52 protein-coding genes and 3 pseudogenes (1 of these 55 cut by a window edge) are annotated in these 56,806 nt (G+C 68.5%); 28 read left to right on the top strand and 27 right to left on the bottom strand.

Annotation, left to right across the window (positions count from 1 at the left end; translation table 11 throughout):
* Nucleotides 1-279, top strand: partial view of an alpha/beta hydrolase-fold protein gene (locus AB0C62_RS34400; RefSeq protein ID WP_362979996.1) — the 3' portion only. 1,455 nt of this gene lie to the left of the window's left edge; the window shows 279 of its 1,734 coding nt (coding positions 1,456-1,734); its start codon lies off the left edge, out of view; its stop codon occupies nt 277-279.
* A gap of 139 nt (nt 280-418) precedes the next feature.
* Here AB0C62_RS34400 and AB0C62_RS34395 read toward each other — a convergent pair whose 3' ends face one another.
* A complete protein-coding gene (locus AB0C62_RS34395) occupies nt 419-1,753 on the bottom strand; it encodes an NAD(P)-binding domain-containing protein (protein ID WP_362979994.1) in 1,335 nt (444 codons plus the stop codon).
* A 207-nt stretch (nt 1,754-1,960) separates the two neighbouring features.
* Between AB0C62_RS34395 and AB0C62_RS34390 the strand changes: the two genes are divergently transcribed.
* The 7 genes and pseudogenes from AB0C62_RS34390 (at nt 1,961) to AB0C62_RS34360 (ending at nt 8,299) form a co-directional block, all read left to right on the top strand.
* Nucleotides 1,961-2,614, top strand: a complete 654-nt coding sequence (locus tag AB0C62_RS34390; RefSeq protein WP_362979993.1) for a TetR/AcrR family transcriptional regulator — start codon at nt 1,961-1,963, stop codon at nt 2,612-2,614.
* Complete coding sequence (locus AB0C62_RS34385) at nt 2,611-4,323, top strand: GMC family oxidoreductase (RefSeq protein ID WP_362979991.1); 1,713 nt, start codon at nt 2,611-2,613, stop codon at nt 4,321-4,323. Before AB0C62_RS34390 ends, AB0C62_RS34385 begins: the two co-directional genes overlap by 4 nt.
* Nucleotides 4,320-4,931 (top strand): acetoacetate decarboxylase family protein, encoded by a 612-nt coding sequence (locus tag AB0C62_RS34380; protein ID WP_362979989.1) that lies wholly within the window; start codon nt 4,320-4,322, stop codon nt 4,929-4,931. The genes AB0C62_RS34385 and AB0C62_RS34380 overlap by 4 nt, the downstream gene beginning before the upstream one ends.
* Nucleotides 4,932-5,198: 267 nt before the next feature.
* Entirely contained in the window at nt 5,199-6,134 is a 936-nt protein-coding gene (locus AB0C62_RS34375; protein WP_362979987.1) for an alpha/beta hydrolase, read from the top strand.
* A 149-nt stretch (nt 6,135-6,283) separates the two neighbouring features.
* A complete protein-coding gene (locus AB0C62_RS34370; RefSeq protein ID WP_362979985.1) occupies nt 6,284-6,799 on the top strand; it encodes a TspO/MBR family protein in 516 nt (171 codons plus the stop codon).
* Nucleotides 6,800-7,132: 333 nt separating this feature from the next.
* A pseudogene (locus tag AB0C62_RS34365) lies at nt 7,133-7,570 on the top strand (hypothetical protein); the annotation flags it as partial.
* Nucleotides 7,571-7,876: 306 nt separating this feature from the next.
* Nucleotides 7,877-8,299, top strand: coding sequence for a hypothetical protein (locus tag AB0C62_RS34360; protein ID WP_362979983.1), 423 nt, complete (start codon nt 7,877-7,879; stop codon nt 8,297-8,299).
* A gap of 111 nt (nt 8,300-8,410) precedes the next feature.
* Here the strand turns inward: AB0C62_RS34360 and AB0C62_RS34355 are convergent, their stop codons facing one another.
* Nucleotides 8,411-9,385: a helix-turn-helix domain-containing protein gene (locus AB0C62_RS34355; protein ID WP_362979981.1), complete on the bottom strand. Its 975-nt coding sequence runs from the start codon at nt 9,383-9,385 to the stop codon at nt 8,411-8,413.
* A gap of 100 nt (nt 9,386-9,485) precedes the next feature.
* Here AB0C62_RS34355 and AB0C62_RS34350 point away from each other — a divergent pair, with 100 nt between their 5' ends.
* Nucleotides 9,486-10,547 (top strand): saccharopine dehydrogenase NADP-binding domain-containing protein, encoded by a 1,062-nt coding sequence (locus AB0C62_RS34350; protein WP_362979979.1) that lies wholly within the window; start codon nt 9,486-9,488, stop codon nt 10,545-10,547.
* Nucleotides 10,548-10,671: 124 nt separating this feature from the next.
* Here the strand turns inward: AB0C62_RS34350 and AB0C62_RS34345 are convergent, their stop codons facing one another.
* Nucleotides 10,672-11,664 carry a LacI family DNA-binding transcriptional regulator gene (locus AB0C62_RS34345; RefSeq protein WP_362979977.1) on the bottom strand — a complete coding sequence of 331 codons (993 nt, stop codon included), beginning with the start codon at nt 11,662-11,664 and terminating at the stop codon, nt 10,672-10,674.
* Nucleotides 11,665-11,993: 329 nt separating this feature from the next.
* Here AB0C62_RS34345 and AB0C62_RS34340 point away from each other — a divergent pair, with 329 nt between their 5' ends.
* From AB0C62_RS34340 to AB0C62_RS34320, 5 genes are all read left to right on the top strand, one after another.
* On the top strand, nt 11,994-13,715 hold the full coding sequence (locus AB0C62_RS34340; protein WP_362979975.1) for a discoidin domain-containing protein: 1,722 nt from the start codon (nt 11,994-11,996) through the stop codon (nt 13,713-13,715).
* A gap of 146 nt (nt 13,716-13,861) precedes the next feature.
* Nucleotides 13,862-15,232 (top strand): DUF1996 domain-containing protein, encoded by a 1,371-nt coding sequence (locus AB0C62_RS34335; RefSeq protein WP_362979973.1) that lies wholly within the window; start codon nt 13,862-13,864, stop codon nt 15,230-15,232.
* 26 nt (nt 15,233-15,258) lie between these two features.
* A complete protein-coding gene (locus AB0C62_RS34330) occupies nt 15,259-15,825 on the top strand; it encodes a DUF305 domain-containing protein (RefSeq protein ID WP_362979971.1) in 567 nt (188 codons plus the stop codon).
* A gap of 249 nt (nt 15,826-16,074) precedes the next feature.
* Nucleotides 16,075-17,196 (top strand): FAD-dependent oxidoreductase, encoded by a 1,122-nt coding sequence (locus AB0C62_RS34325; RefSeq protein WP_362979969.1) that lies wholly within the window; start codon nt 16,075-16,077, stop codon nt 17,194-17,196.
* 100 nt (nt 17,197-17,296) lie between these two features.
* On the top strand, nt 17,297-17,563 hold the full coding sequence (locus AB0C62_RS34320; RefSeq protein WP_362979967.1) for a hypothetical protein: 267 nt from the start codon (nt 17,297-17,299) through the stop codon (nt 17,561-17,563).
* Here the strand turns inward: AB0C62_RS34320 and AB0C62_RS34315 are convergent.
* Both AB0C62_RS34315 and AB0C62_RS34310 read right to left on the bottom strand, forming a co-directional pair.
* Nucleotides 17,527-17,751: a cold shock domain-containing protein gene (locus tag AB0C62_RS34315; protein ID WP_362979965.1), complete on the bottom strand. Its 225-nt coding sequence runs from the start codon at nt 17,749-17,751 to the stop codon at nt 17,527-17,529. The genes AB0C62_RS34320 and AB0C62_RS34315 overlap by 37 nt on opposite strands.
* Before the next feature lie 236 nt (nt 17,752-17,987).
* Nucleotides 17,988-18,206, bottom strand: a complete 219-nt coding sequence (locus AB0C62_RS34310; protein ID WP_362979963.1) for a hypothetical protein — start codon at nt 18,204-18,206, stop codon at nt 17,988-17,990.
* 1,059 nt (nt 18,207-19,265) lie between these two features.
* On the opposite strand from AB0C62_RS34310, the gene AB0C62_RS34305 reads away from it, so the two are divergent.
* From AB0C62_RS34305 to AB0C62_RS34295, 3 genes are all read left to right on the top strand, one after another.
* Nucleotides 19,266-19,565, top strand: a complete 300-nt coding sequence (locus AB0C62_RS34305) for a WhiB family transcriptional regulator (RefSeq protein ID WP_362980004.1) — start codon at nt 19,266-19,268, stop codon at nt 19,563-19,565.
* 246 nt (nt 19,566-19,811) lie between these two features.
* Nucleotides 19,812-20,114, top strand: a complete 303-nt coding sequence (locus tag AB0C62_RS34300; RefSeq protein WP_362979961.1) for a metalloregulator ArsR/SmtB family transcription factor — start codon at nt 19,812-19,814, stop codon at nt 20,112-20,114.
* Nucleotides 20,111-20,503: a VOC family protein gene (locus AB0C62_RS34295; protein ID WP_362979959.1), complete on the top strand. Its 393-nt coding sequence runs from the start codon at nt 20,111-20,113 to the stop codon at nt 20,501-20,503. The genes AB0C62_RS34300 and AB0C62_RS34295 overlap by 4 nt, the downstream gene beginning before the upstream one ends.
* Before the next feature lie 276 nt (nt 20,504-20,779).
* On the opposite strand, the gene AB0C62_RS34290 is transcribed toward AB0C62_RS34295, so the two are convergent.
* From AB0C62_RS34290 to AB0C62_RS34275, 4 genes are all read right to left on the bottom strand, one after another.
* A complete protein-coding gene (locus tag AB0C62_RS34290; RefSeq protein ID WP_362979957.1) occupies nt 20,780-21,259 on the bottom strand; it encodes a hypothetical protein in 480 nt (159 codons plus the stop codon).
* A gap of 7 nt (nt 21,260-21,266) precedes the next feature.
* Nucleotides 21,267-21,455 carry a hypothetical protein gene (locus AB0C62_RS34285; protein ID WP_362979955.1) on the bottom strand — a complete coding sequence of 63 codons (189 nt, stop codon included), beginning with the start codon at nt 21,453-21,455 and terminating at the stop codon, nt 21,267-21,269.
* Between the two features lie 93 nt (nt 21,456-21,548).
* Complete coding sequence (locus AB0C62_RS34280; RefSeq protein WP_362979953.1) at nt 21,549-21,869, bottom strand: hypothetical protein; 321 nt, start codon at nt 21,867-21,869, stop codon at nt 21,549-21,551.
* Between the two features lie 401 nt (nt 21,870-22,270).
* A complete protein-coding gene (locus AB0C62_RS34275; protein WP_362979951.1) occupies nt 22,271-23,176 on the bottom strand; it encodes a LysR family transcriptional regulator in 906 nt (301 codons plus the stop codon).
* A gap of 86 nt (nt 23,177-23,262) precedes the next feature.
* Here AB0C62_RS34275 and AB0C62_RS34270 point away from each other — a divergent pair, with 86 nt between their 5' ends.
* Nucleotides 23,263-23,730, top strand: a complete 468-nt coding sequence (locus tag AB0C62_RS34270; RefSeq protein ID WP_362979949.1) for an ester cyclase — start codon at nt 23,263-23,265, stop codon at nt 23,728-23,730.
* A gap of 352 nt (nt 23,731-24,082) precedes the next feature.
* Here AB0C62_RS34270 and AB0C62_RS34265 read toward each other — a convergent pair whose 3' ends face one another.
* Nucleotides 24,083-25,798 (bottom strand): sodium:proton antiporter, encoded by a 1,716-nt coding sequence (locus AB0C62_RS34265; RefSeq protein WP_362979947.1) that lies wholly within the window; start codon nt 25,796-25,798, stop codon nt 24,083-24,085.
* A gap of 362 nt (nt 25,799-26,160) precedes the next feature.
* Here AB0C62_RS34265 and AB0C62_RS34260 point away from each other — a divergent pair, with 362 nt between their 5' ends.
* Complete coding sequence (locus AB0C62_RS34260; RefSeq protein ID WP_362979945.1) at nt 26,161-26,610, top strand: peptidoglycan-binding domain-containing protein; 450 nt, start codon at nt 26,161-26,163, stop codon at nt 26,608-26,610.
* A gap of 429 nt (nt 26,611-27,039) precedes the next feature.
* On the opposite strand, the gene AB0C62_RS34255 is transcribed toward AB0C62_RS34260, so the two are convergent.
* Nucleotides 27,040-28,080 (bottom strand): PAS domain-containing protein, encoded by a 1,041-nt coding sequence (locus AB0C62_RS34255; protein WP_362979943.1) that lies wholly within the window; start codon nt 28,078-28,080, stop codon nt 27,040-27,042.
* Between the two features lie 295 nt (nt 28,081-28,375).
* Between AB0C62_RS34255 and AB0C62_RS34250 the strand changes: the two genes are divergently transcribed.
* The 6 genes from AB0C62_RS34250 (at nt 28,376) to AB0C62_RS34225 (ending at nt 36,723) form a co-directional block, all read left to right on the top strand.
* Nucleotides 28,376-29,749: an ATP-grasp domain-containing protein gene (locus tag AB0C62_RS34250; protein ID WP_362979942.1), complete on the top strand. Its 1,374-nt coding sequence runs from the start codon at nt 28,376-28,378 to the stop codon at nt 29,747-29,749.
* On the top strand, nt 29,746-31,758 hold the full coding sequence (locus AB0C62_RS34245) for a PEP/pyruvate-binding domain-containing protein (RefSeq protein ID WP_362979940.1): 2,013 nt from the start codon (nt 29,746-29,748) through the stop codon (nt 31,756-31,758). The genes AB0C62_RS34250 and AB0C62_RS34245 overlap by 4 nt, the downstream gene beginning before the upstream one ends.
* Nucleotides 31,755-33,128: an MFS transporter gene (locus tag AB0C62_RS34240; RefSeq protein ID WP_362979938.1), complete on the top strand. Its 1,374-nt coding sequence runs from the start codon at nt 31,755-31,757 to the stop codon at nt 33,126-33,128. Before AB0C62_RS34245 ends, AB0C62_RS34240 begins: the two co-directional genes overlap by 4 nt.
* 464 nt (nt 33,129-33,592) lie before the next feature.
* The gene (locus tag AB0C62_RS34235; protein ID WP_362979936.1) at nt 33,593-35,236 is read left to right on the top strand and encodes a M4 family metallopeptidase; all 1,644 of its coding nucleotides are present in this window, start codon (nt 33,593-33,595) and stop codon (nt 35,234-35,236) included.
* A 125-nt stretch (nt 35,237-35,361) separates the two neighbouring features.
* Nucleotides 35,362-35,823, top strand: coding sequence for an SRPBCC family protein (locus AB0C62_RS34230; RefSeq protein WP_362979934.1), 462 nt, complete (start codon nt 35,362-35,364; stop codon nt 35,821-35,823).
* Between the two features lie 336 nt (nt 35,824-36,159).
* Nucleotides 36,160-36,723 (top strand): dihydrofolate reductase family protein, encoded by a 564-nt coding sequence (locus tag AB0C62_RS34225; RefSeq protein ID WP_362979932.1) that lies wholly within the window; start codon nt 36,160-36,162, stop codon nt 36,721-36,723.
* Nucleotides 36,724-36,807: 84 nt separating this feature from the next.
* Here AB0C62_RS34225 and AB0C62_RS34220 read toward each other — a convergent pair.
* From AB0C62_RS34220 to AB0C62_RS34200, 5 genes and pseudogenes are all read right to left on the bottom strand, one after another.
* Nucleotides 36,808-37,208 (bottom strand): annotated as a pseudogene (locus tag AB0C62_RS34220) (NADP oxidoreductase); the annotation flags it as partial.
* A 38-nt stretch (nt 37,209-37,246) separates the two neighbouring features.
* Nucleotides 37,247-37,993: an alpha/beta hydrolase family protein gene (locus tag AB0C62_RS34215; protein ID WP_362979930.1), complete on the bottom strand. Its 747-nt coding sequence runs from the start codon at nt 37,991-37,993 to the stop codon at nt 37,247-37,249.
* A 212-nt stretch (nt 37,994-38,205) separates the two neighbouring features.
* Complete coding sequence (locus AB0C62_RS34210) at nt 38,206-38,523, bottom strand: NIPSNAP family protein (RefSeq protein WP_362979928.1); 318 nt, start codon at nt 38,521-38,523, stop codon at nt 38,206-38,208.
* Between the two features lie 248 nt (nt 38,524-38,771).
* The gene (locus AB0C62_RS34205) at nt 38,772-40,034 is read right to left on the bottom strand and encodes a DUF6357 family protein (protein WP_362979926.1); all 1,263 of its coding nucleotides are present in this window, start codon (nt 40,032-40,034) and stop codon (nt 38,772-38,774) included.
* 72 nt (nt 40,035-40,106) lie between these two features.
* Entirely contained in the window at nt 40,107-40,760 is a 654-nt protein-coding gene (locus tag AB0C62_RS34200) for a DUF6357 family protein (protein ID WP_362979924.1), read from the bottom strand.
* 394 nt (nt 40,761-41,154) lie between these two features.
* Here AB0C62_RS34200 and AB0C62_RS34195 point away from each other — a divergent pair, with 394 nt between their 5' ends.
* Complete coding sequence (locus tag AB0C62_RS34195; RefSeq protein ID WP_362979922.1) at nt 41,155-42,021, top strand: GNAT family N-acetyltransferase; 867 nt, start codon at nt 41,155-41,157, stop codon at nt 42,019-42,021.
* A gap of 22 nt (nt 42,022-42,043) precedes the next feature.
* Here AB0C62_RS34195 and AB0C62_RS34190 read toward each other — a convergent pair whose 3' ends face one another.
* From AB0C62_RS34190 to AB0C62_RS34170, 5 genes are all read right to left on the bottom strand, one after another.
* Complete coding sequence (locus AB0C62_RS34190) at nt 42,044-42,898, bottom strand: hypothetical protein (protein WP_362979920.1); 855 nt, start codon at nt 42,896-42,898, stop codon at nt 42,044-42,046.
* A gap of 31 nt (nt 42,899-42,929) precedes the next feature.
* Nucleotides 42,930-44,687 carry a hypothetical protein gene (locus AB0C62_RS34185; RefSeq protein WP_362979918.1) on the bottom strand — a complete coding sequence of 586 codons (1,758 nt, stop codon included), beginning with the start codon at nt 44,685-44,687 and terminating at the stop codon, nt 42,930-42,932.
* Nucleotides 44,688-44,929: 242 nt separating this feature from the next.
* On the bottom strand, nt 44,930-45,292 hold the full coding sequence (locus AB0C62_RS34180) for a DUF6207 family protein (RefSeq protein WP_362979917.1): 363 nt from the start codon (nt 45,290-45,292) through the stop codon (nt 44,930-44,932).
* Entirely contained in the window at nt 45,205-46,323 is a 1,119-nt protein-coding gene (locus AB0C62_RS34175; protein WP_362979915.1) for an acyl-CoA desaturase, read from the bottom strand. The genes AB0C62_RS34180 and AB0C62_RS34175 overlap by 88 nt, the downstream gene beginning before the upstream one ends.
* Before the next feature lie 7 nt (nt 46,324-46,330).
* The gene (locus AB0C62_RS34170) at nt 46,331-47,386 is read right to left on the bottom strand and encodes a ferredoxin reductase (protein WP_362979913.1); all 1,056 of its coding nucleotides are present in this window, start codon (nt 47,384-47,386) and stop codon (nt 46,331-46,333) included.
* Between the two features lie 86 nt (nt 47,387-47,472).
* Here AB0C62_RS34170 and AB0C62_RS34165 point away from each other — a divergent pair, with 86 nt between their 5' ends.
* A complete protein-coding gene (locus AB0C62_RS34165) occupies nt 47,473-48,612 on the top strand; it encodes a helix-turn-helix domain-containing protein (protein ID WP_362979911.1) in 1,140 nt (379 codons plus the stop codon).
* Nucleotides 48,613-49,261: 649 nt separating this feature from the next.
* Nucleotides 49,262-49,420 carry a hypothetical protein gene (locus AB0C62_RS34160; protein ID WP_362979909.1) on the top strand — a complete coding sequence of 53 codons (159 nt, stop codon included), beginning with the start codon at nt 49,262-49,264 and terminating at the stop codon, nt 49,418-49,420.
* Nucleotides 49,421-49,491: 71 nt separating this feature from the next.
* Here the strand turns inward: AB0C62_RS34160 and AB0C62_RS34155 are convergent.
* The 6 genes and pseudogenes from AB0C62_RS34155 to AB0C62_RS34130 all read right to left on the bottom strand — a co-directional run.
* A pseudogene (locus tag AB0C62_RS34155) lies at nt 49,492-49,638 on the bottom strand (DUF6357 family protein); the annotation flags it as partial.
* A gap of 84 nt (nt 49,639-49,722) precedes the next feature.
* A complete protein-coding gene (locus tag AB0C62_RS34150; protein WP_362979907.1) occupies nt 49,723-52,227 on the bottom strand; it encodes a glycoside hydrolase family 2 protein in 2,505 nt (834 codons plus the stop codon).
* A gap of 17 nt (nt 52,228-52,244) precedes the next feature.
* Complete coding sequence (locus tag AB0C62_RS34145; RefSeq protein WP_362979905.1) at nt 52,245-53,120, bottom strand: carbohydrate ABC transporter permease; 876 nt, start codon at nt 53,118-53,120, stop codon at nt 52,245-52,247.
* On the bottom strand, nt 53,117-54,103 hold the full coding sequence (locus AB0C62_RS34140; RefSeq protein WP_362979903.1) for a sugar ABC transporter permease: 987 nt from the start codon (nt 54,101-54,103) through the stop codon (nt 53,117-53,119). The genes AB0C62_RS34145 and AB0C62_RS34140 overlap by 4 nt, the downstream gene beginning before the upstream one ends.
* A gap of 135 nt (nt 54,104-54,238) precedes the next feature.
* A complete protein-coding gene (locus AB0C62_RS34135) occupies nt 54,239-55,558 on the bottom strand; it encodes an extracellular solute-binding protein (RefSeq protein ID WP_362979901.1) in 1,320 nt (439 codons plus the stop codon).
* A gap of 235 nt (nt 55,559-55,793) precedes the next feature.
* A partial coding sequence (locus AB0C62_RS34130) for an RICIN domain-containing protein (protein ID WP_362979899.1) occupies nt 55,794-56,806 on the bottom strand: 1,013 nt, incomplete at its 5' end.

The raw sequence follows: 56,806 nt of genomic DNA, 5'->3' as shown, positions 1-56,806 counted from the left end.
TCCCTGAGCGTCCGCCAACTGCGCCGTCACACCTACTACTTCGACGGCGGTTCGTCCGACGATTTCGGGTTCGGTCAGGCAGCCCTCCAGATGGGCACCGAGCTGACGGCGAAGGGCGTCGCGTACGACTACCAGGGCGGCCCCGGCCGCCACGAGGACGCCTACTGGGTACCGAAGCTCGACCGGTCCTTCGCTCTGCACAGCAGGCAGTTCCGGGCGCACCCCGTACCCCGGCCGCACGAGCCGCGGAGGCCTACCCCCGCGTACGCCTGGCCGTAGCCCGCTCGCGCCCCACGAAGCTCCGTGCGACGCAGAGGTGCATCGGTCCAGAACCCCGGGCCGTTCCGTACCGATGCACCTCTCCGGCACCGAGTCCCCGGGCCAACGCGAGGCGGGCGCCGACCGGTTCACCAGGAACTCAGCCGAGCCCGCGCCTCCCGGCTCGCGCTGCCCCCTGTTTTCGCTCCCTGGCCAGTTCCCTCACATACGCGCGCGCGTCCACCTGGATGGTGTGCCGGGGAGACGCGACGTAGCGGCGGCCGAGGCGAGCGCGGTAGGCGGCGATCTCGCCGAGCATCTCCTCCCGCGTGGGCAGCGCGCATCTGTCCAGCAGCAGGTCGGCGACCCAGTGCGCCTGCGCCTCCGCCAGCGGCATGATCGCGCCGAGCGGTTGGATGAGGCCGATGAAGTAGAGACCGTCCTGGTGAGGCGCGACGACGCGGTGGTACAGGCTCAGGTCGTTGTCACCGGGGTCGATCAGTTCGTCCTTGAGGAACGGGAAGGAGATGTCGTATCCCGTGGCGTAGACGATCGCGTCGATGTCCTCCACGCTGCCGTCCTCGAAAACCACGCTGTGTGATTCCAGGCGTCGCGGGGCGGGCCGCACGACGATGTCTCCGTGTCCGAGCCGCGTGAGGAGGTCGTCGGAGATGGTCGGGTGGGCGGCGAGGACACGGTGACGCGGTGCGGGAAGGCCGTAGTCCGTCAGACGGCCTCGGCTCAGACGCAGCAGGAGCTGTAGCCCGAGGCCCTGCACCGCCTCGGGCGCCCTGGCCAGCCATGAGTTGGTGAGCCGGTCGGTAGGCGTTCCGAACAGGTACTTCGGGATGATGTGCGCACCGCGGCGCATGGCGAGGACGGTCCGCTGCGCGACACGGGATGTCTCCACCGCGATGTCGCACGCGGAGTTGCCGATGCCGAGGACCAGGACGCGCTGATCGGCGAAGGGTTCCGGTGTCCGGTAGTCGTGCGCATGGGTCTGAACGCCGGTGAAATCATCTGCTCCCGGCAGCGACGGTCGAGGCCAACGGGCCTTCCAGTGATGCCCGTTGGCGACGAGGACAGCGTCGTAGGTACCCACCGTCTCCCGCCCGGTGTCACGGTGGCGCCGTCGAACCGTCCACTGGCCGGCCGCGTTCGGTGCGGCATCGACGACCTCTGTGCGGAAGGAGATGGACTCGCGCAGCCCGAAGTGATCCACGAACGCGTCGAAATAGCGGGCGATGTGGGCGTGACCGGGGTAGTCGGGAGTGTCCTGCGGCATCGGGTAGGAGGCGTACTCCATCACCTGGCGCGAGGTGTTGATGTGAAGCGAACGATAGGCGGACGAGAGGCCGTTGTCGTTCAGGTACCGCCAGTTCCCGCCCACCTGGGATCCGAGCTCGAAGCAGTCGTACGGGATGCCGCGTGCGGCGAGCACTTGGCACGCGGCGATTCCCGAGGAGCCCGCCCCGATCACACACACCCTGCGCATGTCCCTGCACCTCCCTGTGTGCGTCCGGCCGTATGACCGGGTGGTCACAGGCTGGGGCTCGCGATGTGAAGTGTCAATGGGCGATACACGGTCCGCGGCCGACCGGAGATCCCCAACAACCCTTTCTGCCCTACGCGTTGACACTTCGTCACGGGCGCCCCACGATGACCGGGCGGTCACATGACCGCCCGGTCATCAGGAGTGTCCATGCCCACAGCCACCTGGACCCGGCTGTCACCGGCCCGACGGGAGAGCGTGCTGGTCGCCGCCATGGACGAGTTCGGCACCCACGGCTACTCCACGGGCAGCCTCAACGTCATAGCCCGAGAGGCCGGCGTGGCCAAGGGCTCACTGTTCCAGTACTTCTCCGGCAAGCTCGACCTGTTCACCTACGTCGCCCATCAGACGTCACTGCGCATCTACGCGCACATGCAGCCCTGGCTCGACGGATACGACCGCACCCGGATCTTCGGCGTCCACCTCGTCGACGCGCTGGAGGCCTGGCTGGACTACTTCGCGACGCACCCGCTGGAACGAGGCGTCACCGTCGCCACCAACATGGAGATGAACCAGGCCGTGCGCGACGCGGTCCTCGTCCCGGTCAACGAGATATACGAGTCCGGCCTGCGGCCTCTGCTGGAACGCGCCGTCGACGCCGGAGACCTGCGCAAGGACGCCGACCTGGACGCCCTCCTCTCCATCCTGCTCGTCATGCTGCCGCACCTGGCGACGGTCACCCACGCCCCAGGACCCGACGGGCCGCTCCCGCTCACCGGCCGGCACCCCCGGACCCGCCGCGAGAACCTCGAACGACTTGTCACCCCCCTGCTGGCCGGCTTCGTCGCGAGGGCCGACCAGTGACCGCCTTCGACTACGACGTCCTGGTCATCGGCTCGGGTTTCGGCGGAAGCGTCACCGCCCTTCGCCTCACCGAGAAGAACTACCGCGTGGGGGTGCTCGAAGCCGGACGGCGCTTCGCCGACACCGACTTCCCCCGGACCTCCTGGCGCATCCGGGACTACCTCTTCGCGCCACGCCTCGGCTGTACCGGGATCCTGCGCATGTCCCTGCTCGGCGACGTGATCGTGCTGAGCGGAGCAGGCGTGGGCGGCGGCTCTCTCGGCTACGCCAACACCCTCTACGAGCCTCCCGCCGCCTTCTACGAGGGATCGGCGTGGGCCGCGATCACCGACTGGCGCCGTGAACTCGCCCCCTATCTCGCCCAGGCCCGCAGGATGCTCGGTGTCACGACCAATCCCGTGTTCACCGAGGCCGACCGCCTGCTCAAGGACACCGCCAAGGAGATGGGCTGCGAGGGCACCTTTCGGCCCACCCCGGTCGGCGTCCACTTCGGCCCACCCGGCACGGGTCCCGGCGACGCCGTCGCCGACCCGTACTTCGGCGGCGTCGGACCGCCACGCAACGCCTGCCTCAACTGCGGTGCCTGCATGACCGGCTGCCGTCACAACGCCAAGAACACCCTCCCCAAGAACTACCTCGGACTCGCCGAGCGGGCCGGCGCCACCGTGCTGGCATGCCGCACCGTCACGCGCCTCGCCCGACACGGCCAGGGCTGGGCCGTCACCCATGCCCGCACGGGCGTCGTCGCGGGCCGCCACCGGCGCACGCTGACCGCGCGGCACGTCGTCCTCGCGGCCGGCGCCCTGGGCACACAACAACTGCTCCACAGAATGCGGGTCGCCGGACACCTTCCGGACGTCTCACCCCGCCTGGGGCTGCTGACCCGCACCAACTCGGAGGCGATCCTCGGCGTGCGCTCCAGGAGCCACGACGCGGACTACACGCACGGCGTCGCCATCACCTCCTCCGTGCACCTCGACGCCACGACCCACGTCGAACCGGTCCGGTACGGGCCCGGCAGCAACCTGCTCGCTCTGCTCGGCGCGCTGCTGATCGACCCGGTACCCGGAAGGTCCCGCCTCCTGGTCGGACTTGCCGCCATGGCGCGCGCCGCCCGCCACCTGCCGGCCCTGCACCGTCCACGGCGCTGGTCCCAGCAGTCGGTGGTGCTGCTTGTCATGCAGACCGTCGACAACTCCGTGACGACATACCTCCGCCGCACCGTGACGGGTCGGCGCCGCCTGAGCAGTCGCCCCGGCGAGGGCCCTCCCAGCCCGACCTGGATACCCGCCGGGCACCGGGCCGCCCGCATCGCGGCAGACCTCGTCGGAGGCCAACCCTGCGGAACATGGGGAGACCTCCTGGACGTACCGACCACCGGCCACCTCCTCGGCGGCTGCACCGTCGGCGAAGACGAACAGACCGGCGTCGTCGACCCGTACCACCGACTGCACGGCTACCCGGGCCTCCACGTCATCGACGGCTCCACCGTCTCCGCGAACCTGGGAGTCAACCCTTCTCTGACGATCACGGCACTTGCCGAACGCGCGACCGCCCTGTGGCCCAACAAGGGCGATCCCGACCCCCGGCCCGAGCCCGGCCGGCCCTATCGCCCGCTCGAACCCGTCCCGCCGCTACGACCCGTGGTCCCCGCCGGCGCACCCGGGACCCTGCACCTTCCGCCCCCCACCGGAAAGGACGCGCGATGACGCCGTACCCCGAAGAACCCTGGCACCTGGCCGGACAGATGTACCTGTCGCTGTGGCTCGAGCCGCGCAGCGAACTGCCCGCGGTCGCGTCCGGCACCCAGCCCGTCATCGCCTTCGGCCGAGGTGTCGTCGGCGCGGCCTGGGTCGTCTACGAGCAGGACAGCGTCCTGCACTACAACGAACTCCTCCGCGCGGTGCTGGTGCGCCACGGGAGACGGCCCTGCGCGTGCATCACCGACATCTGGGTCGACAACGAGGCCTCGTTGTCCGGGGGCCGTGCCCTGTGGGGCATCCCCAAGGAGATGGCCCGCTTCGACGTCGAACGAGCGGACGTCGTCGAAGCGACCGCGAGCACCGGGGACCGCGCGTTGGCGGCGAGCCGTTTCAGCCAGAGCCGGCGGCTGCCCGGCCAATGGCCGTTGACGTACAAAGTGGCCCAGAGGTTGGACGGCAGGCTCACGACGAGCAGGGCCAGCAGCAAGGGGGCGCTCAGCTTCGCGCGGGCCACCTGGACGGCACCGACCCACAGCCCACTGCATGCGCTCGGACGCCGCCCCCCGCTGCTGAGCTTGGCCCTGCGGGACTTCAGCCTGCGCTTCGGCGGTTGACGGGCCCGCACATCCGGGCGACCGGCCCCATGGACTCCCGGCCGCCCCGGCGACCCATCCGGCGGCGACGCTGAACCCGTCAGCCCAGGACGGTCCGTCGCCGGCAGGCGTCCGGCAGCCCGCACCACCCTCGCCCGACGACGGAACGCCCAGCGGCGGAGACCGCCGTCACCTGGCGATGTCCCTGCCGCACATCTTCCTCCGACAACGGGCGGAACCCTGCCCTCGTCGGCCATCACTGGCCCCCATGAAGGAAAAGGTGATCTTGTGTTGCGTCAACTTCTACGAGTGGTGACGTCCCTGCTGCTGACCGCGGCAGTCGTCTTCACCGTGACACCGACGGTCGGAGCACTCCCGACGACGAACGCCCCCGCGGCAACAGACCCGTCGACCACGGGACCCAACCCGGTGGCCTACTCCGATGTGACCGTCTCGGCCGCCGGCCGCTCGTTCGGCGCACGCGTCTGGTACCCGGGCAGCACCGCCGGGTCCAACACGCCCGTCGCGCCAGGTTCCCACCCCGGCCTCGCCTTCGGCCACGGCTTCTTCCAGGGCATCACCCAGTACGACAGCCTGCTCAAGCACTACGCCTCCTGGGGCTTCATCGTCGTCACACCCAAATCGCAGGCCGGCCTCTTCCCCAGTCACTCCGCCTTCGCCGACGACCTCAACGCCGCCCTCACCTGGCTGACCACCCAGAACACCACCGGCGGATCCCGTTTCGCGGGGGCCGTCGACACCGGTCGCCTCGGCCTCTCCGGTCATTCCATGGGCGGCGGAGCGGCGCTGCTCGCCGCCTCCCGCAACCCGGCCGTCAAGAGCGTCTCCACGCTCGCCGCGGCGGAGACCAGTCCCTCGGCCGTCACCGCGTCCGCAGCGCTGACAGTGCCCGCTCAGTACGTCGGCGGCAGCGCCGACACGATCGCCGGAGTCGCCGACAACCAGCAGAAGATGTTCGACGCCAAGCCGGCCCCCACCCAGCTGCGCGTCATCACGGGCGGATTCCACTGCGGCTTCGAGGACAGCTCCGGGTTCGGCTGCGACAGCGGCACCCTCACCCGCGCAGCACAACAGAAGCTGACCCAGGGCGTCACCACCTCCTTCCTCCTCTACACACTCGGCGCCGACACCTCCCTGTACGACCAGGTGTGGGGATCGGCGGCCCAGAACCTCACGGGTGTCGTGTACTCGGCCAAGCGCTGACCCGAGACCACCAGCACCGTTCGGCCTTGCCCAGGAGACGAGGTCGAACATGCTCGTGCCCGCGAGCGTCATCTGCGATCGCTTCCCCCTGGAGGGGGATGTGCACGTCACCCGGGTACCCCGCCTACGGTGAGGGGAAGGCGAGAAGCATGAAGTCAGTCAAAGCGCGGGTGAGCACTCGGAGGCGCGCCGGGTGGCAGACGTATGCACTGACCGCAGCTGCCGTCACTGCGACCGCGGTGGCAGGAGCCAGGGCGGTGGACGCCGACAGCGCCTGGTACCGGAACCTGGAGAAACCGGCGTGGCAGCCACCGTCATGGGCGTTCGGCGCAGTATGGACACCCCTGTACGCATCCATCGCATGGGCCGGAGGACACGCCCTGCAGCGTACGCACGGCAGGAGTCGTCGACGGCTGGCGACGAGCCTGGGAGCGAATCTCGCCGTCAACGTCGCCTGGAACTGGATGTTCTTCGGCCGACACAGCACCAAGGCCGGCCTGCTCGGGACCCTCATGCTGGACGTCAGCAACGCCGAACTCGTTCATCGCACCGCGAGGACGGATCCGGACGCCGCTCGCGCCCTCCTGCCCTACGCCACCTGGTGCGCTTTCGCGACCGCCTTGAACGGCTCCATCGCCTGGCGCAATCGGTCGGACGTCGGGTGACGACGAAGCTCGCAACCGGCGTGGTGGTCGTCCACGGCAACAGATGAACCGTGCCACCGCGCCCCGGACACGCCGTCAGCATGTCCGGGGCGCGGGGGAGACCTGACCGGCCGGTGCGACGTTGGACGGGACCACCACCTCGGTGAGCGCGGCCGGCTTCACCGCGCACCAACAGCTGCCATGCATAACGGAGTTGGGATGTCCGGCTGAACGGGTGGCCGAGTTTTCGCGTACGTATCCCCGAACGCCGGCACAGGAATCAGCGCACCGGGCCGCCCCCTCCACCGGGAGGCAGGCCGACTGTGTACCCCCCGACCCGAGTGAGGCATACCCATGTCCAGGGCACTTCCGAAGTACAACAAGGGCCGTATCGCGATGATCGGCGGCGCCGCGGCGGTAGTGGTGTCAGGCGCGGTCGTCGCCGGTTCGGCCCTGGCCGGAGAGACCCCCACCAAGGGTGCGTCCGCATCCACCTACGCATCCCCTGGGTCGATCAGTTGCCCGGCTGTGGAGGGGAGTTTGCCGGCGATTCCCGCTTCCGCGCAGGCTGAGGTGTCGCGCAATCTTCAGCTGCTCGTCACGCAGGTGGGGGAGGCCAACAAGCGTCTTGCCGACACCGTCGGGCAGGGTGGTGCGAACTTCGTGCAGAACGCCATTCTCGGCCCGCTGGAGGACAAGCGGATCGCCACGCTGAACCGGATCGAGACGGCCATCGGCCGCGCGGCAGCGAAGCCCGAGGGCCTGGAGAAACTCGCACCCTGCGCCCTCAACGAATAAGGGCATGCGTGTTCCTCCTGCGCCTGTTGCAGCTAGCCACGGCAGCGCACTCTCCGGCACCTTCCGGCTGCCGGGGGCCGAAGTGCCGCTCAACCGTCTGGTTCTGATGGCGGCAGCCCTGTGCTGGTGCTGACCGCGCTCAGGCTGCTCCTCGGCAGCACCCGGCACGGACAGGTCGTGCGCGCGGGGGCGGAGGACCCGGTGAACGACGAAGTCCCGGCCCGGTCTCCCGACCGGGGCTTCGTCGTGTGGGCGTCTGGTGCATGATGTCTCCTCAGCTTCGACGTTCCAGGGGGGAACATGCGCATCCGCATCACCACCATCGCCGTCATGGCCGCGCTCGCCGTCACGCTCGTGGGGTGCAGCAGCGGTGACGACGGCGGCGGCGTAAGCACGAAGCCCACCAAGGCCGGCACACCGAAGGCGACCAAGGCTGCGAACGAGGACAACAGCGACGCGGAGAAGGCGGCAGCCATCCCGCCGGAGCCCACCGGAGTCGAGCGACTCGCGCTTCTCACCGCGCTCAAGGTCGTCAACCCCGTCCTCGTCGTCGACGAGGACAAGGCCGTCGACAACGCACGCAACCAGTGCTCCACCATCAACGGCGGCGGCAACGCCGACCAGAGCGCCAAGGCCCGTTTCTCCACCTCGGACCACGAGGTCAGCGACGCCGAGGCCAAGGCCATCAACGAGGCACTCACGGCGATGTTCTGCACGTCCTGACGCCAGAACACACAGGCTCGGCCGCACCGTGCGGCGAGTGGGTACCTGTCCGGACGTCAGGTTGAGTACGTGTACTCACGTTGGAATCAGGTCTCGCCAGGAGCATGAGAGTCACTTGCCGGGCGGTTGGTGACGTTGAGGCTTCTGAGTTCGGGTGTGGAAGGTGCGGCGGTAGGTGTCCGGGGGGACGCCGAGGGTGCGGTTGAAGTGTCGGCGCAGGGTCGTCGAGGTGCCCATGCCGGTGGCGGTGGCAATGGCGTCGATGCTGTCGTCGGTCTTCTCCAGCAACTCCTGGGCGTGGCGGATCCGCTGGGCCAGCAGCCATTGCAGGGGGGTGGTGCCGGTTGCCGTGCGGAAGTGACGGCCGAGCTGGCGTGAGCTGAGCCGGGCCTGGCGGGCCAGGTCCTCCACGGACAGCGGTTGGTCGAGCCGTTCGATGATCCAGGGGAACAGGGCGGTGAGAGGGTGGCCCTCCCGGTCGGGCACCGGGGCGGTGACGAACTGGGCCTGGCCGCCTGCCCGATGCGGAGGGACGACCAGGCGGCGGGCGACGGTGTTGGCCGTCGACGATCCGTAGTCGCTGCGGACGAGGTGCAGGCACAGGTCCATGGCGGCGGCCTTGCCGGCCGAGGTGAGCACAGTGCCGTTGTCCACGTAGAGCACGTCCGGGTCGACGTCGACCCCGGGGTAGCGGGCGGCCAGGGCTTCGGTGTGTGCCCAATGCGTGGTCGCTCGTTTTCCGTTCAGCAGGCCCGCTGCGGCCAGGACGAACGCACCGGTGCACAGGGAGGCGACGCGCGCGCCCCGCTGGTGGGCCAGGCGTACCGCGTCGACCAGTTCGGCTGGCGGGGCCACGTCGACGTCCGCCAAACCCGGAACGATCACGGTGTCCGCGTCCTGGAGCCGGTCGAGACCATGATCGGGCTGGAGGCGGAACCGGCCGAACGACACGATGTCCGGCCCGCACAGGGACAGGTCGTACCAGGGGACGGTGACCGCGTCCGGAGCGGATCCGAATACCTCGTGAGCTATGGAGAGTTCGAAGTGCAGCATCCCGTCGGTGACGGCCAGCGCGACAGATCTCATGTCCGAAACTGTACGGGCCATGTCGTTGCGGACTCTCACCGTTGCGTGATCAACCACGGAAGACTGCTCACAGTCGAGCGGATCGAACACGGGAGACGTCATGGCAGCGGGGCAGACAGTGGCGGTGTACGGCGCGTACGGGCACACCGGCAGGTTCGTGGTGGCACACCTGCGTGAGCGCGGGTTCGTCCCGGTCCTGGCCGGGCGGGACGCCGGCAAACTGAAGAGGCTGGCGGAGGAGTACCCCGGACTGGACGTGCGTCCGGCATCGGTCGGCGATCCTGCTTCGCTCGACGTCGCGGTGGCCGGCGCGGCAGCTGTGATCAACTGTGCGGGCCCGTTCGCCACCACGGCGGGCCCCGTGATCGAGGCGGCCCTGCGCGCGGGGATTCCCTACGTCGATGTGGCGGCGGAGATCGAGGCCAACGCGGACACCTTCGCCCATTTCGCGGACCGTGCCCGCGACGCCGGCACGGTGATCGTCCCGGCGATGGCCTTCTACGGCGGCCTCGGTGACCTGCTGGCCACCGCTGCGATGGGCGACTGGCAGAGCGCCGACGAGGCACACATCGCCTACGGGCTGAACAGCTGGGAGCCCACGGAGGGAACCCGCGTCGCGGGCAAGGTCTCCGCGGACCGGCGCGGCGGCCGCCGCGTTCGCTTCACCGACGGAGCGCTGGAGTATCACAACGACGACCTGCCGACCCTGAAGTGGTCCTTCCCCGAGCCGATGGGAGCGCGGGCCGTCATCGGCGAGTTCACGATGGCCGATGTCGTCACCATCCCCAGCCATCTGGCCATCCCCGAGGTGCGCACGTACATGACGACCGAGGCGGCAGGAGGAGTCACAGGGGCGGACACCCCGACACCTCGCGCGGTCGACGAGCAGGGGCGGTCCGCGCAGACCTTCCTCGTCGACGTCCGCGTGCGCTCCGGCGGCAGCGAACGGCGTGCCGTGGCCGCCGGCCAGGACATCTACGCCGTCACCGCACCGCTCGCGGTCGAAGCAGTCGACCGCATCCTCACGGGACGTACCAGGACAACCGGCGTCGGCTCCGCCGGTAGCGTCTTCGACGCAGCCGACTTCCTGCGCGCGCTGTCGCCGCACATCGTCCTGCAGGTCTCGGAGAACAGCCGGGATTCAGCACCTGACCAGGACTGATCGCCTCTGGTCCCAGGGCGACGGATCAGTCCGTGCTCGGCACGTGGATGGTCAGCAAACAAGGCCGTGCTGCTGTCGGTTGGCGTGATCACGCACAGGCGTGCGACGTTGGGGAGTCGTCCCCTCAGGTCGATTCACGCACCACCAGTTCGTTCGGCATGATCACCGGGCTTGGGGGGCCGCCGCCGATGAGACTGAGGAGCAGGTGGACGGCGGCGGTTGCCTGGTCGGCCATCGGGCTGCGTACCGAGGTGAGGGCGGGGGTCGTGTAGGAGGCGGCTTCTATGTCGTCGAAGCCGACAACGGCCACGTCTTCGGGGACACGACGCCCCGCTTGGTGGAGGGTGCGCAGGGCCCCGATCGCCATCAGGTCGTTGGCCGCGAAGACCGCGTCGAGGTCGGGGTCGTCGTCCAGCAGCTGACGCATGGCTTCGGCGCCGGAGACCCTGGTGAAATCGCCCAGGGCCACGATGGAGCGGCGGTCGGTGGAGCGGAGCGTCCGGCGGTAGCCGTCGAGACGCTCCCGCGCCTCGTGCAGTTCGAGCGGTCCGGTGATGGTGGCGATGCGGCGTCGGCCGCGCTCCAGAAGGTGGGTGACCGCCAGTGCCGCGCCCCCGGCGTTGTCCAGGGCCACGTACGGGACGTCCTGTGCGGAGGTGCGGTTGAAGGAGACGACGGGCAGGCCCTGCCGGGCCAGTGCTGCCGGCAATGGATCCGTACCGTGCAGGGCGACGAGGAGCACGCCGTCCACGTGTCCACCGGCGACGTACTGCTCGACTCTTGTTCGACTCTGGTCCGATTCCGCGAGCATGAGCACGAGCCGCTTGCCGGCGGTCTCCAGCTCTCGGCTGACCGCGCGAACGACCGCCGAGAAGAGGGGATCGTCGGAGACGACTCCCTGCGGCGGGTCGGAGACGACCAGGGCGAGGGTGTCGGTGCGACGCGTGACCAGGTTGCGTGCCGCCCCGTTGGGCACGTAACCGAGTTCGCGTACGGCGCGCATGACGACGTCTCGGATCTGCGGAGCGACGGTCGTCTCGCCGTTGATGACGCGGGAGACACTCGACTTGGACACCCCCGCCCGGGCGGCGACCACTTCGAGAGTGGGGCGCTTCATGCCTGGCCGTCCCTCGACCGGCCGCCCAAGTACGCGCCTGGGGACGGATTCTTCATCGAGGCGACCTCCGGCTCTGCGTCGTGGCGATGCCAGCAGCGTATCCGCAGGCCGGGCGGCATAAGCCTGCTCAAGGGCCCGATTCTCTTTGCGGAACAAAGGGCGTGTTTGCCTTGAGAGGACATCGCCCAGGAATCGTTCCCTCGGCGGACCGGGCGATCATGATGCCTCATTTTCCAGTGTGGACAAGGCTCTTGACAGTGTGTGGCACCCCCTCCATTCTCCCCTCAGGGAGCGCTCCCTCGCCTCAAACCCCACTTGAGGAGTCGCAGATGCAAACGTTCTTGCGTAGATTGGCCCTCTTTTGGGCAATTGCCGCTTCACTCATCGCTTTCGTCGTACTGCCTGCCCCGCCCGCCCAGGCGGCGGAGGTCCTGCTCTCGCAAGGCAAGCCCGCCACCGCTTCGAGCACTGAGGGAGCCTTCGACGCTCGCAACGCCGTCGACGGCGATCCCGGGACCAGGTGGTCCAGCGCGTTCGCCGATCCCCAGTGGATCCAGATCGACCTCGGGACCAGCACACAGATCAGCCGCGTCGCTCTCAACTGGGAGGCCGCATACGGCAAGGCGTTCAGGATCGAGGTGTCGAGCAACGCACAGGAGTGGACGGTCGTCCACGAGACGGTCGCGGGCACAGGCGGTACCCAGAGCCTGGCCGTGACCGGCACGGGGCGCTACGTACGGCTGTACGGCACGCAGCGCGCCACCCAGTACGGCTACTCGCTCTGGGAGTTCCAGGTGTACGGCACCGGTGGTTCCGGTGGCCCCGGCGACGCCGGCACCCTCCTCTCCTACGGCAGGACCGGCGCGGCCTCCTCCTCCCAGAGCGACGGGAACTGCTGGGAGTGCACGCCGGCCCGCGCCTTCGACCGCGATCCGGCCTCTCGTTGGGCGACGAGCACCACCACGGGATGGACCGATCCGGGCTGGATCTCCGTCGACCTGGGCGCGACCGCGCAGATCGACAAGGTCGTCCTGCAATGGGATCCGGCCTACGCCAAGTCCTTCCAGATCCAGGTCTCATCGAACGGGCAGGACTGGACGCCCATCTATTCGACGACGTCCGGCCCGGGATTCAAGCAGACGCTGGCCGTCTCCGGTACCGGCCGCTACGTGCGCATGTACGGCACCGAACGCGCCACCCCGTACGGCTACTCGTTGTGGGAGTTCCAGGTGTACGGCACCGGTGGCGATCCGAAGCCGGCGCCGCCCCTGCCGAGCGACCCCGCGAATCCTCCGCGGTTGGTATGGAGCGACGAGTTCGACGGCGCCGCGGGCAACAAGCCGGACGCCTCGAAGTGGCGAGCCGATCCGGGTACCGGGCAGAACGGCGAACTGGAGTACTACACCGACCAACGCAACGCGGCGATGGACGGGTCCGGACACCTGGTGATGGAAGCACGCAAGGAGGTCACCGCGGGATCGTCGTGCCCCGCCGACCCTCTGAGCGGCAGCACCACGTGCCAGTACACCTCCGCGCGAATGAACACCGGTGGCTCGTTCCAGTTCACCTACGGACGTGTCGAAGCGCGTATCAAGGTGCCCAAGGGCAACGGACTGTGGCCCGCGTTCTGGATGATGGGCGCCGACTTCCTGACCGGCCGGCCGTGGCCGTACAACGGCGAGGTCGACATCATGGAAGTCCTCGGCAAGGACGTGAAGACCGCCTACTCGACGGTCCACGCACCCGCCTACAACGGCGGAGGCGGAATCGGCTCGCCCTACAAGCTGCCCGCGGACGCCGACTTCTCCGCCGACTTCCACACCTGGGCCGCCGACTGGAACAGCAAGGGCATCACCTTCAGCCTCGACGGCCGGACCGTATTCGTCCTGGACAAGGAACAGGTGGAGCAGACCCGAGGACCGTGGATCTTCGACCACCCGCACTACATGATCCTGAACCTGGCGGTCGGTGGCGACTGGCCTGGCCCGACCGACTCCAGCACCCCCTTCCCGTCCAGGATGCTCGTCGACTACGTGCGGGTCTTCCAGTAGGCACCAGTCGACGTCCGCGAACCTCCAAGCCGCTCTGTCGGCCGCCGCGGACGGCGACCGAGACCGACCGGATCACCCAGTAGCCGGCCCCCTCGTCCGACTACCTCTCCGGTTCTTCACCCCCCGACGCTCGTGAAGGAAGTGAGATGCGCAGACATCCCGCACATCTGTACACGCTGTTGGTGGAAGCATTAGTGGTCGCACTGGCCGCAGCCTTGAGCCTGACGGTCTCGGTCCAGCAGGCGCGGGCCGCCACGGTCACCGTCCAGGCCGAGTCCTACGCCGCCCAGTCAGGGGTCACGTTGGAAGGGACCGCGGACACGGGAGGAGGGCAGAACGCGGCCTTCCTCGCCGACGGCGACTGGATGCGCTTCGACAACGTCGACCTCGGCACCGCCGGCCCTCTGACCGTATCGGCACGGATCGCCTCCGCAGTCGGCACGGGCACGATCGAACTGCGCACCGCGAGCGCGACCGGACCACTCCTCGCCGTCCTCCAGGTCGCCCCGACCGGCGGCTGGCAGACCTGGGCGACCCGTACGACCGAGGTCACCACCCACCCCGCCGGAGCACAGACCGTGTTCGCCGTGCTCCACAGCACGGCACCCGGAGACTTCGTCAACATCAACTGGTTCTCCTTCGTCGGCGAAGGAAGCAGCCAGCCCGCAGGATGGGTCCCCATCGACCAGGCCAAGTGGAACGCCCAGGTGGCGCAGTTCCGTGCGATGACGCCCGCGCCCGTGCCTGCCAACGTGGTCCGGGTCCCGGAGTTCAACGCCACCTGCGACTACAGCCACTCCAAGCAGGACGACCCGATCGTCCTGCCGAACCTGGCCGGCGCATCCCACATGCACAGCTTCTTCGGCAACGAAAGCACCGACGCCTTCTCCACCACCCAGTCCCTGCGCAACAACACCGCCACCACCTGCGCACCGGCCGAGGACCTCTCCGCGTACTGGATCCCCACCCTGTACGACGGCAACAAGGCCATCGAGCCCGAAAACATGATCGTCTACTACGGCTCCCGCCTGCCCGACCCCTCGGCAACCCTGCCCTTCCCCGAGGGATTCCGCATGATCGCGGGCGACGCCAAAGCCCAGACACCCACGCCGGCGGGATCTCCCGGCCAGTACTGGTGCGCCGGTGCGGGCGGAGAGATCGGACGCAGCACCGACGGCAACTGGCCGGTCTGCGCCCCCACCGCCCACCTCACCCACCAACTCGTCTTCCCCGACTGCTGGGACGGCAAGAACCTCGACAGCCCCGACCACAAGTCCCACGTCGCGAACACCTACGACGGCAAGTGCAGTGGCGCCTACCCCGTCGCCATCCCCAACCTCTCCTTCGTGGTCAGCTACCCGACCAGCGGCAGCGCGGCAGGGCTCCGACTGGCCTCGGGCATGGCCTCATCCATCCACGGTGACTTCTTCAACGCGTGGGACAACGCCGCCCTGGGACACCGCGTGAAGGACTGCATCACCCAGAAGGCCAAGTGCAACTCCGCCGGCACCTTCTGACCCTGCGTCTGGCGAGCGCCACGGTCATGGCGCTGCTGGTTGTCGGCTGCACCCCGCAGCCGACAACCAGCACGTCGTCCCGGACCGGTGCACCGCCGACGACAGCCTTCAGCCCCACCGACGTCGCATGGATCCAGCTGATGATCCCCATGGCCGAACGTGCGCAGCGTTTGACCGATCTGGCTCCCTCCCGCACGGCCAGCCCCGCGGTGGCAGCGCTCGCGGCGAAGGCCGGGGCCCGACTTCACCAAGACCAAAAGCATCTGCGCGAACTGCTGAAGCTCTCAGGCGTTCCCGATACCCGCCCCCACGAAGGGCACAACATGCCCGGCATGGTCAGCCTCACCACCATCGAAGAGGCAGGCACCGTGACCGGCAAGGCCTTCGACCAACTCCTCACCGACGCCCTCCGCGCCCACCTCGCACAATCCACAGTGCTCTGCGCCGGCGAGCAAGCCCAAGGCCACTCGGGGAAGGCGAAGGAACTGGCCGCCACCATCGCAAAGAACACGACCGCGCAGATCTCCCGGCTGGACGATGTACGCCCAGCGCAACCGGCAGTGCCAGACGGCACCGCGGTGGCGAAGTCCTAGGAGAGAGAGGACGTGAAAGGGGTCGACACTCCTGCGGGCGCGTCGACCCCGTACGGGACACGCCGACCCGGAAAGCCGGGCCAAAGGGGCCCGCAGGGGCGGTGTTTGCGTCGGACGGACGGACGGACGGACGGGCGGCGGCGGGCTTTGGTGCACTCGGGGCCCGTCGAAGTCGGGTGTTGGTGTCCGCGTTCTGCTGTTCGGTCTGCCGGAGCGGGAGTTCGCTCGTAGTTTGGGATGGTGGCGATCGTGACGTACGGAACTGTGAAGCCGCCGACCCGGGTGGCTGTCATCGGAGTGGGCATCATCGGGGCCAGTGTGGGTTGGAACCTGTCCCGGCGCGGCGCGCAGGTGGTGTTCATCGACGCGGGCCGGCCGGGCGAGGGCGTCACGAACTGGTCGTTCTCGTGGGTGAACGCCAGCAACAAGACGGTGCGCAGGTCGTACTTCGACCTGAACGTCGCGGGCATGGCAGCCCATCGTGAGCTTGCCGGGACCATCGGGCCGGACTCGTGGTGGCATCCCGGTGGCCACCTGCGCTGGGCAGACGATCCCGCAGCGGAGGAAAAGGTCCTGGAAACAGCCCGACTGTTGGCCGGCTGGGACTACCGGGTCGAGGTGTGCACGGGGGCTGAGGTGCGCCGCCGTCTCGAACCGGCTCTCACGATGCCTGACGAGCTTCCAGTCCTGTTCTACCCCGACGAGGCCTGGGTTCACGGACGTCATCTCGTCGACCGCCTGGTCGGCCAGGCCGTCGCGTCGGGCGCCGAGATCCGGTCCGGTAACGCGGTCCGCGGCGTCGGCACCGGCGCGGATGGCAGCGTCCGGACGGTTGAGTTGTCGGATGGGAGCCGTTTGGACGTCGACGCTGTCGTGAACGCGGCGGGCCCCAGCGCTTCCCACGTCGCCGGGCTCGTCGCACGGCACGTGCCGATGCGTCGGGAACCCGGTGTGGTCACCCGGATCGACTGTGCTCAGGTCCCCGTCCACCGAGCCATGCACGCGCCTCACATCGAGATCCGTCCTGACGGGGACACGTCGGTGGTTCTCCACAGCCGCGAGGTCGACGCACTCATCGACACGGGCGAAGATCCAGCCCAACTCGCGCGACTGCTCCACGAGTCGGCGTGCCACGTTGTCCCGGAACTCGGCAACTCCACCATCGCTGGGACACGAGTCGTTGACCGGCCCATCCCCGCTGACGGTTTCCCGTCGGTGGGCGCGGTGCCGGCGGTGCCGGGCTACTACGAGGCCGTCTCCCACAGTGGCATCACGCTCGGCCCGGTGATCGGCCGACTGCTGGCTTCGGAGATCCTCAGCGGGACGAGCGACGAACTCCTTGCGGACTTCCGCCCCGAGCGGTTCCCATGACGACGGGGGATGTTCAGCCTTCTCGGCGAGCGCGGAGGGTTTGTCCTCGAAGGTGTCGAGGACGACATCGGTCGCCATGAGCAGTTCGTTCTAACCTGCGGTGGACCTGGACCTGGACCTGGACCTGGACCTGGACCTGGACCTGGACCTGGACCTGGACCTGGACCTGGACCTGGACCTGAACCTGGCCCGCGGGGTTGCCGAGATGCTCCCAGGTGTTCCCTGGGGTCGCCTGCGAGAGGTGGCTCGCATCTGGCGCGTCCGCGTGCGGCGGGCACAGCGGACCGCTGTGCCGCCGTCGTGCGCAGCCGTTGATGTCAGGGGTGGACGTCAGGCAGGCCGAGGCGCGATGGTGACCGCGCGGTAGTCGTAACCGTCCTGCTTGAAGCCCGGTGCTTCCCATGTGAGGGCCACCTGTTGCCCGGGCGACAGCGTACGGAAGCCGGTCACCTGGATGTCGGAGTAGTGGCCGAAGCAGCCGCCGGGGGTCTCGGGGGAGTCGAGCACACCCCAACCTTCCTCGTCGTTCCACTCGCGGACCGTCGCAGTCACCATGGCGGCACCCTACGGGCTTCGTCTGAGCCGGCGCACTTCGTGCCCCTGCTCGGGAGGCGAGCGGTGCGGGAACAGGTGGCGAAGGGGAGGTCATACGCTGGAGCCGAGTGCTGAGCGCTGACCCGCTTTGGCGAACCACGCCTGCTTTAGGGCATGTTGGTCGAGGGCAGCGGAGATGAAGCTGGGGTGGATGCCGGGTTGATGAGCGTTGCTGTGTGGCCAGCACGGTCATGTTGCTACCAGGCCGCTCGCGGATCCCGGCGGCCGCTCGGAGTCTGCTCAGGCAGGTCACGGCCCTGGTCCGTGCGGAGCAGATAGCCCGGGTCCGGCGGAAACTCCTCGGTGGGTGGGGCCGGTTCATGGAATCGCTGCGTGCGGGGCAGGGCTACTTCTACGAGCCTGCCGTCGTGGATCATCCACAGGCCGAAGCATTCGTCGTCCTGGTCGTGGATCAAGACCTGCACGCTATCCGGGTAGGGCCACGGGAGGGACTCCAGGTGTCGCAGTAGCCCGGACCGCGGTCGCATCCGTTCGAACTCCGTGGCCCAGCCGACGCCAAAGCCGGGCCACTGGCCCTCTATGGGCACGAACCGGCCTCGCCAGGTCCGCCTCTCGTCATCCTGCGTGAGTGGCTTCATGACCTCGTGCGCTTCTATGGCCAGCACGATGACCTGTGCGAATCTGCTCATGCCGGAGTATGGCCGCATGCCCTGAGGTCGCTGCAACCGATTTCGTGGGTCGGATGGGACGGCACTCAAGCACTGCCGAGTTGAGAGGCCGGGGGCTGGAGCACTGAGGGCAAGGCGATCTGGGCTCCTGAAGGCCGGCTTCCCGACCGCCCTTTGCAGGGCTGCACCGCCGCTGCCGAGGGCGAACAGGTATGGCTCGTCTGGTACCCCGGCAGCAGCAGAGGCGGCACCTACCTGACACGGATCACTCCGTCCACCGGTGCCGTAGCCAGCTACCTGAGCCCCGTCCGGAATCCGGACGGATTCGCGGTCCGCGGCAGTCGGGCAGTACTCACCCGCCGCGACCACAACAAGCGGTCCGTGGAGTTCATACGTGCCGAGCTCGATGGCACCACCTGGAGGGTGACCAGCCGCTGTCGGCTTCGGGTGCCCGGTCGAGTCGTCATGCGGTGCGGCCAAGGGCGTGACGGCTCCCTCTGGCTCCACGCAGGCAACACCTGGCTGCGCATGGAAGCATGAGCACCGACGGCATCCCAGTGAGCCCAACTCCCATGACGGTGGGCCCGGTTCGAGGCCGCGGAACACCGGAGGCCACGAGGAGTCTTGGCCCAGGAGGGCTCACCGGTCACCGGGTGTGAAGGAGCCCTGAACGAGCCTGAGTCGAAGGGGCTCACGTCGCGTATATGGGATGGGATGTTGGAGAAGACCGCAGTGCGCGGCACCGATTGGGCCGAGGAGAGTCGGACCCGTGCTCGGGCCGGGGGATCCGAGACGGTGACGTGTAGAGCGCAGTCATCCTGGTCAGTTGTGGGGGAGAGGGACGCTATGGCGAGGGCGAAGACCGACTGGAGGCAGAACTCTGCCTGCGGCAGTTCGGATGCGGACGCGCTGTTTGCGGACAGCCCACGGCAGAAGCGGGCCAAGGTTATCTGCATGGGGTGTCCGGTGCGTACCGAGTGTCTGGCTGAGGCGCTGGATGAGCGCATTGAGTTCGGGGTGTGGGGTGGCATGACCGAGCGGGAGCGCAGAGTGCTCTTGACGCGACAGCCGAACGTCGCGTCCTGGGCTTTCGTACTCGAGGCGGCTCGGGACCGTGTGGACCGCGTGGCCCCCCGGGCCGGCTGATGACGCGGGAGCGTGAGGCCACCCGACACGCGGTCTGACCAAGATCAAGATCCGCTACGAGATCTACCCACGCCCTGTGGACGACGTCGGCCATGCGACCGTCGTTGTCGCGTTCGCGCTCGACTGTCCCATCGGGTCGGCGACTGCCCCGAGGTCATGCGCCACGCCCTCGCCATCGGCGGCGTGGTCCGGGAAGACGGCGCCCTCGACTTGATAGGCAAGTGGACACTTGCCTATCGTAGGGTCGTGGCCGACGACATATTCAGAGCCCTGGCCGACCCCACCCGCCGCACCATCCTCGACGAGCTCGTGCTGAAGTCCGGACAGACCCTGTTCGAGATCTGCTCGCGCCTGGCCATGAAGCACCAGCTCAGCCTCTCGCGTCAGGCCGTCTCCCAGCACCTCTCCGTGTTGGAGGCCGCGGGGCTCGTCGAGACCCGGCGGGAGGGGCGCTACAAATTCCATGACCTGAACACCTCCCCGCTGCGGCGGATCACCGAACGTTGGCCCGTACCCGACACATCCCGACCGGAGGGGAACTCCCCATGAAGATTCATCTGACCAGCGTTTTCGTCGACGACCAGGCCAAGGCCGAACTCTTCTACACCGAGATCCTCGGCTTCGTTAAGAAGCACGACGTCCCTCTCGGCGAGCAGGCTCGCTGGCTGACCGTCGTCTCACCCGACGACCCCGACGGCACCGAACTCCTTCTTGAACCCTCCGGTCACCCGGCGGTCAAGCCCTACCGCGACGCGCTCGTCCAGGATGGCATCCCGCTCGCCCAGTTCGCCGTCGACGACGTACAGGGCGAGTACGAGCGGATGCTCGGTCTCGGCGTCCGCTTCACTCAGGAGCCCCTCGAGATGGGCCCCGTCACGACCGCCGTCTTCGATGACACCTGCGGCAACCTGATCCAGATGGCGTCACAGCCGCGGTAGGTGCACACGAGCCGCCGCGGCGAGGTTACGCACACCAGCCCCGCTGTGGGCGGCCGGCAAGCGTTGAGCGGTCCAAGCACTGCAACAGTGGCCTCGACCGGCGGACGGTTGTGACACCCGCCGGGAGGTCGTCCTCATCGATGCTCTGGACGCCGCGGAGAGAGATCTGTGGTGCGCGCTGTCGGCTGGAGGGTGGTGGTCATCGAGTGTCAAGTGAAAGGCACCAGTTCCGGCTTCCCTCCGCAGTCGACGATCGAGTCCGGAGGGAAGCGATGGTCACTTTGGCTCAGAAGGTGAGGCCAGTGACTTGACGTGATCGCGCCAGGCTACAGAAACGCTCGACGGTATTTTCGTGGTCAGTCCGCCTTCTTTGGTGAAGGCGAGGCCTCGGTTGTAGGCGCCGCCACCGCAGCCGTCGGACTGCCGGATGAGCTTGACGTCGGAGGAGGCGTCGATCTCGGGACTGCTGCTTCCTCTGGGGGTGACGCGGAAGCGGACTGCGCCGAGGTCGGGATCCACGTCGTCGGCAAGGGGCAGGTTCACGTGGGTGATGTCTGCCTGTTCGAGGTGGCCCTTGACGCATGTGCCCCCTGCGCACAGTTCGTAGGCGGCGCCTCCGAGGTCGTCGTAGCCACGTTGCAGGAACATCAATCCGATCTGCGAGGTGACGCCGACGCCGGCGCACGGCTTGGGGCCACTGCACGCTGACGCAGCCGCCGTCACAGCGGACACGATGACGAGGACGGCGAATCTCACGTTCGTTTCACCACTCCTTGATCCCTCCCGGGAGTATGCGGCTCCGCCGTTCCTGCGCAGCCTGGTCCGTGCCCCGGCGCTGGAGAGCGGCGACGAGCTGTTCGCCCGGGTCGCCAACTCCTCCCTTCACGCCAATGGATATGCCGGTCGGTTCGTGAGCCACGAGGCGGTCACCCTTGGCGGCGACGTCGTGCACGGATGCTCCGACGGTCGGAAAGGATGCCGAGGTGTTGATGGCCTGAGGCTGGAGAACGTGTCTCTGACGGGTCGTCCCACGTACCCGGGCTGGTCAGGTGATGCGGCGCATCACATACGCGGTGCCCGCCTTTTCTGCCTTGGGGGAGTCGGCCTCGATCGTGAGACTCGGCCCGGCCGTGGTGAAGTCGAAGCTGCTCGCAATCGGTTGCGTGCAGTCGACGCGCCTGGCTCTCTTGGCGGTTCCTGAGAGGGCCGTGAAGGTGACCGTGCCCTCCCCTGCGCATGCCACTTCCACCCGCAGGGCGGTGCCGGGCTTTACGGTCTCGTCCACGTTCATCCCGGGTAGTGCGAGGGATCCGGACGAGACCAGACCATCGTCGTCCGAGTCCAGGTCGTCCGTCCGGTTCAGCACTTCGAGGGCCTCCCTGTCCAGCTGCTCCGGACCGGAGGACCTCGGCTGCCCAGTGGGTGCTGCGGTGGAACTCGCTGTCCTCTGGGGCTGCGGAGCCCTGGACGTCGCGGGCGCGTCAGAACAGGCCGTTGTCATAGCGGAAAGCACCGCGACGACAGCAAGAGCTTGGCCAGTGTGACGGATGAAGCGGTACACGAGATCCCCCCGGAGTGCAGCCACAAGCCAACAGACTTGAACAGGACGATCATGTCCCGATAACACCTGCGTCACCCCGGGTACCTGGCTCCTGGCACCAGATCGGTACACGTGAAGGCCCGGACATGTGAGCCGTCGATCGCGGCATCGTCCATGTCCAACAGGCCGGCGGACCGCACGAGGTAGTAACACCGACTCCGGGTGCGTCAGGCGTTGTGGAGACGGGCGGCCTGGTTCTGCAAGGCGGTCACCATCACCTGTGCCTGGGCGGAAGGGTGCGGTCGGGTGAGGGCGATGGTCGCGCGCCCGGCCCAGTGGCTGTCGGTGACGGCCAGGGCTCGTACGCCTGTCGGCAGGGCCGGCAGGGCCAGGTCGGGGATGACGGTGATGCCCACGCCGGCTGCGACCAGTCCGAGGCGTGTGGACCAGTTGCGCGTGGTGCAGGCGATGCGGGGGTTGGTCAGAGTCGGCCAGGCTCCGAACTGCGGCTCGCCCGGCGCGCCGTCTCCGGCGATCCAGTGTTCCTGGGCCAGGTCCGGCACGGTGACACCGGCGTGGTCCGCGAGCCGGTGTGTGTCCGGGACGGCGACCAGGAGATCACCTTGGAGCACAGTGGTCTGTCTGAGTTCGCGCAGGTCGTAGTCCGGTAGGCCCTGGCCGACTCCGATGACCACCACGTCCAACCGGCCGGCCCGCATCCGCCGGAGGAGGGTGGGTGTCGAGGCGTCTTCCAGGACCACGGCGAGCCCCGGATGGCTGGAGATCACCTGGGCCATCGCGCGCGGGACCAACGCCATGGCGGCGGTGGGGTAGGCGCCGATCGTGAGGCGGCCCGCGAGCCGGTCGCGCAGACCGGCGAGTTCCAGCTCGGTCGACGCCAGGTCGGCGAGGATCTCAGTCGCGCGCCGGACGAGGACCACCCCCGCGGGGGTGAGCGCCACGCCGCGTGCTCCGCGGTCGAAGAGCGGCGCCCCGGCTGCCGCCTCGGCGGCGGCAACCTGGCGGGAGACGGCGGACTGGGTGTAGCCGAGCGCCTCGGCGGCCCGAGTGAACGATCCTGTGGTGGCGACCTGGTGAACGACGCGCAGGCCGGTGAGGGTGAACTCAGCCATGGTCAGAAATTACCATGCGGATTCATCATGGAAGTCATGCTGAACCATCGTTGGACCGCATGGCTCGCCGGATGCAGGGTGGTGTCATGACAGATGAATTCACTCGGGATGAACTGGTGGCGCGGCTGGTCCGCGCCGGTGAGCTGGAGGTGTCGGGCGATGACCTGACCGAGGCGGCGACGTACTTCGACACGAAGGGTTTCCGCTTCCACGGGCCGGACGGTTTCGAGTCCGACTTCGACGGGCTCAGCGCCTACTTCGCCGCAGTGCGCGAGGCGTTCGACAACCGGTCGATCCGGCGCGGCATCGTCGTGGCCGAAGGCGACCACATGGCCTGCCAGACCTGGATCGAAGGCACCTTCGTCCGTGAGTTCACCCAGTCACCGGTCGGCCCGCTGCCCCCCAACGGCGAGCACGTCGTATTCGACCTGATCAACATCTTCCGCTTCGACGACCGGGGCCGCCTCGTCGAGGAATGGGTACGCACCGACAACCGCGCCCTCCTGCGCCAACTGAGCGCGGAGGGAAGCCGGCCGGACGGCCCTCGCGGGTGAGGACGGCGACGCCGCCCGGCTCGTTCAGTAACGCCGCGCCCAATGCTGGCCCAACTCAACTTGCTGACGCGGACGCTTGGACATGGACGATGCTCCCGAAAGGTCCGATGGATCTCAAAGGAGCCCTGGCGCCCGTACCCCTGACCGGCGGTCGAGCGGGCGACACACCCAGCTCTATGGACGTCACGGACGGCCTGCATGTGCCGCGTCGCCGCGCACGGCCCGACCCAGGCCGGACCCCGGCATGGCCGGCAAGGTGGAGGAGCAGTGGGTTTCGACAGAACCGTCCATGGCGCCACCGGCGAGTAGCCGATCGCGGCGAGTCGGGTGACGCTCCGACAGCTCGGGCCGATCAGCCCTCGGGCTCCTGGAAGCGGGCCAGTTCACTGTCAATCATGGACTGTGCCCGGGACAGGACACGGGAGTTGTACGTGCCGCTCGACCGGAGAGAGAGCAGGGCGTTCTGCTGGGCGACGGCTGCGGCAAGCATCAGTTCCTGGTACTGCTCACGGGGGTTGACGTCCGCCGAGACGACTCCTTGGGGAGTGGGTCTCCGGCGGCGGGCTTCCGTCCAGGTGCGCACTTGGTCCCTGATCACCGGATCGAAGGGAGTGCCGTCAGGCATGGTCAGACTCGGGTCGGCGAGGACGTCCGTCACCTGGTCGGTCATAGCCGCGTACAACTCGGCGAAGGCGGCGCGGTCGGCGGCCTCGTCGTCGCCGTCGACCTTCAGTCGGCGGATGACCCAGGGGAGCGTCAGGCCCTGGAGGAGCAGGGTCGTGGTGGCGACGGTGAACGCGATCAGAAGCAGTTGTGGCCGATAAGGCGTGTCGGACGGCAGCGTCTGAGCCGCGGCCACTGTGACGGCGCCACGCATTCCCGACCAGGCGATCACCGTCCCGCCGCGCCAACCGAACTTCTCGTTGATCCTGAAGTCGGCGTCGCTCCGGCCGCGCACCAACCGTCCCTGAAGGCGCTCCGGGTCACTCTTCTGAAACCTGTGGGGCAGTTCCTGGCCGCTGTTGAGCTTGTCCGCGAGATCGTCCACCGCGGTGCGGAAGGTTTCGGCCTTGTCCGCGTCGTGCCTGAGCGAGGCGACCAGCGGGACGAGGGACAACATGCGGGCCGCGATCGCCAGCAGCGAAGCCAGCAGTCCGATCCCCACGGCGTGCGCGACGCTCTGGCCCGCGTCACGTGCCTGGTCCACCAGTGTCCGGAGCTGCAGTCCCATCAGCAGGAAGATCCCGCTCTCCAGCAGGAACGCGATGGTCTGCCAGTTGACGTCCTCGGCGAGTCGGTCTCGCGCGCGCAGGAAGCGCGGGCTGAGGTGGCCGCTGACCAGTCCGGTCACCACGACGGCCAGTACTCCCGAGGCCCCCAGTGCCTCAGCCGGCAGGAACGACAGGAACGGCACCACGAACGAGAGGGCCGTGTTGGGCACCGTGTCCCTGAGCCGGCCTCGCACCAGCACCGTCAGGACACCCACCAGGACGGCCAGCAGCGTGGCGACGGCCACCGAGAAGACGAAGTCCGCCCCCACCTTCCACAGGTGCACGGAGGAGGACATCGCGGTGATCGCCGAAGCCAACAGGACCAGCGAGGACGCGTCGTTGACCAGGCCTTCGCCCTCAAGGATGGTCATCAGCCGGGACGGCAGCCCGAGCCGTTTGCCGATCGAGGTGGCGGCGACCGCGTCCGTCGGACTGATGATCGCGCCGAGCGCGAAGGCGGCGGCCAGTCCGAGACCGGGCAGCAGCCAGGCGAACAGATAGCCCTCGCAGAGGGTGGTGACGACCACGAGCAGGACGGCGAGCCGCAGGATGGTCTTGATGTCTCGCCGGAAGTCGATGACCGGCATGTGTACGGCCGAGGCGTACAGCAACGGTGGCAACACGACCGTCAGTACGAGTTCGGGTTCAACCTCGACGTGCGGAACCTCTGGCAGGAAACTGAGCCCGATCCCGACCACGACCAGGACGAGTGGTGCGGCGACTCCCACCCGTCGCGACGCGGCCGCCACCGCGACGACACTGATGACACCCAGCACGGCGACCAACGTCAGTTCCACGAGCCCGTTCCCATCCACCGCGATCTTCTTGCGTGCCGCGTCCTCGCGCGAACCGGTCCCATGAGGAGCACTGACGGCATGCTCTCAGATGGGCACCACGACATCGGGCGTGGCCGATGAGCAGTTCTGGTGCACCGGCATGCCCACAAGGCTGAGCGGCGTGTGATGGACGCCCTCGCCGCGGGGCCGTCCCGCGAGGTCGTCCCGGAGGGGTACGTCGGAGCAGGTCAGCGGGCCTGGTGTCCCGTGCAGTCGACAGTTGTGCTGTAGCTCTGGCTGCGGTGGTCGACTGCCCCGCATCGTGGTCCCGCCGCCTGTCCGCCGGATGGGTCGGCCACCGACTTCGATCGAAAGAGGAACGCATGCGACCGAACGCTCTGGGCAAGACTCTCGCCGGCCTCGTCGCCATCGCCGGCCTTGCCACAGGCAGTGTGGCGACCGCGGGCGTCAGCTACGCGGCACCCGTCGGCACGTCGCGGAATGCGGCTGTCGCCCAGCCCGCCGTCGCGTCCACTACGCAGAATTTCGGTCTCACCACGGCCGAGGCCAAGAACGTCCAGCGGTTCCTCGCGCAGTACTGGGGCTACAGCGACAGCATCGACGGCCAGATGGGCACCAACAGCTGGAAGGCGATGCAGCGCTTCCTCTCGGGGATCTGGGGCTACACGGGCGCCATTGACGGAGACCCCGGCACCAACACCGTCAAGGCGCTCCAGCGCATGCTGGCCGCGCATTGGGGCTACACCGGCCCCATCGACGGTGTGGCCGGTTCCGGTACCAAGGCGGCATTCAAGCGCTTCGCCGACGCCTGATCCAGACGACCTCAGGCCGCCCGACGAGCGGCCCCGGCTCGCCCCTGTCAGCCCGGGGCGAGCCGGGGTGCGCCCGTGCGGCCTCGCGCTGGGTGACTGGCGACGACGACCAAGGCACAGGCTCGACACAGTCGTTCAGCCTCACATGTCCCGCCGCCTGCCGACTATGACAAGACCTCGAAAGGCCTGTGTGCCGGATCGGCGTCGTCTTCGGCAGTCGGCCCGGTCGAGGCTGTGAACGCGCGGTACCAGGGAGAACTGCCAGGCCGATCCCGCAGGTCGAGGTCCAGGGCACGTGTGGCGAACAGATCTCCGGAGACCGTTCGCGGGCCGGCCGGATCGCCTCAGCCCTCGTCCACACAGCCGCTGCGGCAACTCGGATCGACTTCAGCGCCGCACGGACGCGAACCGTCTGGCCGGCCGGATTGATCACACCGGGCTCGAAGGATGAGCTGCCGTAGTCGAGCGGGGCGGCCACGCCTGCGGCGCGAGGATGCCGAGGACGTAGGCCCGGGCGACCAGGGCGGGTCGGGTCGGTGCTTCCAGGAGGACGCGCAGCCGACTCAGGTGGTAGTCCACGGTCTGCCGCGACAGGCACAGTTCCTCGGCGATGTCCGCGTTGCTGCGGCCGGCCGCGAGCAGGGCGACTATGCGCACCTGTGCGGCGGTCAGGGAAGGCTGGGCCTGCTGGCGTCGGCCCAAGTGGGTGGCGACGGCCCAGACGCCGGTCACGCCCGGCGCCGTCGCGCCGACCGTGGTCAGCCTGATCTGGGCCCGGCGCTGCCAGCCCTCCCCGTCGACGATCATCGCGGAGGCGCGGGCGCTCCTGCGGCGGCCGGTGATCAGGTCGTCCCAGGCGCGGAACAGGTCGACGCGGTCGGGGGTGTCGGCGAGAAGGGAGTCGGCGCGCAGACCGGTCAGATCGGAGAGGCGCACGCGCAGGATCTCGGCCGTGGCGGTGCCGGCCTCGCTGACCCGCCCGTCCGGGGACAGCCGGACGCAGGCCAGTCCGCTGTGGTCGCGCAGCACCAGCAAGTCCGCCTGGGCCCGCTGTCGTTGGTCCATCGCCCGCACGTAGTCGGTGACGTCGACGTAGATGCCCGCTACGCAGTGTTCGGCGCCCCAGCGGACAGGGAATCGATAGCCCGCCGCGTGCGCGGACGATCCGTCGGGGCGACGGTAGGTGAGGGCGTGCCGTACGGGTTTGCCGTCGGTCAGGGCCTGTTGGTCCATGGCGAGGAAGCGGCTGACGTCGGCGGGTTCGTCGAGGTCGGACAGATGGCGGCCGATCACCGCGTCGCGTGTCGTCCCGTACAGGTGGGCGTAGGCGTGGTTGGCCCACAGGTAGCGGCCGGTGTCGTCGCGCATGAACGCGGCGGCCGGGGCGAGTTCGGCGAGGGCGCCGAACGGGTTCCGGTCGGGCGGACCTGCCATGTGAACCGCCCATGCCTTGAGTTCCGTCTCGTTCACGACCCAACTCCTTCAATGCTGCACGATGTGACGTTGGGTGACATCTCGTGTGTAAGCCGTAGCACCCTGGGAAGTCGGGGAGGCCGGGCACCCTCACGCTCTGCACTGCCTGTTCGCTAGCGCATCACGGCATCTTCACATGACGCCAATCGCTGTGATGGGTAGGGCATTTGCCTGAGTCGTTCGCGTAGTACGGCTGCTGAAAGGTGAGTTGGGCCTGGTTCGCTTGAAGGAGGCGGAGCGGCGGGCGTGCTCCCGTCGTCAAGTGCCGCGACTTCGAAGGAGATGGATCTGCATGAGCCAGGTGCTGTACGTGCATGCCAGGGGCGGGCCCCCGGTGGGTCATGCCTTAGCGCGGGTGGCCGCGAGGTCCACGGTGCACCTGCTGGCACTGAGCGGGCTGCCCGCGGGGGTGGCGGACGACGCGGCGCTGCTGTGCGCCTCGGCGGTTACGTTGCCCGGGGCGGAGCACCGGGACCTTGTCGAGCTGATCACCGCCCGCGCCCGCGAGGTGGGGGCGGACGCGGTGCTCACCTTCTCGGAGTACGCGGTGGTCGCGGTGGCCGAGGCGTGCCGGCGGCTCGGTCTGAGGGGTGCGGGGGCCGCCGCCACTCTCGCCCGTGACAAGCGACTGATGCGCGCCACGTGGGAGCGCCACGGTGTGGCGCAGCCCCGTTTCCGCGCCGTCGCCGGCCTCGCCGAACTGGAGCACGCGACTACAGAGTTGTCATGTCCGCTACTGCTTAAGGCTGCCTGGAGCGCGGGGTCGACCGCACACCAGATCATCGACGAGCCCGAGCAGGCAGAGCACGCCTGGCGCCGCTCGCGTGAGGTGATGACGGAGTCGGCACAACTCGGCTTCGCCGAACTGCACGTGCAGGGTGCGTCGGAGGACTTCATCGTCGAGGAGATCGTCACCGGACGGGCCGAGGAGTGGTTCGACGGCCCCGGCTGGGGTGACTACGTGAGCGTCGAAGGCGTCGTCGTCGACGGCGAGTTCCGGCCGGTCTGTCTGAGCGGGCGCATGCCGACGGTGGCGCCGTTCACGGAGCGCGCCGGCATCACTCCGGCCGCCGTCGAGAGCGGGGCACAGGACAGGATCGTGGAGCTTGCCCGGCAGGCTGTGGACGCGCTGGGACTGGAGAACTGCGGCATCCACACGGAGATCAAACTCGGAGCGGACGGCCGGATGTGGGTCATCGAGACGGCCGCGCGGTTCGGCGGCGCGATGACCGTGCCACAGGTCGAAGAGGTCTTCGGCCTCGATCTGGTGGGTATGTTCACCGATCAACTGCTCGGCCGTTCGCCCGCCTGGCCCGCCCGGGCGCTGACGCCGGCGGACGCCGAGCGCGCGGCGGGATCCCTGGTGGTGCTCGCGGTCAACGGTGACGGCACCCCGTGGGCGCGGCGAGGTCTGTGGGACTCCTCGACGGTGGTCCGCGAGGCACCGGTCGGCGCGGACAGCACGCTGTCCGTGGTCCGGGAGAGCTCCCTGCCGGACGGCTCGCCGGTACCCGTCTACGACCCCGCGGGCGGCGCCAACACCATGGCCGGACTGTGTCTGCTGTCCGCCGACCGGCCGCAGACCGTCGTACGCGACTTCACCGCTCTGGTGGACGCCCTGCCGGACATCCTGCGGGCGGCCACCGCCGAGGAGGCCCGCGCGTGAAGCTCGCACAGGACGCGGCCCGCGTCCCCGACGCGGCGGCCGACGGTACCGTCGTGGGAGCCAACCTGTCGCTGCCGCTGTTCCGCACGCTGTCCGGCGTGCTCGCCGGACACCCGTATCTGAAGGTCGTGGTGGACCGGGCCGAGGACACCTGGCATCTGCTGGACACCCGGGTGCACCCCTTCCACGTCGACTACATCGCCACGCGCGTACTCGGCATGACACCGCAGCAGCTCGACGCGGAGTTGGACGCCTTCAACGCCTCGGTGTACATGGCGCCGGACCGCCGCTTCCTGCTGGGAGTTCTCTCCTTGCACAGTGACGAGGACGCCGACGGCGGTGAACGGCCCTTCCTCGTCCTGGAGACGACCGAGGCGGACACCATGCACGGTGCCCTGCTCCAGGACTTCTACGACTACGTTCGCCAACGCGTGGACGGACGCCTGCCGTTGCTCCTGAAACCCGCGAACCACGGTCAGGAGCACGAACTCGCCACCGTCAGTGACGCCCGTCTCCCGCGCATCCTGAGCCAGGAACTCTTCGGCAACCGCACCCGCACCTGCCTCAACCCGGGCGTGGCGCAGGGACGTCTGCGGTACTTCCGCAGTCCGCAGGAGTACCGCGCCGGCGCCGCGGGCCTCGGCTGGTCGGACATCGTCGCCATGGCGGGCCTGCCCGACGACGTGCCCCGGGTGGCCGGATTCATCAACACCGCCGCCACGACACCGCTTTCGCACACCAATGTGCTTGCCTCGGGCTGGGGCATCCCGAACGCGATCATCCGTGATCTGGACGGTCTCGTGGAGCGGCACGGCCTGGACGGCGCGTGGGTCGACTACCGCGTGCGGGAAGACACCATCACCGTGGAACGGCTCGACCGCGCCCCGGCGCTGGAACGGCCGGTCTGGGACACCCAGCGCATCCACATCGACGCCCCGCTCATCGGGGACGCGCCGATCATGGAACTGCACCGGCTGCGCAGCGACGATCGCGACAGCTACGGCACCAAGGCCGCCCACCTCGGCGAACTGCACCACGTGCTGGACAGCCGCACCGCTGACCTGACCGCCTTCTATGCCCGCCCGCGCCCCCCACGGCCGGACCTGCTCGCCCATCTCGGCGCGCGGCTCGGCGAACCGGGAGCGCCCCTGGACCGGCTCCGCTCCTCGGCCGCGGAACGCGTGGCTCAGACGGTCCGGGCCCCGCGGGGCGTCGCGCTGCCGTTCCATCTGCACCATCTCCACCTGACCTCGTCGCCCGCCCTCCAACAGGGCATCGGCAAGCTGAAGATGGCGCTCGAACTCGACGCACTCGACCTGATCGACTCGCTCTCGCTGGATCTCCAGCACCTGATGCGGAGCACTCCGATGCCCGACGAGGTGGCGCGAGCCATCACCGGAGCGGTACCGCGGCTGCTGGCCGACGGCCGGCGTCTCGTGGTGCGTTCCTCCTCCAACGCCGAGGACCTGCCGGGGTTCTCGGCAGCGGGCATCTACGACTCGGTGACGACCGTACGAGGCGCGCGGCAGTTGATGGACGCCGTGATCCAGGTGTGGGCTTCGCTGCTGTCGCCGCGCAGCGTGCGCATGCGCCACCAGGTCGGCATCTCGCTGGACGACACCTACATGGGGGTGATCATCCAGGAGTACGCGCCGGCCGACCTCGGGGGAGTACTGGTCACCTGTAACCCGACGCGTCGGGAGGACTTCCGGAACGTGTACCTCAACTGCACGGCCGGTTCGCCCGAGCGTGTGGTGGACGGTACGGTCCTGCCGCACCAGTACCTGTACAACACGGTCGAGGGCGGCGGCCGTACGGTGGCTGTCGGATCCTCGGGCACGGACCTGGCGGCGGACACGCGAGCGGTGCTGGCCCGACTGGCCCTGGCGGGACGGCTGTTGCAGTCCCACTTCAGCAAGGGTGACCCGGACGACGCCCTGGACATCGAATGGCTGATGACCGACGAGGGGGCGTTCCACCTGGTCCAGGTACGCCCGTACGCCCGATGAGGCGCCATACGTTCACCCCGTGGCGCCGCGCGCCCCGAGGGGATCTGACCCCGGCCGCCCGCCGCCTCATCCGCCTCAACAACGGGTTCCAGCTGCTGTTCAATCTGCTGTGGTGGATGCCCGTCTTCTATGCGTACCAGCGTGACGCGGGCCTGTCCAACGGCCAGATCTTCGGCATTCAGAGCATCTACTACATCGCCTTCTGTCTCTTCGAGATCCCCACCGGGCTCGTCGCCGACCGCATCGGAGCACGCAACTGCCTGTGGGCGGGCGCGGCGGTCATGACCGCGGCGAACATGATGCCGGTGTTCTCGCCCTCCTACACGGGCTTCCTCCTCCACTTCCTGGCCATCGCCGCCGGCCGTTCCCTGACATCGGGCGCGGCCAGCGCCTGCCTGTACGACGGGCTGCGCGCGGAAGGGGCGGACGATCACTATCTCCGCGCGGAGGGCACGGCGCGGGCTCTGGGGCTGGCCGCCAAGGTGGTCTGCTGGCCGCTCGTCGGCCCCCTGATGATGCTGGCGCCGCAGTCTCCGTATGTCCTGAGCGCGGCGAGCGCGGCAGGCTCGCTCGGATGCGCCCTCGCTCTGCCACGGCTCGCTCCCCGTCACGCGGTCGAGGTGAAGAGCGGTTCCGGACGGCGACACGCGGCGCTGCTGCGCGACACCGGAGCCGCGTTGCGGGCGCTCCGGTCGTCGCCGTGGCTGGCGCTGCTCATGGTGCAGGGCGTCGGGGTCTTCACACTGTCGCGGATCTGCCAGGTCAACCTCTTTCAACCGGTGTTGCTGCACCACGGCATCGGCGAGGGCAGCCATGGCAGCGTGCTCGCGGCGATGACGGTCGCCGAGGCGGTGGCCTCCGCGCGGCCTCAGTGGCTGGGGTCGCGGCTCTCGCCCACGGCCTGGGTGTCCCTGCTGAGTGTGGGGCTCGCGGCCACGCTGGCGGGCACCGTCGCGGGCGGCCCGTGGGCGGTGGTCGGGCTGCTCTGCGCCTTCGCCGCGATCACCGGCTTCTGCTACCCGGTACAGCGCAAACTCATCAACGACGCGATTCCCGAGGGCGCTCCGCGCGCCACCTTGCTGTCGGTGGAGAGCATCGTGGACCGCGGGGTGTGCGCTCTGGCGGCGGTGGCCGCGGGTGCCTATCTGGCGGCGGACCGACTCGACGCGCTGCTGTGGCAGTCTGCCGGCGTCACGTGCGGAGTGATCCTGGCCCTTCACCTGGCGCTGCGACGCGTGCGTCGGGCACGGCGGGCGCACGGAGCGGGCAACGCGCACGGCGCAATTCCGCACTCCAGGGTGGCGACGGCGCTCCCTGCCGACGAACCGGTCGCGCTGCCCGTCGACGAGGGAGCGGCCCCGCGGCACTGACCTGGGGCGGGCCGGCGGGGGCACGCATGGCAACCGGTTCCCGCAAGGTGCCCGCTGTGGGCCCGTGTTCGGGTCCGCGGCGGGCGCCGGCTGCCAGGCAGGTCCGCGGCGAGCGGCAGGTCGCTCCGAGCTGCGCTCGCTGCCACTGGTGCGATCACGTCGCGGGTGGTGGCTCTTTTCAACCAATTCGCGCCGCATGCATAGGTAGAACGGACTGTGCATCGCATGTGAAGGGCGCGTGGGGTTGTTGTCGTTTGTGATCCAGATGCATGGCGCGAGCGCGGTCACTGGGGTTTTCTCTGGGTGTCACACCCAACTGCCCACGGAATGTCGAGGATTGATGTACCGCGGACCTCCTTCGTGCGTTGTCATGCCCCTGCCTTTTCGGGGTGTGCCCTTCATGTAGCTCACACCGGCCGACCCCACACCAGCCGGAAAATCCCCCCACGGAAACTGGAGCTCGCATGACCTCCCGCACCACAGGCCACCAGCACGCGGCCCTCGCGGCGTCCATCGCCGTCGCCACCGCGGCCGCCCTGATGAGCACCTCCCTCAGCGCGTCGGCCGCCCCCCGACTCGGCGCCGACTCGGCACGACCGGCTGCCGCGCCCGTCGCGCTGTCGGCCGCCGCCCGCACCGGCCTCATTCGGAGCGCGCAGGCCAGGCTCGCCGAGACGACGAAGAACATAGGCCTTGGCTCCAAGGAGAAGCTGGTCGTCAAGGACGTCGTCAAGGACGCCGACGGCACCGTCCACACCCGCTACGAGCGCATCTACGAAGGGCTCCCGGTGCTCGGCGGCGACCTGATCGTGCACACCTCCGAGTCAGGCAGGACCGAGGGCGTCAGCAGAGCGTCGAAGGCCACGCTGAAGCTCGCCTCGCTGACACCGCGGATCGGCGCGGCCACGGCGCAGAAGCAGGCACTGAGTCTGGCGAAGAAGGACGGCTCGGCGAAGTCCACCACCGACCGCGCTCCGCGCAAGGTCGTCTGGGCGGCGAGCGGCAAGCCCGTCCTCGCCTACGAGACCGTCATCGGCGGCTTCCAGGACGACGGCACACCGAACCAACTGCACGTCGTCACCGACGCGGCCACAGGGAAGAAGCTCTTCCAGTACCAGGGCATCGAGACCGGCGTGGGCAACACCCAGTACAGCGGCAAGGTCGACCTCACCACCGCGCAGTCGGGCTCGTCCTACACCCTCACCGACGACTCCCGCGGCGGCCACAAGACCTACAACCTGGACCACAAGCAGGACGGCACCGGCACACTGTTCTCCCAGGACAGCGACACCTGGGGCGACGGAAAGACCTCGAACGCCGCGACCGCCGCCGCGGACGCCGCCTACGGCGCCCAGTTGACCTGGGACTACTACAAGAACACCTTCGGGCGCAGCGGCATCAAGAACGACGGCAAGGCTGCCTACTCCCGCGTGCACTACGGCAACGCCTACGTGAACGCGTTCTGGGACGACAGCTGCTTCTGCATGACCTACGGCGACGGCACGAACGACAGCGACCCGCTGACCTCGCTCGACGTCGCCGGCCACGAGATGAGCCACGGCGTCACCGCCAACACCGCCGGACTGGAGTACAGCGGTGAGTCGGGCGGACTGAACGAGGCCACGAGCGACATCATGGGCACCGGCGTCGAGTTCGCCGCGAACAACAGCACCGACGCCGGCGACTACCTCATCGGCGAGAAGATCAACATCAACGGCGACGGCACCCCGCTGCGCTACATGGACAAGCCCAGCAAGGACGGCGGTTCCGCCGACTACTGGTCCTCGTCCGTCGGCAACGAGGACGTCCACTACTCGTCCGGCGTCGCCAACCACTTCTTCTACCTCCTGTCCGAGGGCAGTGGCGCGAAGAGCATCGACGGCGTCGACTACGACTCGCCGACCAAGGACGGCTCCAAGGTCACCGGCATCGGCCGGGACAAGGCCCTCCAGATCTGGTACAAGGCGCTGACGACCTACTTCACGTCGACCACCGACTACGCCGACGCCCGCAAGGGCACGCTGTCCGCGGCCACGGACCTGTACGGCGCCGACAGTGCCGAGTACAAGACGGTAGAGGCCGCCTGGACCGGGGTCGACGTGCACTGAGTCGTCCCGCTCTCGCCTGCACGAGGTGGCATCCAGGACTGCGGTCCGGGTGCCACCTCGTGTCGCTCGGTCAGCTCGGGGTTCCCCGTCGCGGGTCGGCGGGAACAAGCATGTAAAGGTGGGGCATGACGACAGATCGATTTGAAGTCACTCGCCAGATTGCTGCGTCCCCATCGGCGATCTTTGAAGTGCTGCGATCTCCGCAGGGCCATGTAGACATCGACAGTTCAGGGATGCTGCAGTCCGCAGAGGGCGATCCCGTGAGTGCGGTGGCGGACGAGTTCCTCGTCCACATGGATCGGGAGGCTCTGGGGGACCTCCCCATGGGTCGGTACGACGTGACCGTGATCGTCACCCGCTATGAACGTGACGCACTCCTTGAATGGACGATCTCGGGCACCGTCCAGCCGCTTATCCGTCACCTCTACGGGTACCGCCTGGAGCCCAGTGAGTGGGGCACCCTCGTCACTTCGTACTACGACTGGAGCCAGATCGACGACAAGTACCGCGAGGCCGGCGTCTTCCCGGTCATCCCGGAGGCTGGTCTGCGTGCCACGCTCGGAATTCTTGCTCGCACTGTCGAATAGGTCGCCACCAGTTGCTGCGGCGGGGCTGACTCGGCGCAGTCCGGTGGGCGGGCCCGGCCTCGCGGGTTGCCGCTGTCGGACGACGGGGTGTTGCCGGAGGACGACGAGCAGGCCGCCGGGCTCAGCACGGTGCACAGGGGCAGAACGCCGTGGCCGCGGCGGTACGAGTACGCATGAAAGTCTGCCGGACGGCCCACCTCCTACCTCCAGGGCCGACGACTGCGGCCGGCCGGCCGTCGGGCCAACTACGTTCACACCAGCCGCATATCCCGTGTCCAGGATTCGAGGGCGAGGCCCGTTTAGACTTCCGAGTCCGACTGACGGAAGGCTGGCGCCGTGCGGAAACTCCTCTACGGCATGAACCTGTCCCTGGACGGCTATGTCGCCGCGCCCGGCGACGACCTCGGCTGGAGCGCGCCGAGCGACGAGCTGTTCCAGTGGTGGCTCGATCAGGAGAGTGCGATCAGCCTGTTGCTGTACGGGCGCAAGCTGTGGGAGACCATGAGTAGCTACTGGCCGACCGGCGACCAGCAGCCCGACGCCACCCCGGCGCAGATCGAGTTCGCCCGGAACTGGCGGGACACGCCGAAGGTGGTGTTCTCCTCGACGGTCGACAAGGTCGAGTGGAACACACGCCTGGTCACGGGCGACGCCGTCGCGGAGATCACTCGGCTCAAGGCCGGGGACGGTGGGCCGATGAGGGTCGGTGGTCCAGCGCTCGCCGCGGCGGCGATGCGGGCCGGGCTGGTCGACGAGTACGAGATCGTCACCCATCCGGTCCTCGTGGGCAGCGGCACACCGTTCTTCACCGCGCTGGACAGCTGGGCGAACCTGAACCTGGTGGAGACACGGACGTTTCCCGGAGGCGTGGTCCTGACCAGGTACGAGACGAAGCGCTGAACGCGCTGGTCGAGCGATGGGACATCGACGACGGCCGGCGAGGCCACACAACGTCCTGTTCGCCGACTGCTCGGTCCCCGGGGCTCAGCCGGTGAATTCGTTGACGCCGAGGGCGAAGTCCCCATGGCCGACGCCGTTGCCGGCGAGGCCCACCGTGCGCACGCCCGCTCCTTCCAGCCAGTGCGCCGTCCTCAGGCCGCCCACGTCCAGCGGGCGCAGCCCGAGGCCCTTGATGAATGCCGCAACGCCCGCCTTGGCCTGGGCGTTGTCGCCGGCGATGAAGACGTCGGGCCGGCCCTTCTCCAGGACGTTACGGAAGATGGTGTTGAACGCCTTCACCACGCCGGCGCCGGCCGGGGCCACCTTGGCGACTTCCTGCGCGATCGAGGTCTCCTGACCTTGCCCGCGAGGGCGTCTCCGTACTCGGCGACGACCGGAACGACACCGTCGTACAACAGGGCCATGATGACGATGTCCCCGGCCGGCGTGTCCATCGTCTACTGACGCGGACGACCGTCGAAGTTCATTCTCCTGGCCGCGGTGAACGGTCTGCGGCTGCCGTCAAATCCAGGAGGAGGTGGGCCGTCGCGTCGGGAGCTTCCAGCATCATGTCGTGGCCGGTGGCGAGTGTCCGCACAGCGCAACCTTGGGCGGCCGCCGCAGCGAGGGAGGCATCCAGACTGGTCAACGGTGGGCTGGTGTGCCGTACGTAGAACCGGGGGAGGGACGCAAGAGGGGCGGGGTCGAACCGCACGGGGTCCGTCTGACAGCGGAACGGGAAGGCCGTGAGGCGCGGGCCCGCCCAGGCGCGGACCTCTTCGTCGTGTACACCCCACTGCGACAGGAAGGCGGGATCGGCTGGCAGGTACCAGCCGTCGCCGGCCGCGGCGACCTGCTCGCGGTAGCGTCGGGCGACCTCAGGCGGTTCAACGTCCAGGAGGCACTCGCCCGGACGCACGACGAACCCACCGAGCCACACCACGCTGCTCAGACGCCCTCGCGCGCGTTCCGCGATCGGGCCCGCCAGGATCCCGGAGTAGCTGTGCAAGACCAGGTGGACGTCCTGGAGGTCTTCGTACCAGAGCAGATCCGTCAGGTCGTCGACGTGAGTGGAGACCCCGACGGAGGGCGACAACTGTCCGCTGCGCTCACCTTGTCCCGTCAGGCTGGGCGTGAAGACCCGATGCCCCCGTGCGGTCAGGGCGTCGCGTACCTTCCGCCAGCACCATCCGCCGTGCATGGCGCCGTGGACCAGGAGAAAGGTGGCCATGAGCGTCACCTCTCGACGGTGGATCGGGGACAGGCGGCCCGGCGGACCAGGCACTTGAGCGGTCACCACCAGTATGCGTCGACGGGTGAATTCACACGGCGTACGCCACGGTGCAGCAGATCGACAAGGCAGACGCCTTAAAGGTCTCCCGTATTTGGTCGGATCGGTCCGGACTCCCCGGAATGAGGTCGTCGGACCGGGCGTGCCGTCGATCATGCAGAGGCGTCGGGAAGCAACGGGCGCATGAAGGTGCGTTCATAGCGCAGTACGCATCCACTGGCGTCGCGAATGTGGTCCGCTTCGATGAACTCGCGGTCCTTGCCGAACAGTTGGCGGTACTCCTCGTAAGCGGCCAGGCTCGGGAAGCTGAACAGGGCCAGGGCCTCGTCGCTCGCACCCTCTGAGGGGAGGAAGTAGCCGTGGTGCGTGCCGCCGTGAGCCTGCACCAGTTCCATCCAACGGCGGCCGAACTCCTCGAAGGACGCGATCTTTTTCGGGTCGATGACGTACCGCACGACGCATGTGATCATCAATCAAGACTAGGCCGTTTCAGGCAGATCACCAGATCGCGGGTGACGTGCGCCTTTACCTGACGCGCAGGCCCGATACGCGAACAGTGACGCCCCGGAACCGCGCTTCACTGCTGGTGTCGCGGTAACGAGCATCGAAGGTAGGCATCGAGGCGGACCGGGCGTGCCACTTCGGGAGGTTGGGCCGGTCATGGTCCGCCCATGTGGAGAGCTCACAGGTCGAAGCGGCGGCTACCCCACCTCGCTCCTCACCGGGCGTCGCGCCGTCGGCGCGCGCGCTCGAACTCGGAGACATCCGACAGCCAGGGACCGTGCTGTTCGAGTGCGGCGCAGCCGCCGCGGACGAAGACGCTGACCAGGTTCCGGTACCCGCTGATCCCGTCGACCAGGCTGTACTCGACCCGGTACTCCGGTTCCGACTTGCCTTCCCCCTTGCGCAGTGTCGTGATCCGGGCGATGGAGTCCGCGTAGAAGTGGAGTTGGATCCCTTCGCCCATCTCCTCGTCCTCGATGGTGAACACTTCGTTGTCCGCGCCAGAGCGATCGCCGACGAACTCCCAGAACTCCGCGGCGGCAGCGCGGGGACTGTCCCGTTGCCACTTCTTCTCGACGCCCTTGTCGTCGGTGAACGACAGGACCGTCTTCCTCGCACTCCCGTCGAAGTCGGCGCGGTGGCCGGCAGTCTTCTCGTCGTCCTCCATGGGTGTGCTCCTGGCGCGGTCCGCGGCCTCCGAGCACATCAGGAAGCTCACGGTACGCACCGCGTCGTCGACGAGCTCGGGGTGTGCACGGCGCACGGCCGCTTCGACCGTCGTCTCCATCCGACCCCAGTCGCGCTTGTCCGTGGCGCGTTTGCCCCGTCGTGGATCGCGGCGGATCCGCATCCCCGCGCATGCCTGCTCCGCGGTGGCGATCAACCGCATGACCTCGGGCAGTAGCGCGGGGTCGACGGCATCGGGTATCCGCCTCGGAACCGTCGCGCCGTGCGGATACTGGCCCGTGTACCTCAGCATCGCGGCGTCGAGTGGACCGAGTACTGTTCCGCGCTCGGCGCGACGGCGATCCGCGTGGTACTCCTGAGCTCGTTTCCCGTTCGACGTCTCCGTCGCCGTGTGCATCGCCGCGCATACCTGACCGCGCTCAAGGAGGCCGATGTCGGCCCCGTGGGCGATGAGCCGGCTCCGGTCCCACCGGATGCGCCGGAAGAGCGCGTCGACGTCCGCGGGCGCGGCAAGGAGGACCGGGTCCAGGAGCGCGACGGCGGCGTTCTCGTCGAGCCCGCCCCGGGTTCCGGCGGCGTCGCACAGCGGAAGGACCGCGCTCCACAGCAGCAGGTGTCTGGCCAGGTCCTCCCGGATCACCGCAAGATGGGCTTCGCCGATCGAGAACGTGAACGTGCGAGGCTCGTGGTTGGCGTCGGCCCCGGCCCCGAGCGTCAGCTTCAGCTCGCCGTCCTCGCGGATCACGCTCGGGATCCAGCCGCTCTGGCGCGTGAAGACGATGTCTGCCATGGACTCACTCCTCCCCGGAACGGGACCGGCCGGTCTGGCGGCGATGTCGGAGACCCACCCCGCACAGGCTGTTCACGACCAGCGTGCCATTTCGGTGTCGAGGCGAGGGTCGGTGCGCACCCAGACTTCGCCCCCGGCGGCCCCGGCCGGGGCGTCGACCCGTTCGATGCCGAGGAACTCGATCAACTTGAGCAACTCGGCTCGTTCGGCTCGGTCTTCGTCGACAGCGTGCGAGTCGAAGAAGACGTAGAACTGGTCGCTCGGGTCCACGATGCCCGATTCCACCCAGATCCGGGCGACTTCTTCGACCGCCGCTGCTTCCGTCGTGATCGTGGCGGCGCGGGCGGCACCCCGCGTCTCCGGTGACGCTTCGAGGTCGGCGAGGTCGGAGAACCACTGGCCGAAGCGGTCGAGTCCTGCGTATCCGTTCTCGAAGAACAGCATCGCGCTCGGAACGTAGCGGTTGACCCTGTCGACCTTGAGGTATTCCGACCGAGGTTGGTCCGCGACTCTGATCCGGGCGATCACACCCTGCCCGGGCATGAGTACCAAACTCTGCCCCGACGGTTCGTCGCTGATGGTGTAGGTGTCGGAAGCTCGATCACGGAAGAACGCGGAGAACGCTACGTAGGCTTCCTGAGGGTCGCCCACGGAGACCTGTTGGTCGTTGCCATCACCGACAGCGAAGACGAACTGTTTCGGTCCGGGGCTGTAGGGGCGAGCCATATGAGTCCTTCGTTGACGCGGGAGAGCTCCACCAGCGTAGTCGCATCAGAAGTGGACGGACCTGCCGTTCATCGCCGACGAACAGCCGGGCGACCTGGCAGATCGGCCTGCCCCCGCTCCCTGGCCGTCGCGCTCTGCCAGTTGCGGGCCAAGCCGGCAACTCGGCGCAGGAAACCGGAACTTCCCCGGGGAGCGCCGCTGCGGGCTCGGCGACGACCAGGCCGACAGGATGTTCCGGGAGCCGAAGCGGATGCTGCCCAGCGTCGGTGTGAGGGAGGCCCGGGCTGTGGTTTCGGGGAAGTCGGGGCCCACAGCTGCCGGGTAGGGTCACCGGGATCAGGTCGGCCGGGTTAATCGGTTGCGTACCGTCGGGATGGAGTGTGTGATCCCGGCTATGACGATTGTGCTGGGTACGCCGACCGTCGACGGGGTGGGCGAGGCCATGGCCTCGCTGCGGGAGTGGCAGGACGACGAAGCGCCGATGCAGTTGCACTCGGGGGACATCGGCTGGAACTACCGGTTCGGAACCGCAGAGACGGCTGCGGTGGTCCGGACGTGGCGTCGGGACGGTCGGATCCTCGCGGTCGGGATGCTCGACTCGCCGACGCTCTTGCGGATGACGGTCGCTCCGGACGCCTTCCAGGACGAGGACTTGGCGCGGCGGCTCCTCGCGGACCTCTCGCTGCCCGAGCGTGGTGTGCTGCCGGACGGAACGGTGTCGGTCGAGGCCCCGCCGGGCCTGCTGCTCCACGACCTGCTGAGCACGGAGGGCTGGGGCGTCGACGAGCCGTGGACGCCGCTCTTCCGCGACCTCACCGAGCCGGTGGAGGACCCCGGTGTGCGGATCAAGCCGATCGGCGCGGAGCAGGCGCATGACTTCGCCGACGTCTTGCGGTCGGCGTTCAACACCTCGCGGCCTACGCAGGCGTACTGGCATGCGATGTCGGCGGGGCCGTTCTCTGCCGACGCCCGCTGCCTGGGCGCCTATGACGACCAGGGCAGCGTGGCGGCGGTGGTGACGGTGTGGTCGGCCGGCCGGGGCAAGCCGGGGCTGGTCGAGCCGATGGGCGTGCACGAGGACCACCGTGGTCGCGGCTACGGCAGGGCGATCACCGTGGCCGGGGCGGCCGCGCTGCGGGAGATGGGCTCGTCGAGCGTACGTGTGTGCACGCCGAGTTCGAATGCCGGCGGCGTCGCCACGTACAAGGCGGCCGGATTCGAGGTGTGCCCGGAGGTGCGGGACCGGATCCGGATGACCTGACGGTCTCCCGGCTCCGAACCCCTCATCCGTATTCGGGGTGAATGATCAGGCCGACGGCTCCGACAGGGACGCCGTCGGGATTGTCGGTGATGTCGAACTGGGCCACCTCGACCGCCGTGAAAGTGTCGCGTTCGAGTGCCTGGGTGAGGTTGCCGCTCAGGTGCATGAGCCGCTGTTCACCGGCTTCCAGGTCGACCGTCACGTCGGGGCCCTCGCCTTCTTCGACGCGTAGGTCCATGTCCGGCATGGTCACCGGCGTGGCGCCGAGCGCGTGGGCGAGGCCCTGGAGTGCGCGTTCGTCGGCCGGCCGGGCGAGGAGGCGATAGGACGCGCGTTCCTTGCCGGGGTTGCCTGCCTGCCAGTCGAAGGCGAAGTCGGTCTGTTTCGGCGTGACGGGGTGAGTGGTGAGGTTGAGCTGGGCCCAGTGCGGTTCGTTGATGGGGTCGGGGGTGGTGTCTTGGGGAAGGGACGAGGCGAGAGCCGTTGCTCGGGCAAGCAGACACACATGCGGCGGGGCGGAGGCCGGGATGGTTCCTGTGATCGGTTTCGTGCGCGCCACATAGTTGCCGTGGGACGGGACGGCGACCACCGCCTGGCCGAACCAGTTCAGTGTCGTGAAGCCGGTTGTGGGATCAGCCCACCACACCATGACGCTGGCCGCGGCGACGGATGTGCCCGCCCCGTAGTTCGCGACGTCGACGGTGACGTTCATGGGGCTGCCGGGCGTGAACGTGAACGGGCCGGGGGTGCCGGTCACGCGGATCGACGGGCAGTAGTACCAAGGATCGGGGATGGGGCGGTCGGGCAGTCCGCGGTCACCGCGGAAATACGGGATGACGAGCTGCGTACTCGGCGTCGGGTTCTCTGGATTGTTCACTGGGCGGCTCCTGCGGCCTGGATCGTGTCGCTCATGTCTCGTCGTAGGCGAGGACCTGCACGGGCACCGGGTCGTCGTGCACCGACCCGCCCGAGTCGGTGGTCCAGCAGGGGTGGAGGTATCCACGGTCGGCGTCTGCGTCCAGGTTCTGCGTCTCCGGCTCTTCCCGGATGATCCGCAGGAGCAGGTTGAGCGCGAACTCGGGGGCTTTGTCCACGACGAAGACCGACGGATCGTCTCCTGAGCCGAACGGCGAAGGCTGATTGCGAGGCTCCTCCGGCGGCGTACTCGGATCGAAGCCGTAGGTCTTCTCCGCCATCGGGTCCTCCCTGAGCGGATAGAGCTCCCGAGGTGGCAGCGCAAGGAACTGTCCGTACAGCGGCGAAGTGAGGAGCAAGTCGTCCGGCGGGATCAACCCCACCAGCGCCATGTAGTTGAACGCCTGGTCGGCGGCCTGCCACAGTCCGAGTTGGGCCTCGAACAGGCGATGGGCGATCTGGGGCCCCACCGGAGACTGCGCGAGCGCGGTCAGGCCGTCCGAGGTGACCTGAGTGGGTTCCGGTTCGTCGCCTCCGACGAGGGCGTCCCAGACGTCCGAGACCCCGGCCGCGCAGTCACCCTCTTCGACCAGCCCGACGATGCACGCGATGGCGAACACAAGCAGGAAGACGATCAGGCCGGCCCAGCCGCAGGCTCCGCCGTTACTGCTCGTCTGGTCCGTCGTGTCCGCGCCGGTCACGTCGTCGCCGCCTGAGACGGTACCCCCGCCGGACTGCGGGTAGAGCAGAGGTTCCTGGCTTTGAGGGATGCCGCCGTTGGAGGTCGCCGCGACGACCGCTCCCAGCGCTCCGGTCAGCGGCTGGGGCAACTCGGGGCGGCGAATGACCTCGTACAAGTCGAGTTGTCGGAGCACGCGGCGCAACCCGAGATCGATGTCCGGCAACGGTGGCGACTGCGCCGGATCGTAGGCGTCCTGGAGCGCCTGGGCGAGGAGCCGTGCCATGGGTGACGGAGTGGGGTCGCCGGAGGCAGGCACCCGAGGGCGCAGCTTGTCCGCCAGCGCGCCCGGTCCTGGGACGGCGAACTGACCGGCGCACCAACTGCCGACGGCGTTGCGGGCGAGACGGTCGCGGAAGCGGTGGCTGCGGCGCGGTCCCCCGACTCCGTGTCCCAGGTAGGCGGAGCCGGTGACATTCCCGGCGTACGCGGCCAACGCGCCGACGGCGAGGGCCGTGGCGGCAGGATCCCCGCCGGCCCGGTCGAAGAGGCTCCGCGCAAACGCGGCGCCCCGCCGTGCGAGGAACGTGTCGCCGTACCCCCAGGCGGAAAGAGGCAGATCGGACTGGCGCGGATGCGGTGGCAGATGCTTCAAGGGACGCAAGTCGCCGCGCAGTTGCTGGATCTCAGACTCAAGCTTCTTGGCGTCCCGGAGCAGTTCGACCATGCGGGACATCGCACCGTTGAACGCATCCACCGCGCCCGGTGCGTCGGGCGCGCTGACCGCCGACTCCACCGCCTTGCGGACCTCACCGACTCCGTCGTAGAGGGCGCCGCCTCGTTTCCACAGTGCCCCGGCCGAGCCGAGCAGCGACGCCTCGGTGCCGTCGGAAGCAGCCTGGGCGAGCACCTGGTCGACGAACAGCCCGATCAGGGCTGCGCTTTCCTCGGAGGAAGCACTACCGATGAGTTCCTGCAGCCGGGCCTGTTCGGTCGGGGACACCCCACCGGCCGCCTCGGCCTGAACTCGTAGTTGGTCCTGGACGGCGACGTGGGCGTAGTAGTCGATCATCTGGCTCTCCCGGATGGCGTACCTGCGTACGGGGCAAGCGGTCGTCCACTACGCCCCGTAGGAGGCGACGTGGCATACGGAGCGTACGGTCAGATAGCGGAGAGTAGTCGGACCGGCGCGCGAGTCGCCCCGACGTCTGGGGGGCTGGTGCCGTGACGGCGTAGTTCGCTGGTCGGTGTCGTCGGATGGACGTCCTCGGGACGCCCCATCGATCACCGTCGGCGGCGACGGCCAGACCTGCACTATGGCGGGGGGACGGGGAAGAAGCCCACTTCCGCGGCCTGGAAGGTGCGAGCCGATGCGTTGCCAATGCTGGGGCGCGTGGGGATGGCGACGGTCCGGCAGACGGCTGAGATGATCACGGCGGGGGAGTCGGCGCAGCGCAGCCGGACAACGGGCTGCCCCGGATCCCGTGTCGTACGGTCCGCCGCGGCGATCGCGCCCAGCTTCCGCAACGGATCGCGCCGTACCGGCGGTGCCGCCGGTACGGCCGAAAGACCTGAACCGATACCGGGAATCAGGCCGCGACGAGCTCCTGCTCGCGGTCCGGCATCTCGACCTTGGGCTTCTTGTTCGGCAGCGAGAGCCGGAAGACCTTGTGCCACGCGGAGAACACCTGCTTGGGCAGCGGCCCGGTGACGTAGTCCAGCTCGTACTTCTCGAACAACGCGCGCACCTTCACCGCGACCTCGGCGTACCGGTTGCTCGGCAGGTCAGGGAACAAATGATGCTCGATCTGGTGCGACAGGTTGCCGGTCATGAAGTGCATGGCCTTGCTGCCGCTGATGTTCGCCGAGCCCATCATCTGGCGCAGGTACCACTGGCCGCGCGTCTCGTCCTTGATCGACCGGCGCTCGAAGACCTGCACACCCTCGGGGAAGTGACCGCACATGATCACCGAGTGGGTCCAGACGTTGCGCACCACGTTCGCGGTGAACGTGGCGGCGAGCGTGCTGAAGAACGACGGACCCGACAGCAGCGGGTGGATCACGTAGTCCTTGAGCACCTGCTTGCGGATCTTGCGGCCCACCGCCTTGGCACGCGCGCGGAACTCCGGACTCTTGCGGCGGCTCTTGCTCAGGTTCTTGCCGAGCTCCAGGTCGTACGCAGCGATGCCGTACTCGAAGAAGCAGGCATTGATGAAGTTCCACAGCGGCTGGCCGAGGTACACCGGGTGCCACTTCTGGTCCTCGTCGACGCGCATGATGCCGTAGCCGAGGTCGTTGTCCTTGCCGATCACGTTGGTGTACGTGTGGTGCAGCTCGTTGTGCGAGTGCTTCCACTGCTCGGCCGGCGAGACGTGGTCCCAGTCCCAGGTGGTGGAGTGGATCTTCGGGTCCCGCATCCAGTCCCACTGGCCGTGCAGGATGTTGTGGCCGATCTCCATGTTGTCCATGATCTTCGCCACGGACAGACCGGCGGTGCCGATCAACCACGCGGGCGGGAAGATCGAGAACAGCAGTACGCCCCTACTGACCAGCTCGAGCTTGCGCTGCGCCGAGATGACCTTGCGGATGTAGGCGGCGTCCTTCTCGCCGCGGCCGGCGATCACCCCGTCGCGGATCGCGTCCAGCTCGCGGCCAAGCTCCTCGATCTGCTCCGCGGTCAGGTGGGCGGTGGGGTCGATGGCGGTCAAGTTGTTCCTACCGTTCGATGTCGCAGGGGCCCGCCGCGGCGGACACGCAGGTCTGGATGAGGACGCCCGGCTCGGCCTCGGTGATCTCGCCGGTGCGCAGGTCGCGGACGGCGCCCGCCTTGAGCGGCGTGACGCAGCCGAAGCAGATGCCCATGCGGCACCCGGACGGCATGAGCACGCCGGCCTCCTCGCCGACGTCCAGCAATGGCGTGGCGCCGTCCGCGTCGACGGTCTTGCCCGTGGTGCTGAACGTGACCTCGCCACCGTCGCCGGCGACGACGATGCTGGGGCGGAAGCGTTCGGTGTGCAGACGCTCTTGGACGCCGTGCCTGGTCCAGTGCTCTTCGGCGGCGTCGAGCAGGCCCGCGGGCCCGCAGGCCCAGGTCTCGCGCTCGGCCCAGTCGGGCACGAGTTCGTCGAGGCGGCCGATGTCGAGCATTCCGTCCGTGTCGGTGTGCAGCTCGGTGAGACGCAGCTTCTTGTCCGCGACCAGGTCGTGCAGATCGCTGCGGAAGATCACGTCGAGGGGCCGTGGCGCGGAGTGGACCATGACGACGTCGTCGAACTCCGTGTCGCGCAGCATGCCCATCACCGGCGTGATGCCGCTGCCGGCCGTCAGGTAGAGCACCTTGGCCGGCTTGGCCCGCGGCAGCACGAAGTCACCTGTCGCCTGGTCGAGCTGGATCAGCGTGCCCGGTTTCGTCCTGCGGACCAGGTGGTTGCTGACCTTGCCGTCCGGGATCGCCTTCACGGTGATCGTGAAGCGGCCGTCCCGGCGGTTTGTCGGTGAGGTGAGCGAGTAGGCACGCCACAGGCGCACCCCGTCGACGTCGACCCCGATCCGTACGTACTGACCGGCTGTGTGGCCGCGCCAGCCTCGTCCCGGCCTGATCACGATGGTCGCGGCGTCGTCCGTCTCGGGGTGGACGGCCTCGATGCGCCCACGCAGGTCGGCGCCCGCGCGCAGCGGGCTGACCAGGTCGAGGTAGTCCGACGGCAGCAGCGGCGTCGTGGCCATCTCCAGCAGCTTCCAGGCCCTGCTGCGGAGGGTTGCACTCGTCATGACTCCAGCTTGATGCGCTGCCGGGCGTAAAGTCCTGTCCGTAGGACGTAAATCTGGTCGGCAAAATTGTTCGCAGGGAACAAAAAATGAGCCATGCAATTCAGAGAGTCACCGAACTGGCCCTGGATGAGGCGACGGTCACCGTACTTCGGGCCGAGCTGAAGACCACCGCCGACGAGATCGTCCAAGCGATCATCGACGAGGTCCCTCCCTACGCCAACGCCCTATCGGGCCGCATGGGCGGCACCATCCGCCGAGCCGTCCGCACCGCCCTGGGGCACTACCTGAACGTCGCGAGCGGCAACGCCACGGGCGGCGACGCCGGTGACGCGGCCTACGAGCTGGGCCGCGGCGAGGTGCGCGACGGCCGTTCCATGGACGCCCTGCTCGGCGCCTACCGCGTCGGCGCCCGCGTGGCCTGGCGATGCCTGGCCGCGGGTGCCGTACCCGCAGGACTGCCTGCCGCCGAGGTCGCCAAGTTCGCCGAGCTGACCTTCGCCTACATCGACGAGCTCTCCGCCGCGAGCGCCGCGGGCCACGCCGACGAACTGGCCGCCCAGGGCCGGGCGCATGAGCGCCATCTGGAACAACTGGTCCGCGACCTCCTCGCCGGCGCGAGCCCGGACGCGCTGGTGGCCTCTGCTCAACGGGCCGGATGGCAGCCTCCGGTTTCGCTGACCGCGGTCCTGCTGCCCGCCGCCCAAGCCCGCCCCGCCTACCGCACGCTCGACCCGAACACCCTCGTCCTCGACGATCTGGCGGACGCCTCCGGCGTGCTGCTGGTCCCCGATGCCGATCGATCACATCTGCTGAGGCAGCTGACCAACCGCGCCGCCGTGGTCGGCCCGGCCAGGCCATGGACTCGTGCGTGCGCCTCGTACGCACGAGCCGTCCGCGCGCGCTCCCTCTCCTCCGATATTCGCGACACCGAGGACTACCTGCCCGAACTGGTGCTGAGCGCCGACGTGGACGCGTTCGCAGACCTGCGTGCCCGAGCCCTCGCACCGTTGCAGACCTTGCCTGTCGCGACCGCGCGGCGGCTGGAGGAGACGTTGCGGGCGTGGCTGCTGCACCATGGCAGGCGGAACGAGGTGGCGGCGGCGTTGTTCGTCCATCCCCAGACCGTCCGGTACCGGATGTCGCAACTGAGGGAGCTCTTTCCGGATCTCGGGTCGCCGCAGCGAGTCCTTGAACTGACACTGGCGGTCGGTCCTCGGGTCAGCTGACGGGTTCTTCGACCGTCAGCGACCGCGCCCGCCGGCAGGGCGGTTGCAAGTGACACGACGAGCAGCAAGGTCGGGGGACTTTCGGGCGGGCGTGGTGGTCGCGGTACGACCAGGTATGGGCGACCTCGGCATCCTCGATCGACGTCGACTACATGGTCCCGTTCGCCGAGGCCTGGGGCTCCGGCGCCGCGGCCCGGAGCGCGACGCGGTGTGAGGCCCACGCGGACGACCAGGGCGCGCCGAACCGTCCGACCGACGTCTCGGGCGGTTCCAACCGTTCGAAGGCGCCCAGGACCCGGCGGCCCGGCTCCCGGTACCGGCGGACCGCTGCACGTATGCCGCGGACTGGGTGGAGGACAGGCTGCGTTGACAGCTGACAGCTGACAGCTGACAGCTGACGGCGGACGCCGCCGAGCGGGACGTGCTGACCCGCCTCGCCGAGGCCTGGGCGCCTGACCGGCATCGGTCTGCTCTCGTGGGTGGGGCCGATGGTCGGCGGTGGCCGCCGAGAACCTGATGGGTGGAGTGTCAGGCAGCTGCACCATCAATCTGCTCCTAGGTGGCAGGCGTCGTAACGCCAGCGCTGGGCGGCAGAAGCGGAAGGGTGAGTACCGCGTGTCTGTCGTCGTAGGACGGGCACCGGTGACGCATGACTTCGATTGTTGTGGTCGCCTCCGGGCTGGCCCAGGACAACAGACCTGACGGCCCTCCATGGTTCAAGTGGGCGTTCTTGGCGGTGTGGCTCGCGCTCGCGCCCTGGGTCATTTACAAGCTGCATCGAGGCGGCTACTTCAAGAGGCGGCGCTGACGCCCCATCCACCTTCCTTCAGAGTCGCAGTAGTAGCTATGGGGGCACCCACCCTGGCTGGGGGAGGTGCGTGCGGCGCAGCCGCCGCGGGCGAAGGCGCTGACCAGGTTCCGGTACCCGCTGATGCCGTCGACCGGGCTGTACTCGATCCGGCACTCCGGGTCCGACCTGCCTTCCCCCTTGCGCAGTGTCGTGATCCGGGCGATGGAGTCCGCGTAGTGGACCGAGTACTGCTCCGCGCTCGGCGCGGCGGCATCCGCGGGGTACTCCTGAGCTCGTGTTTCCGATCACGGCACCGGCTGTCATCTCGACGCGTCTCCGAAACGGATCGGCGCTCCGGAACCGTTCACCGCGCGGAGGACGTGCTGCAGTGGCTCGGGAGCGTCCTCGTCCCAGCCGGAGACGCCGATCTCGACGCTCTCCCCGGGCAGCAGGGTCACCGGTCCGCGGTCCGCGCCGGCGTGGGGGTGCAGGCGGTCCGCCTGGAGGAGCAGGTCCCTGATGAGAGTGTGCGCTGTCACCGTTACGCGCGTGCCGTTGTCCTCTCGGGTGACCTTGACGATCGCCTCCGCGGGCGGATAGGCGAACTCCCGGTCGGGCACGGCGAAGTGGAGGGCGCGCAGGTTGCCTGTGTCCGCGACGACGAACTCGCGGCGCGGGTCGATCGGTGTCGTCAGGGTGTCGGGGAGTTCGATGTCGGCCACGGTTCGGGCCGGGACGTCGAAGGGAGCCTCGTGGTCCTCCAGTGTGTCGCCGTCGGTGTCGAGTCGGCGTACAGAGGCTTGACCGGTCCACGATGTCGCGCTCTGATTCACTGCGGTCAGTATCAGCCGGCCGTCCTTGCGCCTGAGGGTGAGCAGGCGGTCGGCGTAGAGGCGCCGGAGTTCGTGGTAGAGCGGTTTCTCGCGTTCGTCCCCGTCGATGGCGGCCCAACTGGTCACCGGCCAGCAGTCGTTGAGCTGCCAGAGGATGACCCCGGCACAGTGCGGCCAGTGCGCGCGCCAGTGCTCGACGCCGGTGGCGATGGCGCGTACCTGGTTGATCTGGGTCAGGTAGTGCCAGGTGTCGAAGTCTGTGGGGGCGGCGAAGTGCGGGGCGAGGCCGCGGGCGAGTTTGCCGTTGCCGTCCTCGGCCTTTTGGTGATGCAGCATGCCGGGTGAGTCGGGGGCGAGCGGCTCGTCGGTGACCGCACGGCGCAGGGTGGCGTAGGCCGGAGGTGCCTGCCAGCCGAATTCGGCGACGAAGCGGGGGACGTCGTCGCGGTAGGCGGTGTAATCGAGGCGGTTCCACACTTCCCAGGAGTGGCTGGTGCCGTGCCGGGGGTCGTTGGGGTGCAGCTCCTTCGATCCGGACCAGGGGCTGCCCGCCCAGTACGGTCGTGTGGGGTCGGTGGTGGCGATGATGTTCGGGAGGAGGTCCAGGTAGTAGCCCTCGCCCCAGGAGGCTCCGGCGAGTTGCGGCTCCCAGTCCCAGTCACGAAAGCCCCACAGGTTCTCGTTGTTGCCGTTCCACATCACCAGGGAGGGGTGCGGCATCAGGCGGATCACGTTCTCTCGGGCCTCTGCCTCGACCTCGCAGCGCAGTGGCTCCTCCTCGGGGTAGGCCGCGCAGGCGAACAGGAAGTCCTGCCAGACCATCAGGCCCAGTTCGTCGCAGATGTCGTAGAAGGGTTCGCTCTCGTAGATCCCGCCGCCCCAGACGCGTACGAGGTCGACGCCGGCGGCTGCGGCCTGGCTGAGGCGGCGCCGGTAGCGGGCCGGGTCCACCCGGGTGATGAGGGCGTCGTCGGGGATCCAGTTCACGCCGCGGACGAAGGTCCGCACGCCGTTGACCAGCAGGGTGAAGCCGCTGCCCGCGGTGTCGGCGGAGGTGTCCAGTTCGACGGTGCGAAAGCCGACGAGGCGCTCCCAGTGGTCCAGCGGCTGGGCGGGCTCGTCCGCGTCGATGAGGGTCAGCCGGCAGGCGTACCGGTGCTGGGCGCCGTGGGAACGCGGCCACCAGAGTTCGACGTCTGGCACATGGAGGTCCAAGGTGGCCGTCCCGACCCCTGGCGGGAGGGCCAGGCGTGCCTCCGCGCCTGCGACTTGAAGTACGGCTTGCAGGGTGCGTTCAGCGCCGCCCGGGGTTCGCTCGACCTCGACATGCAGCCGTATCCGGCCCGTCCCGTCGGCCAGGACGGTGACCTCCGGACGGACCTCGGCGAGCCGTGCCAGCGACCAGTGTTCCAGGCGTGCCTGCCGCCAGATGCCTGCGGTGACCAGGGTGGGACCCCAGTCCCAGCCGAAGGAACTTGCCATCTTGCGGACGAAGTTGAAGGGCTCGGGGTAGGCGTTGGGGCGCGGTCCGAGCAGCTCTCGTACACGCTCCGCCTCCTGGTAGGCGGAGGTGAAGTCGACTTCCAGCAGTGCGCTCCGCTCGCCGCGTGTCAGGTCGGTGACGTCGTATCGGTAGGAGCGGTGCATGTTGCGGGTGCTGCCGAGCTTCTCGCCACCGAGGCGGATCTCGGCGACCGTGTCCAGGCCGTCGAAGACGAGGTCGGTGCGCTCGTGTCCGGTGGCGTCCGGCGCATGGTCCAGGCGGGTGCGGTAACTCCAGTCGGCACGTCCGACCCAGGCCACGTCCGTCTCGTTGCGGTCGAGGAAGGGGTCCTTGATGAGGCCGGCGGCCAGCAGGTCGGTGTGCACGCAGCCCGGTACGGCGGCGGGGAGTGCCGCGCCCAGCAGTGCGTCCGGCGCCTGTTCGGGGCGGTGCCTGGTGGTGTTCAGGCTTACGGTCCAGCCGCTGGTGAGGGACGTGCTGACCTTCATGCGTTCTCCTTGATCGCTCACTTGGTGGCACCGGCGGCGAAGCCGTTGTAGATGAATCGCTGCAGCGCGAGGAATACGACGAGGCTGGGCACGATGACGAGGGCGGCACCTGCGGAGATCACTTCCCAATGGGCGCCGTAGGGGCCTTTGAAGCGGAACAGTGAGGTGGAGATGGTGCCGAGGTCGTCGCTCGGCATGTAGAGGAAGGGGATGTAGAAGTCGTTGTAGACGGCGACTCCCTTGACGATGACCACGGTGGCGATGGCCGGTTTGAGCAGCGGCAGGATGACGCGCCGGTAGATGGTGAAGGAGTTCGCGCCGTCCAGGCGGGCGGCTTCGTCGAGGGAGATGGGGATGGAGCGGATGAACTGCAGGAAGATGTAGATAGAGACGATGTCGGTTCCCATGTAGAGGAGAACCGGGGCCCATCGGGTGTCCATCACGCCCATGCCGTTCACGATCTGATACGTCGCCACCTGTGTGGTCACGCTGGGAACCAGCGAGGCGACCAGGAAGAGTGCCATGACGAGCTTCTTGAGGGGGAAGTGGAAGCGGTCGATGGCGTAGGCGGTCATGGAGCCGATCAGGACGGTGCCGAGCACGGAGAAGACCAGGATGAAGGTCGTGTTGCCCAGGGCGCGCAGCATGTGGCCGTCGGTGAAGGCGACCGCGTAGTTGTGCAGGTTCAGCCAGTCGTCGGGAAGAGAGAGCGCGCTGTCGTCGGCCATCTCCTTGCTGGTGCGTAGCGAGGTGAGCAGGACGGCGGCCAGCGGTACGAGGACCACGGCGCTCGCGAGTGTCAGGGAGAGGTACTTGAGGACGACAGCGGCGCGGCCGCGCAATGGGGAATTCTGCCTGCGCGAGGCTGCGGCGGGTCCGGGGGCCGTGGTCATGACTGCTCCACCCTCTCGTCCGGGAACAGGGCGCGTTGCATCCAGGTGATCAGGAGAACGAAGGTCAGCAGCACGACCGCGGCGGCCGAGGCGAGTCCCGTCTTGTTGAAGTTGAAGGCGAGCTTGATGGTCTGGATGACGAAGGTCTGGCTGTTGTTGGCGCCGCCGGTCATGACGAACGGGATCTCGAAGACCGACAGCGCTCCTGAGACGGCCAGGATGACGCTGAGCGAGATGATGGGCCGGATGCTCGGCGCGATGATGTGGCGGAACTGTTGCCAGCGGTTTGCCCCGTCGAGTGCGGCGGCCTCGTACAGATCCGGTGGGATGGACTGGATCGCGCCGATGAACAACACCATGTTCAGGCCCATGAAGCGCCAAACCGACACACCGGCGAGCGAGGTGTTGACCAGGTCGGGGTCTCCCAGCCACAGGTGTGGGCCGGCGCCGAACCAGTGCAGCACGGTGTCCAGCGTGCCGCCGGGCTGGAAGAAGTAGAGGAACACGAACCCGATCGCCACGCCGTTGATCAGGTAGGGAAAGAACAGGATGCCCTTGAAGAGGTTGCGCAGCCGGGTGTTGAAGCTGAGCACGGTGGCGAAGTACAGCGCGAGGCATATCTGCACGGCTGAGCCGGCGAGGTAGAAGAGGCTGACCCAGAAGACGCGGAAGAGTTGGGGGCGGGTGAACAGTTCCGTGTAGTTCTCCAGGCCGACGTAGTGGCTTGTCGGGCTGAGGCCGTCCCAGTCGGTCAGGCTGTAGGAGAAGAGGCTCACCACCGGCACGCACGTGAAGGTCACCAGGAATGCGAGCGGGGCGGCCAGGTACAGCCAGGGTGTGAACCAGCGGTAGCCGTGACGGCGAACGCGGCGGCGGCCTGTAGGTCCGCGCTGTTCGGCCGTGCGCGCGGGCGCGGACAGCGTGTCCAGCGGCGGCAGGTCAGGGGCGGGAGGGGTGCGACCCGCGGTCCGGGGTGCGCTCATCCGGTCCTTCTTCCGATCGCCGCTGCGGCCAGCGGCAAGTGGGCGGTGTTCTGGTGGCGGCCGTGCCGGCGGAGGTCGTCGGCGCTTCCCCGGCACGGCCACGGTGACGGGCCCGTTCGGGTCCGGTCCGGGGGGTCAGCCGAGGGAGCCCTGGGCTTCGGACCACTTCTTGTTCAGGTCCTGCAGAACGCTGTCCAGGCTGCCGTCGGCGCTCCCGCGTGCGGTGTCGACGATGCGCTGCGGGTAGTCCTGGGCGTTGAGGCCGACCTCGGAGGCTTTGTCGATCTCGTCCACGAGGGCCGTCTTGTCGTTCCTGAGGTGGACGAACTGGACGCCTGCGCTTTCGAAAGGCTTCAAGGGGGCGGGCAGCGCGGTGCCCTTGACGGAGGAGATGGACAGGGCGGCCTGGGCGTCACCGGACTTGTTGATGTACCAGTCGAGCCAGGCTCGCGCGGCTTCCTTGTTCTTGGAGTGGGCGCTGACGGCGTACTGGTAGTCGGGGCGTACCACCGAGCAGAAGTGGCCGTCCTTCTGTGTCGGGAAGGGCATGAAGCCGATGTCGTCGGGGTTCTTGCCGGCCTCCTTGGCGGCGGCCTGCATCTGCACCACGGCCCAGGATCCCAGCCACATGGTGGCGACCTGGCCGGTACCGATCAGCTTCTTGGAGCTCTCCCAGTTGGTGGTGGTCGGGTCGGTCTCGGCCAGTTTGCCGTGCACGATGTCGTAGAGCAGCTTGTCAACGGTGTGCAGATCCTGGCCGGGGGCCCAGGGTTCCTTGGTCGCGGACAGCTTGTCGTTGGCGGCGGGGTCGCAGCTCGGCGAGCCGAGAGCATTGCCCCAGTTCGTGAGCGGCCAGCCGTCGTGGTAGTTCGTGTAGTAGGGCGTCGCCTTGGTCTTCGTCCTGATGGCCTTCAGGGCGTCGAGGAACTCCTGTGGTGTGGTGGGCCAGTCCGTCACGCCGGCCTGCTTCCAGACGGCCTTGTTGTAGACGAAGCCGTTGGCCGTGCCGATGTTGGCGATGCCGTAGACCTTGGCGTCGACGGTGGCGCGGTCGGTGAAGTCGTAGGTCTTCGAGAGATCGGCGGAGGAGCCGAGGGAAGCGAAGAAGTTCGGGTACTGCTTCAGCGGAACCGAGTTGGGGATGGACAAGACGTCCCCGTAGTTCTTGCTGTTCAGCCGGATCTTGACGTCGCCCTCGTAGTCGGTGAGGCCCTGGAACTTCACGGTGACGTTCGGGTACTTCTTCTTGAAGCGGGCCGCGTAGCCCTTGAGGGTGCCGTCCTGCACCTGATCGGTGCGGTTGGTCAGGACAGTGATGGTGCCGGAGACCTGCTTGGGGTCGCCGGGTGCCGTCGCCGCGTCCGACGAGGACGCCCCGCCACCGCCCGACCCTGCACACGCCGCGAGGGTGAGCGTGAGGACGACTCCGGTGCCTGCCAGGACTGTTCTTCGCATGCCGGATCCAACTCCCTGTGCTTGAGCGGTACTTGACGGAACGCCGCACTGCCTGTCGCGCAGCGACGGACGTCTCGCCGTCGGGCGAAAGCGGCTGACGGCTGCTTAACGTAGAGGGAACACTGGGCCCTGTCCATAGAACGGTCTAGTTTGGTAAGCGCCAGGTGAATGAGCCGTCTTGGACGCAGGCTGATCTCTTTGACAGAGCGTTCAAGTGGTGGGCGCCAGCGAGGAGCTACGCCAGGGGATGCCGACTGAAGAAGTCCCACATGAGGGCGTTGGCGCTGATCTCGTGTGTGACCTTGCCGTTGCCGTTGTCGTAGGGAGAATCCGGCCAGGTGTGGCCGCCGTCGGAGATGGTGTAGAGCTCTACGTCGGCGCCGCCAGTGCATCCGCTGTACACGGTGCGCTGTACGTGAGTCGCCGCTTGGGTGAGGGTGGGTCCGGTGGTGCAGTGGTTGAGGGCGGCCCAGCGCTGCTGGGCCACGGGTACCGAGTAGCGCCACGCTGTGGCGTCACCGCCGCCGTCATACGGGTTGGTGCCGTCCTGCTGACCGTGGAAGGCGATGACCGGTACTGCGCGAGAGGGGGTGCAGCTGGTCGGGTCGGGGCGGCTGCCGTCGGCCGGGTCGGGCCGACCGGCGCGGAGGCCCGCGACCGGTGCGATGGCGGCGATCCTGTCGGACAGCAGGCACCCCAGCGCTGAGGTTAGGCGGCCGCCACCCGAGTAGCCGGTGGCATAGACGCGGGCGGGGTCGAGGCAGGCGGCGTCGGTGAGGGTGTTGATCACCTGCCGGAGGAAGCCGACGTCGTCCCGGGTGCCGCTGGGCGTCACGTTCGGCACGTTCCAGATGTAGCCGCTACCGCTGGGCACCACGCCGGTCGGTGCCGCGACGACGAAGCCCTTCGCGTCCGCGGTGGGCGCCAGGTTGCTGTATGTCAGCTGTCCCGCCCCGGTGGACTGGCTTCCGTGCAGGTCAAGGACGAGTGGCGGCAGGGCTCCCGCGGCGCGCTGTGGGATGTGCACGAGGACCTGGTAGGTCTTGCCGGCGAAGGTGACGGGTGTGTCGTACTGCCCGCTGGCGAGTCTGGGGGTGCACGAGCCCGACGGGGGAGTGGTGCCTGCGTCGGGGAGGTGCCAGGTCTGCCAGGCGTTGGTGTTGCGGTCCCAGATCTGCAGGCGGGTGGCGTTGGCGGTGCTGCCGCCGGGGACGTCGAGGTAGCGGCCGGACTGCGGGTTCTTCAGGT

Origin of the sequence: Streptomyces sp. NPDC048643 (assembly GCF_040650615.1) — a bacterium.
GTDB lineage: Bacteria > Actinomycetota > Actinomycetes > Streptomycetales > Streptomycetaceae > Streptomyces.
This window is presented reverse-complemented; position numbering and strand designations above follow the sequence as displayed.

What these genes read in the sequence shown, in the direction of transcription:
- AB0C62_RS34395 (WP_362979994.1), bottom strand. Translation starts at nt 1,753, where the DNA reads ATGCGCAGGGTGTGTGTGATCGGGGCGGGCTCCTCGGGAATCGCCGCG.
- AB0C62_RS34390 (WP_362979993.1), top strand. Translation starts at nt 1,961, where the DNA reads ATGCCCACAGCCACCTGGACCCGGCTGTCACCGGCCCGACGGGAGAGC.
- AB0C62_RS34380 (WP_362979989.1), top strand. Translation starts at nt 4,320, where the DNA reads ATGACGCCGTACCCCGAAGAACCCTGGCACCTGGCCGGACAGATGTAC.
- AB0C62_RS34370 (WP_362979985.1), top strand. Translation starts at nt 6,284, where the DNA reads ATGAAGTCAGTCAAAGCGCGGGTGAGCACTCGGAGGCGCGCCGGGTGG.
- AB0C62_RS34360 (WP_362979983.1), top strand. Translation starts at nt 7,877, where the DNA reads ATGCGCATCCGCATCACCACCATCGCCGTCATGGCCGCGCTCGCCGTC.
- AB0C62_RS34355 (WP_362979981.1), bottom strand. Translation starts at nt 9,385, where the DNA reads ATGAGATCTGTCGCGCTGGCCGTCACCGACGGGATGCTGCACTTCGAA.
- AB0C62_RS34350 (WP_362979979.1), top strand. Translation starts at nt 9,486, where the DNA reads ATGGCAGCGGGGCAGACAGTGGCGGTGTACGGCGCGTACGGGCACACC.
- AB0C62_RS34345 (WP_362979977.1), bottom strand. Translation starts at nt 11,664, where the DNA reads ATGAAGCGCCCCACTCTCGAAGTGGTCGCCGCCCGGGCGGGGGTGTCC.
- AB0C62_RS34340 (WP_362979975.1), top strand. Translation starts at nt 11,994, where the DNA reads ATGCAAACGTTCTTGCGTAGATTGGCCCTCTTTTGGGCAATTGCCGCT.
- AB0C62_RS34335 (WP_362979973.1), top strand. Translation starts at nt 13,862, where the DNA reads ATGCGCAGACATCCCGCACATCTGTACACGCTGTTGGTGGAAGCATTA.
- AB0C62_RS34330 (WP_362979971.1), top strand. Translation starts at nt 15,259, where the DNA reads ATGGCGCTGCTGGTTGTCGGCTGCACCCCGCAGCCGACAACCAGCACG.
- AB0C62_RS34315 (WP_362979965.1), bottom strand. Translation starts at nt 17,751, where the DNA reads ATGGTGACTGCGACGGTCCGCGAGTGGAACGACGAGGAAGGTTGGGGT.
- AB0C62_RS34305 (WP_362980004.1), top strand. Translation starts at nt 19,266, where the DNA reads ATGGCGAGGGCGAAGACCGACTGGAGGCAGAACTCTGCCTGCGGCAGT.
- AB0C62_RS34295 (WP_362979959.1), top strand. Translation starts at nt 20,111, where the DNA reads ATGAAGATTCATCTGACCAGCGTTTTCGTCGACGACCAGGCCAAGGCC.
- AB0C62_RS34275 (WP_362979951.1), bottom strand. Translation starts at nt 23,176, where the DNA reads ATGGCTGAGTTCACCCTCACCGGCCTGCGCGTCGTTCACCAGGTCGCC.
- AB0C62_RS34270 (WP_362979949.1), top strand. Translation starts at nt 23,263, where the DNA reads ATGACAGATGAATTCACTCGGGATGAACTGGTGGCGCGGCTGGTCCGC.
- AB0C62_RS34260 (WP_362979945.1), top strand. Translation starts at nt 26,161, where the DNA reads ATGCGACCGAACGCTCTGGGCAAGACTCTCGCCGGCCTCGTCGCCATC.
- AB0C62_RS34250 (WP_362979942.1), top strand. Translation starts at nt 28,376, where the DNA reads ATGAGCCAGGTGCTGTACGTGCATGCCAGGGGCGGGCCCCCGGTGGGT.
- AB0C62_RS34240 (WP_362979938.1), top strand. Translation starts at nt 31,755, where the DNA reads ATGAGGCGCCATACGTTCACCCCGTGGCGCCGCGCGCCCCGAGGGGAT.
- AB0C62_RS34235 (WP_362979936.1), top strand. Translation starts at nt 33,593, where the DNA reads ATGACCTCCCGCACCACAGGCCACCAGCACGCGGCCCTCGCGGCGTCC.
- AB0C62_RS34230 (WP_362979934.1), top strand. Translation starts at nt 35,362, where the DNA reads ATGACGACAGATCGATTTGAAGTCACTCGCCAGATTGCTGCGTCCCCA.
- AB0C62_RS34215 (WP_362979930.1), bottom strand. Translation starts at nt 37,993, where the DNA reads ATGGCCACCTTTCTCCTGGTCCACGGCGCCATGCACGGCGGATGGTGC.
- AB0C62_RS34210 (WP_362979928.1), bottom strand. Translation starts at nt 38,523, where the DNA reads ATGATCACATGCGTCGTGCGGTACGTCATCGACCCGAAAAAGATCGCG.
- AB0C62_RS34205 (WP_362979926.1), bottom strand. Translation starts at nt 40,034, where the DNA reads ATGGCAGACATCGTCTTCACGCGCCAGAGCGGCTGGATCCCGAGCGTG.
- AB0C62_RS34200 (WP_362979924.1), bottom strand. Translation starts at nt 40,760, where the DNA reads ATGGCTCGCCCCTACAGCCCCGGACCGAAACAGTTCGTCTTCGCTGTC.
- AB0C62_RS34195 (WP_362979922.1), top strand. Translation starts at nt 41,155, where the DNA reads ATGACGATTGTGCTGGGTACGCCGACCGTCGACGGGGTGGGCGAGGCC.
- AB0C62_RS34185 (WP_362979918.1), bottom strand. Translation starts at nt 44,687, where the DNA reads ATGATCGACTACTACGCCCACGTCGCCGTCCAGGACCAACTACGAGTT.
- AB0C62_RS34170 (WP_362979913.1), bottom strand. Translation starts at nt 47,386, where the DNA reads ATGACGAGTGCAACCCTCCGCAGCAGGGCCTGGAAGCTGCTGGAGATG.
- AB0C62_RS34165 (WP_362979911.1), top strand. Translation starts at nt 47,473, where the DNA reads ATGAGCCATGCAATTCAGAGAGTCACCGAACTGGCCCTGGATGAGGCG.
- AB0C62_RS34160 (WP_362979909.1), top strand. Translation starts at nt 49,262, where the DNA reads ATGACTTCGATTGTTGTGGTCGCCTCCGGGCTGGCCCAGGACAACAGA.
- AB0C62_RS34150 (WP_362979907.1), bottom strand. Translation starts at nt 52,227, where the DNA reads ATGAAGGTCAGCACGTCCCTCACCAGCGGCTGGACCGTAAGCCTGAAC.
- AB0C62_RS34145 (WP_362979905.1), bottom strand. Translation starts at nt 53,120, where the DNA reads ATGACCACGGCCCCCGGACCCGCCGCAGCCTCGCGCAGGCAGAATTCC.
- AB0C62_RS34140 (WP_362979903.1), bottom strand. Translation starts at nt 54,103, where the DNA reads ATGAGCGCACCCCGGACCGCGGGTCGCACCCCTCCCGCCCCTGACCTG.
- AB0C62_RS34135 (WP_362979901.1), bottom strand. Translation starts at nt 55,558, where the DNA reads ATGCGAAGAACAGTCCTGGCAGGCACCGGAGTCGTCCTCACGCTCACC.